The following is a 57,671-nucleotide window of genomic DNA, read 5'->3' as shown; positions in this document are numbered from 1 at the left end:
GGGCGGCAATTTTAAAATAGAGCAAGGAGAGATAACCATGATCAGTGATACGATCACAGCGATATCAACGGCTGTCGGAGAGGCGGGTATTGCCGTGATTCGGGTCAGCGGCCCGGATGCAGTGTCGGAGACAGAAAAGATTTTCCGCAGCAAAACCCCTTTAACTCAGGCGGCATCTCATACAGTTCATTATGGTCATATCATAGATCCCGTTAACGGGGAGAAGATTGAGGAAGTACTGGTTACGGTAATGCGCGCACCACGTTCATTCACAACAGAGGATGTTGTAGAGATCAGTGCGCATGGCGGTGTGGTATCGGTCAAAAGAGTCATGGACCTGCTGTTGCAGCTCGATATTCGTCTGGCTGAACCCGGTGAGTTCACGAAGCGTGCTTTCCTCAATGGGCGGATTGACCTGTCCCAGGCTGAAGGCGTTATGGATCTTATTCGTTCCAAATCGGACCGTGCTTTCTCGGTTGCATTGAAACAAGTTGAAGGCAAGCTGTCCTCCAAACTGCGTGATCTACGATATACATTGGTGGAAACCCTGGCTCACATTGAAGTAAATATTGATTACCCCGAGCATGATGTAGAGTCATTAACGTCTGATTTTATTAAGGAAAAGTCCAGTCAGGTTATGACTGAAATTGATAAATTGCTGACTACAGCAGAGCAAGGCAAGATACTGCGAGAAGGTATCACTACGGCTATTGTTGGACGACCTAACGTAGGTAAATCTTCATTGATGAATACACTTGCGCAAGACAATCGAGCCATCGTCACGGACATTCCAGGAACAACTCGCGATGTGATCGAGGAATTCATTACGATTAATAATATCCCTCTTAAGTTGCTGGATACGGCAGGTATCCGGGAAACGATGGACGTTGTAGAGAAGATCGGGGTAGAACGCTCTCGTTCTGCGGTAAGTGAAGCCGATCTGATCTTGATGGTTGTGAATGCTGCGGAGCCACTTCATCCCGACGAGATTGAATTATTGGAACAAATCCGCGGTAGACAATCGATAATCATTATGAATAAAATGGACTTAACGCCACAGGTAGAACGTGACGTACTGCTTCGTTACATTCCGGAAGAACGGCTTGTACCGATGTCGGTGAAAGATGATCTGGGTGTGGATCGACTGGAAGACGCCATCTCTACGCTATTCTTCAGTGGTAAACTGGAGTCCGCCGACCTGACCTATGTCAGTAATGTGCGTCATATTGCTTTGCTCAAAAAAGCGAAGCAGTCCCTAGTGGATGCATATGAAGCGGCAGATCAGTTTATTCCGATCGATATGATCCAGATTGATGTTCGTTTGGCGTGGGAGCATTTGGGTGAAATTGTTGGCGATACGGCACATGATGCATTAATTGATCAGATTTTCTCCCAATTCTGTCTAGGAAAGTAAAAATAATATACTGCGGATTGACTTGAATCGTAGTGTATGATGGAGAGGTACAATTTCTGCCCGTTGTCAAAGGATGGAATGATGTTGTTGCCATTACGTGTTGGTTTCATATAGATAGGAATGCAAGTTCCGATGAACGGTTAGAAGTAGTTCGTTTTCATTATTGTAGTAAATGATCCGACTGTGTGGCTTACACCAAATGCAGCGGAATAAGGAGGTAAACAGGAATGGCTTTTGATGGCGGCAGTTATGATGTGATCGTCGTTGGTGCAGGACATGCTGGTGTGGAATCCGCGCTGGCTGCAGCCCGTATGGGGTCCAAAACACTGATGATTACGATCAATCTGGATATGGTGGCCTTTATGCCTTGTAACCCATCGATTGGGGGACCGGCCAAAGGACATGTCGTTCGTGAGATTGATGCACTTGGTGGAGAAATGGGACGGAATATCGATAAAACCTTTATTCAGATGCGGATGCTCAACACGGGTAAAGGGCCTGCTGTTCACGCGCTTCGTGCTCAAGCAGATAAATTCTCCTACCAGCATAAAATGAAGGAAACGATGGAGAATGAACGTAATCTGACGATGCGTCAGGGTATGGTTGATCGACTGATCGTTGAAGACGGAAAATGCGTTGGAGTCGTGACTCAGACCGGAACTGAGTATCGGGCCAAAGCGGTCGTTCTGACCACGGGCACATACTTGCGCGGTAAAGTGATTATGGGTGAGTTGATGTATGAGAGTGGACCGAACAATCAACAACCATCTCTTAAATTGTCAGAGCACCTGCGTGAACTGGGCTTCGATCTGGTCCGTTTCAAAACAGGTACACCACCACGTGTACACAAGGATACGATTGATTTTAGCAAAACTGAAATTCAGCCTGGCGATGATGAGCCGAAGTTCTTTTCCTATGAAACAGAATCTTCCGATAATGAGCAACTGCCTTGCTGGTTGACGTATACATCTGTGGAAACACATCAGATTATTACTGATAATCTGCATCGTGCACCGATGTTTTCAGGTGTAATCGAAGGGACTGGGCCTCGTTATTGTCCATCCATTGAGGATAAAATTGTCCGGTTTAGCGACAAACCGAAACACCAGATTTTCCTGGAGCCGGAAGGCAAAAACACATCCGAGTATTATGTGCAGGGGCTGTCCACGAGTCTTCCAGAAGACGTTCAGCTTGCGGTTCTGCGCTCCATTCCGGGTATGGAAAAAGTGGAAATGATGCGTAACGGTTATGCGATTGAATACGATGCGATGGTGCCTACACAATTGTGGCCATCACTTGAAACTAAACGTCTACCAGGTCTGTTTACAGCGGGACAGATTAATGGTACTTCGGGTTATGAAGAAGCGGCTGGACAAGGCGTTATGGCTGGCATTAATGCTGCACGTAAAGTACAAGACAAAGAGCCAATTGTGCTTGATCGTTCGCAAGGTTATATTGGCGTGCTGATTGATGATCTGGTAACAAAGGGTACGAATGAACCTTATCGTCTGTTGACTTCACGTGCCGAGTATCGTCTGTTGCTTCGTCATGATAATGCAGATATGCGTTTGACGGAAATCGGACATGATATTGGACTGATCCCTGAAGAACGGTATGCCAAATTCCTGGATAAAAAGGCGAAAGTCGAGCAGGAAGTTGCGCGTCTGAAAGTGGCTAAAGCTCGCCCGGTTGAAGTGAACGCGAAGCTGGAAGAGTACGGATCTACACCTATTCAGGATGGAAGTACGTTGCTTACCTTGCTGCGTCGTCCAGAGCTCGGGTATGACCTGATTGAGCAGCTCTCACCATCTGAGGTAGAACTGACAGCAGATATGAAAGAACAAGTTGAAATCCAAATTAAATATGCGGGTTATATTGAGAAACAATTGATCCACGTGGAACGTTTGCAAAAGATGGAGAAAAAGAAAATTCCGGACACAATCGTATATGATGAGATTCATGGTCTTGCTATGGAAGCCAAGCAGAAGCTCGCTACGATTCGTCCAATCTCAATTGGTCAGGCTTCTCGTATTGCTGGAGTTACTCCTGCCGACATCTCCATTCTGCTGGTCTACCTGGAGCATTATAACCGTGTAACCGCAGCAAGGGGACAATAATGGACGATATCCAACGGCAGCTTCAGCTGCGCTTGAAAAAACATGGATTGGAACTGGGAGAACTCCAGTTGGAGCAGTTCGAACTGTATTATAAGGAACTGGTATCCTGGAATGAAAAGATGAATCTGACTGGGATTACGGATCGTGAGCAAGTGTATACAAAGCATTTCTATGATTCGGTATCGCTGGCTTTTTATACAGACATGACCAAAGTGAATAAGCTTGCTGACATTGGTTCGGGAGCAGGTTTTCCTGGGTTACCCCTGAAAATCTGTTTCCCGCACATCAAGTTAACGATCATTGATTCGCTGAATAAACGTATTGGGTTTCTGCAACATGTAGTAGATATCCTTGGTCTGACTGATGTGGAGTTGGTACACGGCCGTGCTGAAGAGATTGGACGCAAAGAAGGGTATCGTGACAGTTACGATCTCGTTACGGCGCGTGCAGTAGCCAAGCTGGCTGTGCTTAATGAATTTTGTCTTCCGTTTGTTCGCAAAGGTGGAATGTTCGCTGCGATGAAGGGCGGAGACCCGCGTGATGAAATGAAGGAAGCGGAGTTCAGCTTCAATCAGTTGAAAGGACGGGTAAAAGCCGTTCATCCTTTCCAGCTACCGGTTGAAGAATCAGAGCGTCATATCATCCTGATCCAGAAATTCGATAAGACACCCTATAAGTATCCGCGCAAACCAGGAACTCCAATGAAGACTCCACTGGTATAGGCGTCATGGTTTTGAAGTCAGTAAAAACTAAATGAAATTTCAGACACGGATAAAGAAGATGTTTCACGTGAAACATCTTCTTTTTTTTGTTTCCTAAAATGAAGAAATGGATCAACATTACAGATACTCCATATTACATATCCCTTAAATCTTGAGTAATGATAAATTTAACGCATAGTAGCTCATGAACATTTTAAGAAATTGAATGTGTACAAGTCGTCATATTCCCAATATTCACAAAGAAAAAGCAGGAAAATTAGCAGAGTTTAAAGAATAGGTAAGCATAGGATTATGATAGAAAAGATGATAGAATAGAAGTATCCGATCCTGGGTTACAGTGATCATAGAGTTTATGTATAGATAGATGGATATGCGTTCAATGTTGCATGACAGGAAGCGTTATGAAAGGCAAAACTTATTCCAAGAACGATGCATGTGAAGGGTCGCTTATTGAATAAGAAGCACCTGCAAAGACTGTGGGAGCTATTACGAAACTAGGTGGTAATCTGCGGAATGAAAGAACAATTTTCGAAGTTGTTTGGTTTGGCGGAGCGCAATAACGGAGATGAGATCAAACAGATTCCGGTTAATGAAATTGTGAGCAGCCCATATCAACCCCGTACTATTTTTGATGATGATAAAATTGATGAGTTGTTGCAGACGATCAAAACACATGGTGTAATTCAGCCTATTGTCGTTCGCGTGCGAAATGGATCATATGAGATTATTGCCGGGGAACGTCGCTGGCGTGCAGTTCGAAAACTGGGTTTGGATACGATTCCGGCTATTGTACGTGAATTCAACGATTCTCAGGCCGCATCTATTGCACTGATTGAGAACTTGCAGCGTGAAGGATTGACTTCAATTGAAGAAGCCGTTGCTTATCAGAAGCTGATCGACTTGCATCAACTGACACAGGAGAGTCTTGCACAACGACTTGGCAAAAGCCAGTCAACCATCGCCAACAAAATTCGGTTGTTACAGCTCCCGGAAGGCATTAAGGCCGCTTTGATGGAACGCAAAATTTCTGAACGGCATGCAAGAGCATTACTTTCTCTCGATACGGAAGAACTGCAGATGAAGTTGCTCGGTGAGATTATCGAAAAAGAATTGAATGTGAAACAGACTGAGGCGCGAGTTGCCTTCTACAAGGAATCTTCCAAGATCAAAAAGTCAAAACGCGTTTCCTTTACCAAGGATGTAAGACTCGCACTTAATACGATTCGCCAATCCATTGATATGGTAACTGGCTCTGGTCTGGATATCAAAACAAAAGAAGCAGACCATGAGGATCATTATGAGATCGTTATCCATATTCCAAAACGCAAATAATTGAAGCTTATGACGGCAATGAGCCGCTTTTTATGTCTATAAAGCAAGTTAGGTCTGAAATTTTAAAGAGCGGTATACGGATGGAACGGTAGTTGTTGTTTGTGTGGACGATAGCCACCTGCTTTTTGTTAACAATATATCTCACAACCTACAGAAAAGACTCCTATTTTATTTGAGGTGAAGTAATTGTCTAAGATTATGGCCGTAGCAAATCAAAAGGGCGGTGTGGGGAAAACGACGACATCTGTTAACTTGGGTGCAGGACTGGCTTCACTCGGGAAAAGAGTATTGCTTGTCGATATTGACCCTCAGGGGAATACAACCAGCGGAGTCGGAATCAATAAAGCAGATGTGGCTAATTGTATATATGATGTCATTATTAATGAGGTTCCTCCTCAAGAAGCGATTGTGGAGACTCAGATTGAAGGCCTTCATATCATACCTGCAACGATTCAGCTTGCCGGAGCCGAGATCGAATTGGTGTCCACGATATCACGGGAAGTCCGCCTGAAAAAATCACTCGCCATAGTGAAAAAAAACTATGATTACATACTGATCGATTGCCCACCATCCCTTGGTATGTTGACGATCAATTCGTTGACCGCTTCCGATTCGGTGATCATTCCGATTCAGTGTGAGTATTATGCACTTGAAGGATTAAGCCAACTGCTTAATACAGTTCGTCTGGTACAGAAGCATCTGAATACATCCCTGCAGATTGAAGGGGTATTGCTGACGATGTTTGATGCACGGACCAATCTGGGGATCCAGGTTATTGAAGAAGTGAAAAAGTATTTTCAACAAAAAGTATATCAAACGATTATTCCGCGTAACGTACGGCTTAGCGAAGCACCATCTCATGGTCAATCCATTATCACGTATGACCCTCGGTCAAGAGGGGCGGAAGTGTATTTAGAGCTCGCAAAGGAAGTGATTTCTTATGAGTAAGCGGCTTGGAAAAGGTCTTGATGCCCTCATTCCTTCGCTTTCAATTAATGACGATGATAAAGTCGTAGAAATCCCGATTAGTCAACTGCGGGCTAACCCTTATCAACCACGTAAGGTATTTGATGAAGGTGCAATACATGAACTGGCTGAGTCCATTCGGCAGCATGGTGTCATACAACCTATTATTGTTCGTCCTGTTTTAAGAGGTTACGAGATTATTGCCGGAGAACGAAGGTTCAGAGCATCGCAATATTGTGGGAATGCGACTGTACCCGCTGTAGTCCGCAACTTCAGTGACCAGCAGGTAATGGAGATTGCGTTGATCGAGAATCTGCAACGGGAGAATCTGAATGCCATGGAAGTTGCAGTTGCTTATCAGGGGTTAATGGACCAATTCGCGTTGACTCAGGAAGAGTTATCTGTAAAAGTAGGTAAATCACGTTCTCACATTGCTAACTTCTTGCGTCTGTTATCATTGCCCGAAGAAGTAAAAGACCATGTTTCACGTGGAACATTATCTATGGGACATGCTCGTGCGATCGTGGGTGTGAAAGATGAAGTCGTGGTGAAGCAACTTGCCAAACAAACCATTGATCAGCAATGGAGTGTACGTGAGTTGGAGGAAGCTGTTCAACAACTGGATCGCTCCAAAACAGGTGAGGCTAAAGCCAAATCGAAGTTGAAAAAGAAAGATCCATTCATCGATACGGTGGAAGAATCTCTGCGTGAACGTTTCAAAACAACAGTGAAAATCAAGCACAATAAAGATAAAGGTAAAATTGAGCTCAACTACTACAGTCAACAGGATCTGGAGCGGCTATTGGAATTATTGCAATAATAGTCGTGTCGATGATTCATTAACAACATGCGGGGCTTACTCATGTCATGACATATCGCTCTGTACCATGGAGAAACGATATGTCATTCTTTGTTTACAGGGTGATCTATGCAATACGTGCAGGTGAATAACTAATTTATGGGACAGAGGTGGTTGTGAGGTGGAGGGAATTATCTATCTGGATCATGCAGCAACATCTTGGCCCAAACCACCTGCTGTCGGTGAAGCTATGTTGAGTGCATTGGAGATTGCAGGGGCCAATCCCGGCAGAGGAAGTCACCGGATGGCTGTTCAGGCAAGTCGTGTACTCTTCGAGGCCAGAAGATCCATATCTGATATGTTTGGCATCAAGAATGCGAATGATGTTGCATTTGGATCAAATACGACAGAAGCTCTGAATCTGGCTATTCAAGGTTTGCTTAGCGAAGGCGATCATGTCATTGCTACCATGGCTGAACATAATTCAGTCAGACGACCACTAGAGTATATGCGCAGATCGCGAAATGTAGAGATTGATTATGTACCTGTAAACACTGCGGGAGCCATCGATTTGGTGCAAATGGGACGTATGTTTCGTTCAAATACCAGGTTGGTGGTCTGTACACACAGTTCCAATCTGCTTGGCAGTATTCTTCCTATTGGAGAAGTATCGCTCCTATGCCGTAAACATCGGGCGATCTTACTAGTAGATGCGGCTCAGAGCGCTGGGGTTATGCCTGTGAATGTGCAACAATTGGGCATCGATATGCTGGCTTTTCCAGGGCACAAGGGACTGCTTGGTCCTCAGGGAACAGGTGGCCTGTACATTGCGCCTGAGCTGGATGTGCAGCCTTTGCTTCATGGGGGAACAGGAAGCCAGTCAGAAGCTCTGGAGCAGCCCAAGGTACGTCCTGATCGGTATGAGGCGGGAACACCCAATACTGTCGGGATTGCAGGGCTGAATGCGGGTGTGAAACATGTGCTTGAGATGACACCGGCGTTCATCTACCAACACGAGTGGGAACTGACCCAACATATGATGGATGGGCTATCTTCCGTTAAAGGCATTCGGATGCTAGGTCCGGAGATGGGACAGCCCCGTACCGGGTTAGTATCTTTTACTGTGGAAGGGTATGATTCGGCACAACTTGCTTTCCGATTAGACCGGAATTATGGCATTGCAGTTCGCTCCGGTTTTCATTGCACACCGCTTGCTCACGAATCTGCTGGCACAACCGCTACCGGAGCGGTAAGGGCTAGTGTGGGATACAACTCTTCAAGAGAACATGTGGATTTACTCGTTAAGGCAGTGTTGGAATTGACAGGGGCAGACTAGACTAGATTAGAGTTAAAATGACGTATTCATTTGACGCAGCACTGCCTGATTAAGCTTTTGAATATCGGGTTGATTAATAATGAATGATAGTATTATAGACAGACGTAATCTGATCAAAAATATAGAGGGGTAGTTGCACTTACATGGCTGAATTAAACGAGCTGATTCTGGAACAGCTGTTATGGATTATTGGCGGAATGGCATTACTTACAGTGATCTTGCTGATTGTAAGTATTGCTCAAGGGGCAAAGTTACGAAAGTTTAAACGTAAATATGAAGCCATGATGGCTGGCAGTGGAGTGGAGGACCTGGAATCATTGCTGATTAATCTGAAAATTCAGATGGACAGCATCGAGGATGAACACAAACTGCAAACGAATCAGCTGCAAGTTGTCATGCAAAAGCTGACCCGAATTCAAGGTAAAGTTGGCGTGAAAAGATACAATGCTTACGGAGAGCGTGGCAGTGATCTGAGCTTCTCGATGGCCATGATTAATGATAGCCAGGATGGGATGATCCTTACGGGGATATATAACCGGGACGGTTCTTACGTATATGCAAAACCTCTTAAAGGGGGAGAGTCCACATACACTCTGTCCCCAGAGGAAAAGGAAGCTATTACTCTGGCACAGCAAGCAGAGTAGAACGTGTGTGCCATTCCCGAATGGCCGAATACAGACTGCTGGATATAATTTCAGACATGCGCATGACGAGACTAAGCCGTGTGTTCTGTAAGACAAAGTATTCCATAAAGCCGCCGACGTTAACGATACCTGTCAGATGGATATCGCCGACCGGCGGTAATTCTTTATTTACCCCTGCACCGGGTTTGAGTGGGCCATTCACGACTTGAATGCATCCTACACTGGATGACTGACCAAGACAGGCATCAATCCCAATCACATAAGGGTTATGGTGTGTTTTCTGTATATTGTGGAGCGTATCCTGAAGGTTCATTGCGTGGACTGGTTCATCCAAGGTACCATACAGATGAAATAAAGGGCTGTCCCACTTGGAAAGTGCAGATCCGACCAGAGGACCAAGACAGTCGCCTGTTGAGCGATCTGTGCCGATGCAGACGATCACTACATTTTGCAGAGAATGGGCTTTATAGAGATGGAACATTAAACGATGGGTAATGGCTGAGTGAATGCCTGGATCGGTATGGGGGATTTTCAAACTGGTCATGTCTTGTGATGAAAAGGAACGCGAAGTAGGATTCATAGGATCTATCCTTTCCCTTGGAATAGTAGTAACAGTATATGGAAAGGTAGAGCGTTTTATACTTCACGAGGACAAGCTTTTTCTCAAGGGTTGGACGTATGGTGAAAGGAGCCGGACATGGACGAATGGATTAACGATTGGATGCTGATAGCGTTTGATTCAACCCAGCAGGCACTGCGTGCTGAAATGCTGCTGGAGTTTGCCGAGATAGAGATCGATTTGTTCCCTACGCCAAAAGAAATTACAGCAGGTTGTGCTCTATGTATCCAGTTTCCAAAAGAGGACCTGGAGCGAGTGCAGAAGATCATTCGTAACGAGTTCGTAGAGATCCGAGGCCTCTATTTCAAAACAGAAGACAGCTATGATAACATACCGATGTAGAGGAGAGATGAAGGATGTTGCCATTTCAGTTAGCTCAAGGGGCTGGTGGGGGCGGTACGGCAGCGGCTGTTGATGAAGCTCTTCGTTGGACGGATAAAGTCTGGAACAAAATTGCAGATCCTGATATGTGGCTTAATATTATGTTCAGCTCAATCCGGATTATCATTATTTTTATCATCACCCGTATTGTCATTAAGGTTGTGTTTCGAATTATAGATCGTTCCATGGAACGCAAGCAGGAAGGTAAGATTCGCGTAAATCCCCGCAGATTCGTAACCGTAGGGGAACTGTTGAAAAATGCGACCTCCATAACATGTAATTTTATTATGATTCTGCTACTGTTATCAGAGATCAATATCCAAGTTGGACCGCTGCTGGCGAGTGCCGGTGTGCTCGGACTTGCCATTGGTTTTGGTGCACAGGGGCTGGTTAAAGATGTTATTACGGGTTTCTTCATTATATTAGAGGATCAATTCGCGGTGGGGGATGTTATTCAGACGGGAACCTACAAGGGAACGGTTGAGGTGATCGGACTCAGAACAACCAAACTGGTCAGCTGGCAAGGTGAGGTGCATATTATCCCGAACGGGGCGATTGCAAGTGTAACGAACTACTCCATGTCCAATTCGCTAGCTGTAGTGGATATTCCGATGAAGGCAGACTTGAGTCTGGATGAGTCTGTACACCTGGTGAAACAATCTTTGGTTGGGATCGAGGAACGTGATCTGAATATTGTGAAGGTCCCGGATGTGCTCGGTATTCAGTCGATGTCTACATCAGAGTATGTGGTACGCATTGTGGCTGAATGTATGCCTAACTCTCGTGCTTCTGTGGAACGTCAGATTCAGGGCGATGTGAAAAAAACACTGGAGTATCATGAGATGAGCAATCAGGTAGCATTGGAACAGGCAGTAGCTCTGGAGAAAGATGAGGGGGGTGGCACTGGTGGAGCGTAAAAGTTTCCAACTTGGGGATATCGTGCAGATGAAGAAGCAACATCCCTGTGGCAGTAATGAAATGGAGATCATTCGAATGGGAATGGACATTCGGATCAAGTGTGTTGGATGTAAACACAGTGTGTTGATTCCAAGAGCGAAATTTGAAAAAAACATGAAAAAGGTATTGCGCTCAGCCGAAGATTCCACAGAATCCTGATGTCACAATATTTCAGGATGTAGTGCTCGTAATAACGTTTACATGCAGACCCCGCATGGGTGTTGCGTTCTTTAAATGATCATGCTATAATCAATATTGCTGCGGAAAGGTACCCAAGAGGCCCAAGGGGGCTGACTCGAAATCAGTTAGGCGTGTCACAGCGTGCGTGGGTTCGAATCCCACCCTTTCCGCCACTTCAATTACAATTTACTCAATTCTTGTTGAGTTTAATAAAAGATCGTTAAGAAGACCTTCCATTAGGAAGGTTTTTTTTGTGTAACTTTGTATAAAAACAAAGAGCCCCGAAGGGCTCTCTGTCCGGCGGTGCATTTGTTTGTTAGGAAACAATCGGTCGTAACAATCAGAAACTTGGTATACTGCACGTAGCAATACGCGTGCTTCAGACGAAGGGCCTTACAACACACAACCACTTGCTTCTTAAATTACGTGATGAATCTCCAACAGCGAATGATCGGCTTCGTTGTCCAACGGAACCACACCTCTCTCGTGCACCGCCTGATTGTATTATGTTCTTTATTCCGGTTTATATACATGGAGCTGAAAAAAACTTTGATTAGTGGACGCGGGCTTTGGTCAGCTTCTTCCACTTGCGATTATGATTGCTTGTCTCGGGAAAAGCTTCGCCCTTTTGTAGCGTTACTCGTTTTGGATTGTTAATCTCTGTGTGAAAACTTTTTTCGCCAACCTCGGTATACTCCCCATCGTTTGGGGCTTTGTCTCCTGGTTCAAATTCAGTTCTTTCACCCATGATATAACCTCCTCCGTAAAGTGTATTTCGTCGTTGCTTCTGTAGTGTGCTCTATAGCTGTCGTGATCATGTGCCAATATGTACAGGGAACGTTTGCTTGCAACTTGGCTCAGTATTTGTTATATTAATATAGTTCGAGTTTGTGCTCGTTCCTTGCTCTCAACATAGATTGAGGGCCAGAGTCCATAAGGAGGTGAAAATTATGCGCAAATATGAAGTGATGTACATTATTCGTCCTGACATTGAGCAAGAAGTTGTTCAAGCTACAGTCGATAAATTCCAAGGCATCATCTCCAACGGCGGTGGTGAAGTTACAGCTCACGACGTTATGGGTAAACGCCGTCTTGCGTATGAGATCAAGAAATTCCGTGATGGTTTTTATGTTCTGGTACACTTCACTGCTGAACCAGCAGTTGTAACTGAACTTGAGCGTCTCATGAAGATTTCTGACGAAGTAATTCGTTATCTCATTACTAACGACGTTAAGTCTGCTTAAGACAACTCGTGATTAACGCACCAATACGCTCTGAAGGAGGGGATTACATTGTTGAACCGTGTCATTCTGATCGGCCGGTTAACCCGGGATCCTGAGTTGCGTTACACTCCAGCAGGAGTAGCAGTTACGCAATTTACTTTGGCAGTGGACAGACCGTTTACAAGCCAAGGGGGAGAAAAGGAAGCCGATTTCATTCCGGTCGTAACCTGGAGACAGCTTGCCGAGACCTGTGCGAACTACTTGCGCAAAGGACGCCTGGCTGCAGTCGAAGGACGCATTCAAGTACGGAACTACGAGAATAACGAAGGAAAACGTGTATACGTGACCGAAGTCATTGCCGATAATGTCCGTTTCTTGGAGTCAGCTAACCGTGATAATAGCGGTGGCGGCGGTGGGCAACCAATGCGTGAAGAGCCTTCTTATGGAGGCGGCGGACGCGCGAACAATAACAATAATTCGCGTAGCAACAATCAGGATCCTTTTTCCGATGACGGAAAACCGATTGATATATCGGATGATGATTTGCCATTTTAACATGAACTGATACTCTTAGGAGATATGGGTTACATGATAGGAAAGGACTGAAAAGCATGGGCTTCAAGCAAAGAGAAGGCGGAGACAACGATAAAAGACCGGCACGTCGTGGCGGCCGTAATAAACGTCGTAAAGTGTGCTTCTTCACAGCTAACAAAATTACTCACATCGATTATAAAGATACGGACTTGCTTCGTAAATTTATCAGCGAACGTGGAAAAATTTTGCCACGCCGTGTAACAGGTACTAGCGCTAAATATCAACGCATGCTGACGATTGCAATCAAACGCTCCCGTCAAATCGCATTATTGCCATACACAACTGAGTAGTTTTTACTCAGCTTGCATACGAAGCAGTCGGCTTATAGCCGGCTGCTTTTTTGTATGTATAAATAGAAATAACATGTCCACTCTAACCAATGAAAGAATTCAATACTGTGGTGATGGAAGCATTTAAGGCTCAAATGAATTATAATAGAGTCTAATCTACTGAAAAGATCCAGGCAGCAGGAATGGCTGTCATTCAGAATAAACACCAGGAGTGGATATGAATACTTCAAAACGTAAAAGCAAACAGAAAAAAAATAAAAGTTTGAAAACCTGGATTGTAGCTACTCTTATACTTTCCATTATATATGTATGGTTACAACAAAAAGGTGATATCGATAACATGTGGCCAGTGACACCGATCCAAGATGCTGTGCCAATTACGGGTCTTCACCCTGTAGTGGCAGAGAATGAGGAATTATTGGTACGCAAGGCAGCCAGACGTGGAATAGAGATCGTTATAACCCACGGTTACCGAAGTTCCGATGAGCAAGATGCATTGTTTAACCAAGGACGCTCAAGTGCAGGCAATATCGTTACTAATGCACGTGGCGGTGAGTCATATCATAACTATGGTTTAGCGATTGATTTTGCACTAAGAACGCCTGAAGGTGATGTGGTATGGGATATGGAACGGGATGATAACGGGAATGGCAAGGCAGACTGGATGGAAGTTGTGGAACTCGCGAAAGAGTTAGGTTTCACGTGGGGCGGTGACTGGGCTAACTTCCCAGATTATCCTCACTTACAGATGGATTTTGGTCTCAGTATCAATGAGTTAAAACGTGGTAAAAGACCTCCAGATACTCAGTAAAAAGGTATTATATATACACTTATATGAATAAATATTAGAAAAGCTCTGCATTTTGCAGGGCTTTTTCCTTTCTTTTGTAAAATAAATGATAAAAGATGACAATTTGGTCTTTACATTAGCAAATAAATGAAACTATACTATAATAACTAGATTTTTTACTTTAGCCGTACTAATTATATCAATTATAACAGTAAGGACTCCAATTGAATAGAGTTAAGCTATCGTTCGAGAATAGTTAACAGTCAAAGATGTAACATTTACCTCACATTAAATTAGAGATTCCTACTACTTAATTCAACATATACGTATACATCTAATGTAATAATTATGTAAGGTGTGTGTTGAAACGATCAATTGATCAGATATACCTCCCAGCTAAAAGTAGGGTAAGATCTCTCAAACCCCTTGCCAAATGCCTTTATAACATTACTAATTCCAAAACTGTAGGATAAAAAACATTTATACCAAAAATCTCAAAATAAGCATTGACGTTAGCTAAAATTACACGTATGATTACATTAATTATTTTCTATTATAATTCCGCTAGGAATTATCAACATTAATTGACCATTGGTCTAAATAGACGTCTCTTAAACGTGATTCTCCTAAAGATTTGGTATTTTGTATAAGCTATTGTACGTTATCTTCAAAAACTTGGTAATATACAGAAGATGCATTCTTCTACACACGAACACAATCTACGGAAATTATGGGGTTAGGGTGATTGATTTGAATACAGAGTTATTGGAAGTCAGAAATCTAACAACATCATTCAGAATTGAAGATGACTATTACGCAGCAGTGGATCACGTTAACCTAACGGTGAAGAAAAATGAAGTGTTGGCGATTGTAGGCGAATCCGGGTCAGGTAAAAGCGCTTTTGCATTCTCTCTTATGGGTTTGCATAACAAAGCAAAAATTGAAGGCCAGATTCTCTATAAAGGACAGGACATTGCCAACATCTCCCCAAACAAGTTGAATAAGCTACGCGGTAAAGAAATGGCCATGATTTTTCAGGACCCATTGTCCGCACTAAATCCTCTAATGATTATTGGTGAACAGATTGAAGAGATTCTCACACTTCATCAGTCCAAGCTTTCTTCCAGAGAGAAGAGAGAAAAGGTTATTCACTTATTGAATCAGGTAGGGATTCCACGTCCCGAACAAATATACAAGCAGTATCCCCACGAATTATCTGGTGGTATGAGACAGAGAATTGTCATCGCCATCGCGATTGCCAACAAACCGGAACTACTTATAGCCGATGAACCCACGACGGCGCTTGACGTTACGATTCAACTACAGATTCTGGAACTGATCCGTGATCTGAAGAATGAGATTAACGCAGGCATTATTCTGATTACACATGATCTGGGTGTTGTGGCTGAGATGGCAGATCGCGTGGCAGTTATGTATGCAGGTGAAATTGTTGAAATCGCAGATATCTTCACGTTGATGAATGATGCGAAGCATCCGTATACACGTTCACTGTTGAACTCTATCCCTACCCTATCTGAAGAAAGATCCAAATTGCATGTTATCCAAGGCATCGTGCCTTCACTCAAAAATCTCCCTCGCAAAGGGTGCCGATTCAAGGCCCGAATTCCATGGATTAGTGATTCGGCTCATGAAGAGAACCCACAGATGCATGAAATTGCACCAGGTCACTATGTGCGGTGTACCTGTTACCAGCACTTTCATTTCCCTGACCAAGCTGAGGAGGAATAACATAATGGCATTACTCGAAGTAGAAGGACTCAAGATACACTTTCCGATTCGCGGTGGATTGCTCAAACGGGAAATTGGCAGTGTAAAGGCTGTTGATGATGTTAGCTTTTCCATTGAACAAGGACAGACCTATGGTTTGGTTGGCGAATCCGGTTCGGGCAAGACGACAACAGGCAGAGCCATTATTGGGCTAAATCATGTCACTGACGGAAAGATCCTGTTTAACGGTCAGAATCTGGCTACAGAGCGACGGAAGAACAGGCAGCTTCAGCGGGATGTACAAATGATTTTTCAAGATCCATATTCATCACTGAATCCCAAGAAGCGGGTTATTGACATCATCGCTGAGCCACTTCGAAATTACGAGCATCTGACGGCTACCGAGGAGAAAAGACAAGTAAGAGAATTGCTTGAAAAGGTTGGTCTGAGTCCAGAATCAATCTACAAATATCCGCATGAATTCTCAGGGGGACAGCGTCAGCGGATCGGCATCGCACGTGCTATTGCATTGAAACCGAAGCTGATTATCGCTGATGAACCTGTATCTGCACTGGATGTATCGGTACAGGCTCAGGTCCTTAACTTCATGCAGGAAATTCAAAAAGAACTGAATCTGACATATCTGTTCATCAGTCATGATCTGGGCATCATCCGTCATATGTGTGATCAGATTGGAATTATGTATAAAGGTCGATATGTGGAACAGGGCACAACGAATGATATTTTTAAAAATCCGCAACACATCTATACCAAACGTCTCATTGCAGCCATACCGGATATGGACCCAACCAAGCGTGAGGAAATGATAGCTTTCCGTCAGCAGATTAAGTCCGAGTATGAACATTCATACCGTAATTTCTTTGATGAGGAAGGACTTGCTTACTCGCTCCAATCCATTTCCGATACTCACCGAGTAGCTCTACCTCAGAAAGGTTGAAGGCCATATGTGGAAAACGATAGTACGCAGAATTATCATAATGATTCCTCAGGTATTTTTGCTCAGTCTCTTGGTCTTTCTAATGGCCAAGGCTATGCCGGGGGATGCACTTACCGGACTGCTTGATCCTAGTATCGATCCAAAAGCACTGGATGAACAACGTGAGCGACTCGGACTAAACAATCCATGGTATGTGCAATATTGGGACTGGATTAGGAATGCAGCTGTCGGAGATTTTGGACAATCCTTCCGCTTCAAAATGCCGGTTACGGATTTGATTGGCCAGCGGATTGCCAATACATTCTGGCTCGCTTTGGCCACACTCGTCTTAACGTATCTCATTGCTATCCCACTCGGGATTATCAGTGGTCGTTACAACGACACTTGGTCTGACCGACTGATTACAGGATACACGTACTTGGGATTTGCAGCACCGCTGTTCATTTTCGCACTGGTGATGGTATGGATCTTCGGATTCCATTTTGGATGGTTCCCAACAGGAGGAAGCGTGGCACCGGGTCTTACTCCTGGAACATTCGATTATGTCGTAAGCAAGATACACCATTTGCTACTGCCAGCACTATCAATGGCGTTGATTTCCACCGTTTCGACGGTCCAGTACCTGCGTAGCGAGATTATCGACATCAAGCATAAAGAATTCGTTCTTACCGCGAGAGCCAAAGGTGCTTCGGAGTCCCGTATATACAACAGACATATCCTTAGGAACTCCTTGTTGCCAATCGCTGCATTTTTCGGATATGAGATTACCGGATTGATCGGCGGTACTATATTTATTGAGAGTATATTCAGCTATCCGGGTATGGGACAGTTGTTCCTGAATTCCATCTCTTTAAGGGATTTCAGTGTGGTCACCGCACTTGTACTCTTATACGGGATAGCTACCATTCTGGGATCATTGTTGTCTGATATTATTCTAGGATTAGTCGATCCGCGTATTCGCATTAAGTAAGAACTTGAAGATTTCGGGGTGAAAACAAGATGAGCAAGACCAATGATGTTGTTGTAACTTCACAGAAGGTTGATAAAAGCCCCTCTAGCTTGAATATATTGTGGAGAGAGCTGGTTAGAGATAAGGTTGCCTTGGTTTCCCTCATATTCTTGGGGCTTGTTATCCTCCTTGTATATGGGACTTCCATAATCTTGGATCAGGACGAAATCGTTAAGGTAGACTTGTTTGCCTTATATGAACCACCTTCTGCACAATACTGGCTAGGCACGGATTACGGTGGCCGGGATGTATTTGGCCAACTTGTCATTGGGACACGTAACTCGTTAAGCATTGGTATCCTAGTAACTGTTATGACGGGAATTATCGGTATCCTTGTTGGTGTTCTGTCTGGTTATTTCGGTGGAATGATTGATAACCTGTTTATGAGGATCGTAGACTTTTTCATGATTCTTCCGTTCCTGATGATGGTTATCGCATTTGTCACAGCCGTACCTAAGTATAACATTGTTTCATTTTCACTGATCATGACAGCCTTCTTATGGATGGGGATAGCCAGATTGATTCGCTCAAAGGCACTGCAAGAGAGCGAACTCGAGTATGTCAAAGCGTCCAAAACACTCGGTTCTTCCCACTTTAAAATTGTTGTCTCGCAGGTTCTTCCGAACTTGAGTTCAATCATTATCGTAACGATGACATTGAACCTCGCTTCCAATATAGGCCTTGAATCCGGGTTGTCTTTTCTGGGATTTGGTTTTCCTGAAAGTACACCCAGTCTTGGAACACTAGTAAGTTATGCACGTAATCCGCAAACCCTGGAATCCAGATGGTGGATATGGCTACCCGCATCGGTACTGATTCTGGTATTGATGTTGAGTATAAATAATGTCGGTCAAGCCCTAAAGCGTGCGACTGATGCAAGGCAAAGAAGAGGTTAAAAAAGGGAGGAAAGGTTCATGAAAAAGGGATTATTTTCACGGGGACTATTTTTCACGATGATGCTGGTCTTTGTATTGGTGCTCGCAGCTTGCTCTGAGAAAGAAGCAGCTACTCCAGCTCCATCTTCAAACACAGAAGAGGGAAAAACGGAGGAAAAACCTGCGAATGAAGAGGGCGTTTACTCCATCGATGACTTCAACAATGTCAAAACGAATGAAGGTACTGCGATCGAAGGTGGTTCGATTACATTCGGACTTGTATCGGATACGGCTTTTGAAGGGACACTGAACTACAATTTTTATTCCGGTAACCCGGATGTACAGGTTCTTCAATGGTTTGATGAAAGCTTGCTGACTTGGGATAAAGACTATGTATATACCAACGATGGTGCAGCAACGTATGAGACATCTGAAGATGGCAAAACGTTCACACTGACCATTCGTGACAATGTAAATTGGCATGATGGTAAACCGGTAACGGCTGAAGATCTGCAATTCGCTTATGAAGTAATCGGCAACAAAGCGTATGATGGACCACGTTATGACTCCAACTTCACTAGTATAGTAGGTATGGACGAATATCACGCTGGAACAGCAAAAACAATCTCTGGTATTAAAGTGCTGAGCGACAAGCAAATCAGCATTACGTATAAAGAATCCACACCGTCCCTGCTGACAGGTGGAGTATGGACATATCCACTGGCTAAACATATCTTCGGAGATATGGATGTAGCCAAAATGTCTTCTTCCAAAGAAGTACGTGAAAAACCAATTGGTTTTGGTCCATTTAAAGTGGATGTCATCACTCCGGGTGAGTCTGTAACTTATGTTAAGAACGAAGACTACTGGCGTGGAGCTCCAAAACTGGACAAAGTGACTCTGAAAGTTATCAACCCGACAACGGTTGTTCAAGAACTGAAATCTGGCGGAGTAGACCTCGTGGATGAATTCCCGACAGATCAATATAAAGCCAATGCAAACCTGTCCAACGTAGAATTCCTGGGTGCAATCGATCGTGCTTATACGTACATCGGATTCAAACTGGGTACGTGGGATGAAGAGAACGGAAAAGTTAAAAGCAATGCTGAAGCAAAAATGGGCGATAAAAACTTGCGTAAAGCAATGTGGATGGCTGTAGATAACGATCAAGTAGGTAAACGTTTCTACAACGGTCTGCGCTGGAATGCAACAACCCTGATTCCACCATCTCACCCTGAATTCCATGATTCCAGTAATCCGGGTGTAACGTATGATCCAGAAGCAGCGAAAGCTTTGCTTGATGAAGCTGGTTACAAATTGGATGGTGAATTCCGTACGAATCCGGATGGAACACCACTCGAAATCAACTTTGTGTCTATGACTGGTGGCGATACAGCTGAACCACTGGCACGTTATTATGTTCAATCTTGGGCTGCTATTGGTCTGAAAGTAAACCTGGAAATGGTTGAGTTCAACAACTTTTATGACCGTGTAGGTAACACAGGTAAAGATGATCCGAACATTGATGTGTATCAAGCAGCATGGGGCGTTGGTATTGACGTAGATCCATCCGGTCTGTATGGCCGCGATGCACTCTACAACTTCTCCAGGTTCTCCAGCGAAGAGAATGACAAATTGCTGGCACAAGGTATCTCTGCTGAGGCATTTGATGTAGACAAGCGTAAAGAAATCTACAATCAATGGCAGCAGTACATGGTAGATGAAGTTCCTGTATTCCCTACACTGTATCGTGCAGTTGTAGCACCGGTTAACAAACGTGTAATGAACTATGCGATTGGTGATGGAACAGGCGTTTACCTGAGCGACTTGCAAGTTAATGCAGACAAAGCAGTTGTAGCTGAGTAATCCTTCTAAGTTGGCATCTATCTCTAAGTGTCCAAATTGGAAGAAAAGGTTACCTGAACAGCTTAACACCGATTAAGGATTGGGGTCCTTTAAGATGTCGGTTGCTAGATTATAGTAAAAAATTCTCTTGGGAGAATGAACAAAAGTGTCTTTAAAAACATGAATTCTGTACACTCTGGCATGGGTGTATGGGGTTCATGTTTTTTTTGTAACCAAAAAATAAAAAAAATTTAACTTTTTTTCTAAAAAGTGCAGACAAAATGCCTCTTCACTTCGTCTATATAGGTAAGAGGTGATCATCTTATGAAAAAATGGTGGAAACGTGCAGGTATGCTGCTGGCTCTGCTGCTCATTATATATTTGGGTGTGAAACCGGACATGCTGGTAGGCAAACCGGGAATTAAAGCTGAATCCGCTGTCTTAATGGATATGAACTCCGAACAGGTCTTAATGGATTTTAACGGCTCCCAAGAGATTGCTCCGGCAGGCGTCAGTAAGTTGATGACAGAACTACTTGTGATGGAAGCCGTGATTAATGGAGATATAAGGTGGGACGATCTTGTTAATGTGAGCCTATATGCCAGTTCCGTGGGTGGCAGTCAATTGACCTTGAAACAAGGTGAGCAATTCACCGTTCAGGAGTTGTTCCAGGTCGTAGCTGTCTATTCAGCAAACGATGCAGCGGTTGCTCTTGCCGAACATATTAGTGGTACAGAGCAGAACTTTGTTCAGCAGATGAATCAAAAAGCAACTCAGATCGGACTGTCTGAAGATACACAATTCACGAATTCAACGGGCCTCAGTGAAAAGTTGCTTGGTCCTAACCGTCCGATGGAAATACAAGGGCAGACCTTAATGACGGCTATCGATGTATGCAAGCTTGCACGATATCTGCTGAGTAACCATCCCGAGATTCTAAAAGTTTCTAGCCAAATGCAAGTATCAATGCATCAAAAAGGAATGTACATGAGTAACACGAACTGGATGTTGTCCTCCATTGGTGGGCCGTATGCTTACGATGGGAATGACGGATTGAAGACCGGGTATGATGAAGATTCCGGATATCATTTTGTTGGGACAGCTGAACGTGATGGCAAAAGACTGATTTCAGTTGTATTTGGAACAGACACTCGTGAGGGACGTTTTATCGAGACTCGTAAGCTGCTCAATTATGGGTTTTCCGGTTCAAAATAACAGGGTGAACATGGACATCATCAAGGAGATTCTTCTCGCTGTTAACTTGTGGTTAATCATGGTAAAATGACTTACGTATAATTCCATATAATTCTGTAATTCACTTTAAAGGGGGAAATTCTTTGAACGCCATTAGCAAAAAGGTATACGCTCTCACGCTCACCATGGCTATGTCTATGGCTCTGATTCAACCAGCCGTACAGGCGGCAGAAGACGTAAAACCTACAGCTGCTGTATCGGAAGCCATTGCTTCCAAGGCGACACAGACACTACAGCAACTAGGATACATAGATGAAATCACAGAGTTAACGACTCCGATCACTCGTGCGGAGGCAGCGATCATTCTGCAACGTGTACTTCAATTGGATACGCCTACGTCACTTACAGGTTTTGCAGATGTCTTGCCCGAGAACGAAGCTGCGCCTGCGATCTACGCCCTGAAGCAAGGTGGACTCATTCAAGGGAAAGCCAAGGGCTATGCTCCGGATGCTCCACTTACACGTGCACAGATGGCATCGTTGTTCACACGTGCATTCGAACTGAAGGATAATGGAATCCAGGTAGTATACAGTGATGCCGATCAGATTCCAGCTGTGCATGCAAATGACGCTGCACGGGTTAAACAGCATTTTATTATCGAAGGTAGCGCATTTAATGCCAAACAATCGGTGACTCATGGTGAATTCGCAGATGCGCTGTATCTCGCACTCGGGCTGGATGTGAAGTCAGAGGGCCTTACACCGCTGGAGGACTTTTTCAAACAGCCTGCTCAGGCAGGGTTCCAGATGTCACCGGACGGTAAACACCTCGCACACCTGGAGCCGTGGAATAACCGCATGAATATCGTAGTTACCGCAAACGGTCAGGATAAACCTGTACGCATTACGAACGAAACAGAACGCAATATCGCAGGATTTGCGTGGGCAACCAATGACAAGTTGCTCTATGTACAAGATAAGGCGGGGGATGAAAATTACCATATATATGTCACGGATATCGATGGTAAGAACAGCAAGGATCTGACGCTGTATCCTAACACAAGAGCCATCCTGGTAGATCCACTTGAGAATATTCCGGATGAAATTCTGGTAGGCATGAATAAGCGTGATCCGCGAATCTTTGATGTGTACCGTATTAACATTAAGACGGGAGAAGCTGTACTTGCGGCAGAGAACCCAGGCAATATTACGGGCTGGCTAACTGACCATGAGGGAAAAATTCGTGTGGCTGTGTCCAGTGATGGTAATGTGTCTTCGTTACTGTATCGGGAGTCAGAGGATCAGAAGTTCGAGCCACTACTGACGACGAAACTCGGGGAAACCTTTGCTCCAGTGATGTTCACGTATGACAACAAAAATATCTATGCGGTCTCCAACTTGGAGCGGGACAAAACGGCGATTGTAGAGTACAGTCCAAGCAGCAAGAAGGTAACCAAAACAATCTATGAAAATAAAGATGTGGATGTAAGCAGCTTTATCCCTTCCAAAGATAAGGGGACCATTCTCGCTGCAGTATATGAGACAGATAAAGTGAATTATGAATTCTTCGATCAAGAGTTCAGAACGTTAATGCAGGATATCAAAGCGAAAGTGCCAGGTAAGGAAGTTAGTATCAGTAGCATAAGCGAGGAAGGCCAGGTACTGTTTGTAGCCTATAACGACAAAACGATGGGCACGTATTATTTCTATGATTCCAAAGCAGGCAAACTCGATAAACTGGCTGATGCCGCACCTTGGATTGATGAGAGCAAAATGTCGGATATGAAGCCTATTACGTATAAGTCACGTGATGGTCTGACTCTTCATGGTTATCTGACACTGCCTCAAGGAGCGGAAGCTTCCAACTTGCCACTGGTTGTTGTTCCACATGGCGGTCCCTGGGCTCGTGATTCATGGGGCTTCAATCCTGAGATTCAATTCCTTGCAAGCCGTGGCTATGCCGTACTACAGGTGAATTTCCGCGGTTCCACGGGATACGGCAAAGAATTCCTGGATGCAGGTAATAAAGAGTGGGGCAAAGCCATGCAGAATGACCTCACAGACGGCGTGAACTGGCTGGTTGAAGAGGGAACGGTTGATCCGAAGCGCGTAGCGATCTATGGTGGATCCTACGGCGGATATGCTGCTCTAGCGGGACTGGCATTCACACCGGATGTCTACGCTGCAGGAATTAGCTATGTGGGTCCTTCCAATATCTTCACCCTTTTGGACTCACTGCCACCTTACTGGGAGTCGGAGCGCAGCCTGTTCTATGAACGTGTAGGGGATCCCGAGAAAGATAAAGAATTGTTAACGGCGATTTCACCACTATTCCACATCGATCAGATGAAGGCCCCATTATTCGTGGTTCAGGGCGCTAATGATCCACGTGTCAAACAAGCCGAGTCCGATCAGATCGTCGAAGCATTTCGCAAACGCGGAGTCGATGTACCGTATATGTTAAAGACCAGTGAAGGTCATGGCTTCGCGAACGTCGAGAATCAGCTTGATCTGTACCGTGCGATTGAGAAATTCCTGAATCGTCATCTGATGCAGCCATAGTACGTTAGACATAAGGACTGTCCCGCAGGTTTTCCCGAACCTGCGGGCAGCTTTATTTTATCGGATCAGAGGGAAATTGAACCAGACAACCATATTATTAAATTGACATATGGATTTCTTTTGTTTTAAAATGACCAATGAGTCATTAATGTTCGATTCGGCTTAATATATATGTACCAAACCTACTGTACGATACTGAATTTAAGATCTAATCGGGAGGTAACATGTGATGCAAAAACAAATGAAATGGCCGTTGATCCTGTTTGCCATAGGGGTATTCATGGCAGCGCTGGATAACGGGATCATCACCTCTTCACTGACCACCTTAAATGCATCGTTTGGTGTGTCGCCAACATGGGGGGCGTGGACAATTACGCTCTACACGCTTGGGCTTGCGGTGAGTGTTCCTATTGCAGGCAAGCTATCAGACCGTTATGGTCGCAAGAAACTGTTTTTGATCGAAGTGGCGTTGTTCGGGATCGGGTCGCTGCTGGTCGCGCTAAGCACATCGTTTACCTTCTTCCTGATTGCTCGTGTCATTCAAGCTTTGGGCGGCGGGGGGATATTTATCATAGCCAGCTCATACGTACTAAGCAAGTTCCCGGCGGAGCGTCAAGGTACAGCCTTGGGTCTGCTCGGAGGCATGAATGGTGTTGCCGCCATTTTGGGGCCCAATGTCGGTGCTTTTATACTGGACATTACGGGCAACTGGCATTGGTTATTCCTGATCAACGTACCTATCGCCATTCTGCTATTCATTGCAGGCATTCGATTTATTCATGAAGAGCAGGAATTGAATCGTGCAGCAGTGGACTGGAGCGGTATCGCTGTCTTGACGTTAGGTGTACTCAGTTTAATGTTTAGCTTCAGCAATCTGGACGGTGTGAACATGCTTCAAAGCCTGGGATCACCGATGTTCTATGGCTTCTTCTTGGCAGGTGTGATCATTCTGGTGCTCTTTTACTTTATGGAAAAAAGACTGGAAGGATCTGAACGTGAACCTGTTGTATCGACGCAACTTCTGGGCATCGCGTCCTTTCGCTGGACGCTTCTAATTGCCTTTTTCTCCGGAGCTATTCTTGCTTCGGTGATCTTTATTCCAGGTTTTGTTGAGCAATATCTCGGCGTATCCAATACAGCTTCCGGGTACTGGTTTACTCCGCTCGCGCTGGCATCCGGTATCGGGGCTGGTGGTGGCGGCTACCTCGTTGACCGCAAAGGACCGATCTGGACATTATCCGTTGCAGGCCTGTTATCTGCGATTGGATTCCTGCTGTTCCCACTATGGGTGGAGCATATCTGGCAATTTGTTATTGCAAGTACGCTCGTAGGTATCGGCTTCGGCATGATGCTCGGTGCGCCAGTAAACGTACTTGTCACGGAACAGGCGGGAGAGAACAACAAAGGCATCGCGGTAGCGACCAGTTCGTTATTCCGCCAGATGGCTATGGCTATTGCGCCTACCATTTTTGCCGGATTCCTGGCACGTTCTTTTACTAATCTGGGATCCAACATTCAGACAGGGTTCGCTGATAAAGGGATTCAGGTGCCGCCCGAGATGCTGGAGCAATATGCGTCGGGCGGATCATCCGGAAGTGATGTATCCAGTCTGACAGAGGGCCTGTCCCAAATTCCTGATGAAGGTATCCGTGATGTGTTGCTCCAGGCAGTGCATCAAACGACAGGTCAGGGTTACAATGGACTTTTCTGGTCTGCGGTCGTATTCAGTGTGCTTACGCTGGTGGCTGCGCTTATAACGGGACGTCTGCGTCAAAAAGAGAAGATCCTTGATGTGGAAAGTGTATCCACGAAATGATTTGATGCGTGTGGAAATCAAGAGAACAGTGTACCTTTTGTAACTAAAAAAGGAGTCACTGTTCTTTTCACTTTAACCGGATTGTAACTTTTCATCTTCCCGCAATGATTACAATAGAACGAGCGTAAGCGGTGTCTTAATTCCAGAGAGAGAAAACTTCAGAGAACACCGAGTCACAAGTCATCCCAGGCGTTTAATTGGTATTATGGATTATCATTTTGATAGTGAAGAAGGAATTAATGGATGAAAAGCAGAACTAAAGATAAGAAGAAGAAAAGAAGAAAAGGCCTATATATAACGCTCGTTTCACTGGTTGTTTTGTTGATTGGGGGTTATTTGTTCCGTCAACAGCTGGCTGTAGCGGCATTTGATCTGTTTCTCGCCGGTTCGGTAGAAGATCAGTTATCCCGCTCTTATGTACCGCAGGAAGGCAACAATACGCCTGATCCAACGGTATATCGCAAGGAACCTTTCTCTGTATTACTGCTGGGTTCGGACAAACGCGCCTATGAGAAGACGCGTGGACGTTCGGATACAGTGATCTATGCTGTAGTTCGTCCCAAGGAATCCCGTGTGCTTCTGGTATCCATTCCACGTGATACGTATGTGCAAATTGTGGGACGAGATGCGAACAAAGACGGTGAAGATGATTATGATAAGCTGGCGCATGCCTATGCTTTCGGTGGGGAGAATATGTCCATCAATACGGTGGAGAAGTTTCTTGATGCCGATGTAGGATACTATGCAACGATCAACTTCGACGGGATCAAAAAAGTGGTTGATGCGCTTGGTGGTGTGAAACTGCCGATTGATGAGGACATTGTAAACAAAGATCCGAATCATGTGCAATTCACGATTGAAGGTGGCAAGCCGATCTATGACGGGCAGGAAGCACTGTATTATGTAAGATACCGTGAAGATAGCGATTTTAATCGTACCAAACGGCAGCAGATTTTCCTGAACGCAATGGCGAATGAAATGTTGAATTTGAACCAAATTGCCAAAATCCCGGAACTGATTCAGATCATGGGAGACAGCTTCCAGACGGATATGCGAGCTTCTTTCATTATTGATCTGGCCAAACAGGTGCTTACTCAGGAGAAACCGCAGATTTCAAGCTTCACCATTCTGGGTGAGGGGATGAAAAAAGACGGTATCTATTATGGTCAGGCTGACGAGAAAGATGTCCAATATGCCAAAGAGCTGATTAACAACTGGATGGATCAATCGACCCCAGCCGGTGAAGTAATGATCCCTGACCGGCAAATGATTGAATAACCAATTCCATACCAATGGTTTGTTGTAGACCATAATCAGCAGTACGTTTATTTGCGGGCTGCTGTTTTTTTCTTTGTAGAGGTTGTTTTGGAACATCATCCGTTCTGATCCGTATAATATAAGTTGAGCGAGATAAGTTGAACGAAGAAATTCACAAGGAGGATACGTAAGGGTATGAACATTGCATTTTTTTTGCTGCCCAAACAAGAGGTTACGTGCGTGACGTCGGATTCTACGCTGCGGCAAACGTTGGAACGGATGGAATATCATCGGTTTACGGCGGTGCCCATTTTGAATAAGGAAGGCAAATATATTGGTACGGTTACCGAAGGCGACTTACTGTGGTATATGAAGAATGCCGAGGGAAAGATTTCATTTGAAAACGCTTCAAAATTCTTGCTCAAAGACGTTCCGCTTCGCCTGGATATTAAGCCCGTATCCATTGACGCCAATATGGAAGACCTGATTAACTTGGCCAAAGTTCAGAACTTTGTTCCTGTGGTCGATGATATGGAGCGTTTCATTGGTATTGTCAGACGGAGTCAGATTATTGAGTACTGCGAGGGTATTGTGGCCAAAGAATCGATTAAAGCCAAGTAAGCCCTAACGAATTTAAACATTATTGTGACAGCAGGGATAATCACAGCCGCCCGGTATCATGTTAAACTTAAGAAGTCCTTTACCAAGGGTGTATTCGAAGTTTTATACAAATATATATGTGGATTGGATGTACGGAGGACTCCGCATAAGTACCTGAGATCAGTTTTGGAGAACTTCTCCGCTTTTTGGGGTAATTTTGCGGGCCCTCTTTTTATGCTATAATCGAGAATAAAGCTTTTTCGGGGGAGAGTGACTTTCGCCAATATGCCTAAAGAACTGGATGTAGCCAAACGCGCTAAAGTGATTGAATGGCTTAAAACCGAAGTACTTGATCAGGTATCCCGATTATTCAAGGCGTTATGGGAAGGCAGTACAACTCGAATCGGGGATAGTCTTGCCAGTTTAATCATGAGTAGTTACATATTGGGCCGCAGGCTCGGTATTCCTTTCAAGGATCTGGATGCACTGCTTGTGGAGAAGTTGAAAAAGCATAAACAGGAAGGTCACCAGCTTGAAGACTGGTACCAGGATATTTCCGCGCTAGAAGATCATATGCGTAAGAGGTGAATTTGTTGAAATTTAGCTTTAAATCAGCTGTTTGGAGCGCAGTCTATCTGCTCCTGCTACTTTCGCTGTTAACTCCTTTATCGGTACTTGCCATATTTTTTATGATGATTCCGGGAGTTATTTTGTATGCTTCATTATCTTTAAAGTCATTTATATGGCATCTCGTGCCCGTGGCCGTTATTTTGGTCATATTCCATCCTATTTATCTGTTACTATTGCTCATCTTTACCCTGCCTGCGATCGTTATGGGTCACGCGTATAAAAAACGGAAGTCAGCCCTGTTCACGCTTATGGCGGGGAGTGGCGCGATGCTGGCAGAATACTTGTTGTTGCTCTTGGTCGGCAGTGTCATTTTCCAATTCGACCTGTCCAGCTATATTGAAGATGTGGTCAGACTGACCATCGAACCGTTAACGAATACATCCAACCAGATGATCAACGGGTTCGCATGGACGCCTGAGATGACAGCGGATGTGGCCAAACAAACGCAGCTTATGATTCCTTTTGCACTGGTTGTGACATCGATGGTAATGGCCTTTATCACACACGTCATTGCTCGTCCGATCCTGAATGTTATGGGTGTAGCTGTATCGAAGCTTCCACCAGCGAGAGAGTGGCGTATGCCGCGTGCACTGATCTGGTATTATTTCCTCGCACTGTTGATTGAGGTCATCTCCAGACAGAGTGATGGAACATACTGGACCATGATTGCCATGAATCTATCGCCTTTAATTAATCTGGGCTTCATGATTCAAGCGATCGGTTTCTTCTTCTTTCTCTCACATACAAAGAAATGGAATCCGGTTATACCGTATTTCCTGGCGGTTGCGGTCTTCTTCATTGGTCCGCTTCGGATTATCGGAATTATCGATCTGGCGTTCCCGCTTCGTGAGGCAATATCGAAATCAAAACGATAGGGTGATGAGTCATGCCTAAATTTCTGAAGAAACGCTGGCACGGCTACTATACCGTATGGGCGTTCATACTGCTGCTGTTGCTCGTTATGTTCGTTACCATCTATAACTGGACGCTTGGTTTGATTAGTCTGATACTGGCCTCGGCGCTGGGAATCGTCATGATTAAGGCGGAACTCGCGTTCCGCCGTGAGCTTAACGACTACATTAATGGCCTGTCCATTCGGATCAAACGGATGGAGGGGGAAGCGGTCAGCATGCTTCCATTCGGAATTGTGCTGTACAGCGAAGATCGTACGGTAGAGTGGCATAACCGCTTTGTCGCGGAGATGTTCCAGGAGAAGACATTGGTAGGCAATCCGCTACCTAATTTGTTTCCCAAACTTCCTCAACCTAAAGAGAAGAAGGATGGGACCAAGGAACATTCATCCAAGGAGTTTCATGACGAATTCCAGTTGGATGATCGGCATTATGGAGTTATTCATAACCCGCAGGAGCGGTATGTATATGTATACGAGATTACGGAGCTAGCCATTCTTCGTGATAAATATGAAAATGAACGCCTTGCATTGGGTATTCTCGTTCTGGATAATCTGGACGAGGCTGCCCAGGGCATGGACGACCAGCAGCGTACAGCGCTGATTGCCCGTGTGACTAGCGAGATTACGTCATGGGCCAAGCAATATGAAGTGTACCTGCGCCGTCTGTCTTCTGACCGTTATCTGTTGATGCTGAATCATAAGTCTTTGCAGGAACTGGAGCAGAGTCGATTTGTCATTTTGGATGAAGTTCGGGAGATGACCGCTGACCTCAAAGTGCCAATGACACTCAGTGTAGGACTGGCGTTTGGTTCGGATAGCATCAGCGAGATGGGAGAACTGGCACAGTCCAGTCTGGACATGGCACTTGGACGCGGTGGCGACCAGGCCGCTGTGAAATCGGGGCAACGGCTGTCTTTCTATGGCGGCAAGTCCAACGCAGTGGAGAAACGGACACGGGTAAGAGCGCGCGTTATTGCGCACGCGCTGCGTGATCTGATGCAGGAGAGCGATCGGGTGCTCATTATGGGGCACAAAATCCCGGATATGGACGCAATCGGTGCATCCATCGGGGTATGGAAAGCGGCGAGTCTGTACAATGTGGAAGCACGAATTGTGCTGGATGGAATTAATCCATCGATTGAACGCATGATGGAGCAAGTGAACAAGGACGAGAAGTTGTCCAAGGCATTTGTATCACCGGAACAAGCAACTCAGATGATGACAGAGCACACGTTGCTGGTTGTGGTGGATACACATAAGGCCTCTATGACAATGGAGCCGAAACTGGTGCAGTCTGCAACCCGTGTTGTAGTTGTGGATCATCATCGTCGGGGTGAGGAGTTCATCAATGATGCTGTGTTGATCTATCTGGAACCTTACGCGTCCTCAGCTGCGGAACTGGTAACAGAGCTCTTGCAATACATTCATGACAAGGTCCAATTCACTCCGCTCGAAGCTACGGCTCTACTTGCAGGGATTACGATGGATACGAAGCACTTTGCACTGCATACTGGTTCCAGAACGTTCGAAGCGGCAGGCTTCCTGCGTCGTAGCGGTGCGGATACCATTATGGTCCAGCGGTTGATGAAAGAGGACCTGTCAGAATATATTGCTAAGGCAGAAATCATAAAGCATGCTAAAATGGTATATGGAAACATTGCGCTGGCGGTCACGGACCCTGGCAGCAAGATTTCACAGATGATGATCGCCCAGGTGGCGGACACATTGCTGAACATGACTGACGTGGTCGCTTCATTTGTTATAAGTGAGCGTCCGGATGGACTGATTGGCATCAGTGCGAGATCGCTGGGGCGCATGAATGTTCAGGTTGTCATGGAACGACTGGGCGGTGGCGGACATTTGACGAATGCTGCCGTGCAGCTTGAAGGAACGCTTGGAGAGGCAGAAAAACGGCTGACGAACGTACTGGCTGAAATCGAAAAGGAAGAGGGGCTGTTCGAATGAAAGTCATTTTTATAAAAGATATGAAGGGTCAAGGCAAGAAGGGGCAAGTGAAAGAAGTATCTGAGGGCTATGCTCAGAACTTCCTACTGCCACGGGGAATCGCACGTCCAGCAACGGATGGCAACATGAAGACACTGGATAACCAGAAGGCTGCTGAAGAAAGAATCAAACAGGAAGAGAAAGCAGAAGCGGAAGCACTCGCGAAGAAGCTGGAAGCAGAAGTGACTGAACTGAAAGCCAAGTCCGGCGAAGGTGGTCGTCTGTTCGGTGCAATTACCAGCAAACAAATCGCAGAAGCGTTGTCTAAAAAGGGTCTGAAGGTAGACAAACGCAAAATCGAGCTGGACGAGCCTATTCGTACACTCGGCGTAACACAAGTAACTATCAAGGTTCACCCTGAAGTGAAGGCAACCTTGAAGGTACAGGTAACGGAAGAGTAAGATGGGCGGCGAAATGTTATTCGACCGGATTCCCCCGCAGAACCTGGAAGCCGAACAGGCCGTGCTGGGTGCAATCCTGTTGCAGGGTGAAGCCCTGATTACAGCAATGGAACGGGTGCAAACCGAGGATTTCTATGATAAGCCCCATCAATTAATTTTCGAAGCGATGATTCAGCTTGGTGAGGGAAATCAACCGATTGACCTCGTGACACTGACTTCGCTTCTGAAGGATAAAGGCGAGCTGGAGGATATCGGCGGCGTTAGTTATCTGGCTAAGCTGGCCCATGGTGTACCTACAGCCGCGAACGTAGACTATTACGCTCAGATTATCGAAGAGAAATCGATGCTGCGTCGCCTGATTCGAACCGCAACACAGATCGTGAGTGAAGGATATACAGGCGGCGAAGATGTTGCAGCTATGCTCGGAGAAGCTGAACGTCGCATTCTGGAGATTTCCAACCGTCGCTCCAGTAGTGGTTTTATAGCCATTCAGGACGTATTGATGGAAGTATTCGATCGAGTGGAAACCCTACATCAGAATAAGGGAACAACGACAGGAATCCCGTCCGGATTTATCGATCTGGACAAAATGACTGCCGGATTCCAGCGCAGTGACTTGATTATTGTAGCAGCCCGTCCTTCCGTAGGTAAGACGGCCTTCGCCCTGAATATCGCTCAGAACGTGGCCATTCGGGCACAGGAGACGGTAGCCATCTTCAGTCTGGAGATGTCAGCTGCCCAGCTGGTGCAACGTATGATCTGTGCGGAAGCCAACCTGGATGCGAGTGTTATGCGTATGGGTGACTTCAAAGGTGATGAAGACTGGCAGAAGCTGACGATGGGTATTGCAGCTTTGTCGGAAGCCAACATCTTTATTGATGATACGCCAGGCATTACCGTAGCAGATATTCGTGCCAAATGCCGACGCCTTAAGAAAGAGAAGGGCCTTGGCATGATCCTGATCGACTATCTTCAATTGATTAGTGGACGTGGTAAGGCAGGGGAGAACCGTCAACAAGAGGTATCCGAGATTTCCCGTACACTGAAACAAATTGGCCGGGAACTTGAAGTTCCGGTTATTGCCTTGTCCCAGCTGAGTCGGGGTGTAGAGCAACGTCAGGATAAACGTCCGATGATGAGTGACTTGCGGGAATCGGGTTCGATCGAGCAAGATGCCGACATCGTAGCGTTCCTGTACCGGGATGACTACTACAACCAGGAGACCGAGAAGAAAAATATTATCGAGATTATTATCGCCAAACAGCGTAATGGTCCGGTAGGTACGGTGGAACTGGTCTTCCTGAAAAACTTTAATAAATTCGTCAATTACGAGAGGGCGCACAATGACGCCTTCGCGATGTAACGGACAGGCGCTGACTGCTTCCAACAGGAAGCAAATCCGTCTGTCCCGAACATCAACCATTAGCGTAACTGGACTCAAACATGTGTTATAAATACCAGATATAGATTCGCATTGAAATGGTATCCTTGAACCGGTGATAGCAGTCAAGCAAGCTTGGACTGAAGTCTCCGGTTTTTTTGTCGAAATATTAGGTCAATTCCGAACATTACGGTTGTACTATATCTAATTGTTCGCCATTTGATTTGACTTTGAAAAAGGGTACTGGTACACTAATACTGCTGCGTTAAAGCAGCGCAAACCTTCCCTTGAATGTAACGGAAGGAGATTTTTACTGTCCGTTAGCACGCTTCTCAGTCGGTTTATTGCGTAACATGCCTGCCGGGATAGAGGACGGACAGACCAATACAAAGGTGCGCAAGGCACCCACGGAGGAATGTTAACTATGTCAACGGTAGTTGTAGTGGGAACGCAATGGGGAGACGAAGGTAAAGGTAAAATCACGGATTATTTGGCTGAGAGCGCTGATGTGGTGGCTCGTTATCAAGGTGGTAACAATGCGGGTCATACGATTCTGATTGATAACAAAAAATATAAACTGACGATGATTCCATCAGGGATTTTCTACACGGATAAAGCGTGTGTCATTGGTAACGGAATGGTTATCAACCCGAAGGCACTCATCGAAGAAATTAACTATATTCATGACAATGATTTCACAACGAAGAACCTGTCCATCAGTGAGCGCGCACATATCATCTTGCCATATCACATGGTACTGGATGCACTCGAAGAAGAGAGCAAAGGCCCGAACAAAATCGGTACGACTGGCAAGGGTATTGGCCCATGTTATATGGACAAATCAGCTCGTATTGGTATTCGGATGGTTGACCTGCTGGATGCTGAAGAGTTCGAACTGAAATTGCGTCATCTGGTCAAAGAAAAGAACCGCATGATCGAGCAAGTTTACGGTGGCCAGCCCGTTGATGTCGAAGAGATTCTGACAGATTATCTGGGATATGCAGAAATTCTGCGCCCTTACGTACGTGATACATCCGTTGTTCTGAACGAATATATTGATGAGGACAAAAAAGTATTATTTGAAGGCGCACAAGGCGTAATGTTGGACCTTGATCAAGGAACTTATCCATTTGTAACATCATCCAATCCGTCCGCAGGTGGCGTATGTATCGGTTCTGGCGTAGGCCCAGCTCGGATCCAGCAAGTGATTGGTGTAGCGAAAGCCTACACAACCCGTGTAGGAGATGGCCCATTCCCTACGGAATTGCATGATGCCATCGGCGACCAAATCCGCGAGACTGGACATGAGTACGGTACTGTAACTGGACGTCCACGTCGTGTGGGTTGGTTCGATAGTGTTGTCGTTCGTCACGCGCGTCGTGTCAGCGGAATTACAGGTCTGTCCCTGAACTCTCTGGACGTAATGACAGGTCTGGAAACCGTAAAAATCTGCACAGGATACAAATTCCGCGGCGAGATCATCACACACTATCCGGCAAGCCTCAAAATGCTGGCTGAATGTGAAGCAGTATACGAAGAGCTGCCAGGCTGGAGCGAAGATATCACTGGAGCGAAGAAACTTGAAGACCTGCCAGTGAACACACAGAATTATGTAAAACGCGTATCCGAACTGACAGGCATTCCAATTGCCATCTTCTCTGTTGGTCGTAACCGTGAGCAAACGAATCAAGTTCTTCCAATCTACGAATAATTCAACACATAGAGAGATCATATTTCTTGGATTATAAAATAGGATAGACTGCCCACTCAGGCAGGTAGAGCCTCCAGTTGTTGCTTTTATAGCAATGACTGGAGGCTTTTTGTATGTTTTTCGGATATAATCTCGAGATTTCCGTCAATACTGGTTAACAGTAGAGTCACAGACCCCGACAAGCGCATGCTAGACGGGTGGGATAATCGGAGGGAGAGAACGGAATGAAGTTGCTTGTGTGGTTTGTCAAAATCGTGCTAACGGTGTTGCTGGTCAGTTCACTGACACTGCTCACGACCGGATTAATTGTACAGTCATATGCGAAATCGCTACTCGCGAGTTTCAATATTCAGTGGGAAGGTCAACCCATGGGATTAACGACTATGTTTCAGGGTGCCTTGGGTGGTAAAACCAGTGAGGGTAATAAGCCGGGAAATGGAACGATAGATCAGCCTGCAGGAACAGAAGAAGAACGTGTTCCGGAAGATGCCGTTTCGGTCATGGGCAACGGTCCGGAGAGCGGTGAATCTGGCGTAGATTCAGGCAACGGTTCGTCCCAGGGGAGCGGATCAGGTGAGGGCGCAGGAGAAGGCTCAGGTACAGATTCGGATGGAGGATCGAACTCAGGCGCGAGTGCAGGCAGTGGGACGGATACAGGCACGGGGAATGATTCAGGAACAGCAGAGGGTAATGGCTCAGCTTCAGGAAACGGAACCGGTGCGGCCAGCGGTGATGCTTCTTCGGGCAATGATGCCATTGTAGTATCACCAGATGACATCACAGGAGCGAAGGATAAGCTGCCCGTAGAGGAGAAAGAAAAGATCTTCAGCCTGCTCATGAACAAACTGCCGCAGAAAGAAATGCAACAGATCTCAGGTGCCATGGAAGGTGGCCTAACGGAACAGGAACTGCGTGAGATTGAACAGGTAATCTCGAAGTATCTGACCAGTGAAGAGTACGATAACCTGATGGAAGTATTGCAAACAGAGTAAGATAGGAAGGTAAAGCAGGCGTGCTCATAGATGTATATCGCCTGTTTCATATTGTAATGGACTTGTTGATGACGATTGAATATAATCTATTTAAATAAATACTGGAAATTGTATAAACAAAGGTATTAAATGCTGAAGTAGTGGAGTTTTTGGAGCAGGAATGCGTACGTTTATTTCATTAGCCTAATCAGGAGGGAACATCTTATGAAGTATAAAGGTAAAGAACACGACATATAAAAACGGTTATGCGACATTGCAGAAACCTTTAGTCCAATTCGTGGACCTCCGTTCATAGGGTGCACTCAAGAGATACGATGTACCTGTGTTTATGAATACACTAATTGGAGGTATTATCGAACATGAACTTATATCATTCGAAGTCAGAATCGTCAGTAAAAAAGATTACCAAGGCAGCAAAAGAGAGATTTGAGCAAGGTCTGCAAGAGGCAGATCAGCCCTTTAGTGGCTGGGATTTTAGCTATGTAACAGGGAGTGGCCGACTCCAGAGCGGAATGTTGCCGTGGTCCTATGGAACGATGGTGCGCCGATTGTTGAATCAGACAGATCGAATGCTCGACATGGGGACTGGTGGAGGAGAAATGCTGTCCAGACTACTTCCGCTTCCTCCGTACACATGTGCGACTGAAGGATATCTCCCGAATATACCGATTGCAGAGGAACGTTTGCAGCCGCTCGGTGTGAAGGTATTTCCTGTGACGGATGATTCGCAACTGCCTTTCGAAGACGGGGAGTTCGATCTAATTCTTAATCGGCACGAATCGTATGATGAAAAGGAAGTTAGGCGGATTCTGTCCACAGGAGGATTGTTTCTAACTCAACAGGTAGGCTGGTCAGATTGCCGGGAGATCAATGATCGACTTAGCATTCCTATGCCAGTGGACTACGCTGGCTGGGAGCTGGAACGTGCTGTTCTTCAGCTGGAACAGTGTGGATTCCGTATTATAGAGCAACGCGAAGCAGCCCCCACGCAGCGGTTCTATGATATAGGCGCACTGGTCTATTATTTGAAGACCATCCCGTGGCAAGTCCCTGATTTTAAGGTAGAACAGTTTCTAGAACCATTAATGGATATTCATATGGAGATGGAGCAAAATGGATTCTGGGAAGTGCAGCAAAAACGATTTTTAATTCTTGCAGTCAAAGAATAGAGACTTGAGAGTTAATTTCTATTAAAGCATGAAATGAAATGGAGTCTAAGATAAACCACGAATAGATAGTTTACGTAATCCCCTATCAGAGCTGATCTGGTAGGGGATTTTATTTGTATTTTTATGAAAAATATAGCATATTTCACTGGGTCTTAGAACCTAGTCTTAAATTGCGAGTAAAGTACATAGTACAGCCGATGTTGAGGCATAATGGGTGATGGGCCAGCCGCCCCATCGTATGGATAATTCAGGGAAACCACGCGGGGCGTGGCTTTGCGGTGTGACGTGTAGAGTTGAAAAGAGTGTAAAACCTGTGTTAAAGTATACGGGTGTGATAAAAGGTTAAAATTTTGACACTTTTACGAGCGCAGCTAAAGTCCTGATTTTGCGGACACCCAATACAAGTATCAACGAGCATGGGGCAGACACGATGGGTGATGTCTTGACAGAAATGCGAACTGAGAAGTGCTGAAAAGGAGAGAATCATGAAAGGTTTCAGAGGCATACGCCAACCGGGCAAAGACCGGGTACACGAACAATCCGGGGAACACCGGACGGCCGAAGACAAAAACAACATGAGCATGTCCACCTTCAGTGTGAATAAGAAGCGCGTTCTGGCCTCGCGCAAATGGATCATTACAGCAGCATGCGGTGTGTTCATCGCAGCATCGATCGGATTCGCAGGCAAACAATATGTTACTGCAAACACCGTCCCGTACTATAAAGTAATGGTTAAAGGTAGCGAGATTGGTACCATTGCAGATGAAGCACAACTACAACAACTGTTTACAGACAAAACCGAGGAATATCAACATAAATATCCGGATGCAGAGATGGTACTGAACACGGATGGCATCACGACCGAAACGGTAAAAGCATACAAACCTGAAGTAAACAGTGATGAAACGCTGGATAAACTGGGCGACATGCTGACAGCTTACGCCAAGGGTGTGGAGCTTAAGGTAGACGGTGAAGTCATTGGCATTGTGAAAGATCAGGCAACAGCGGATGCAATCCTGGAACAAGTGCAAAGCAAATACATATCGGCATCGGCTGTGCGAAGTTCGCTGAAGACGAAGTCGGTATCGGCTAATTCCTCGAAGAAAGACGAGGGACCGAGCACAACCCTGAAGTCGGTAGGCATCAAGGAAGATGTAGCGACGGATGTGGTGAAGGCTGATCCAAACAAAATATGGGATGTGTCCGAGGCGGTTAAAGCATTAACCGTTGGTAAAGACGCGCCTGTAACTTATGTGGTTCATGAAGGAGATACGATCTCTTCGATCGCTGCCAAATATGAAATTACACAAAGTGAGATTCGCAAAAATAATCCGGGCATCAAGGAAACGTCACTCCAAATTGGAGACGAACTGACCCTGACCGTGCCTAAGCCAGCTGTTACCGTTAAATCGGTTGAACAAGTGGTAGAACAGATTGAGATTAAACCGCAAGTAGAGGTTCGAAAAAGTGCCGAACTGAAAGCAGGAATAACGAAAGTCGTGCGTCCTGGACAAAGCGGATTGAAAAGCATGCAATACCGTATAACAAAAGAAAATGGTGAAGTTGTTCAGGAGGAATGGCTTGGCCAGGAAGTGATCAAAACCGCTGTAACTGAAGTCGTTCTAAGTGGAACAAAAGTCGTTGGTGAGGGCACGGGTGAATTTGCTTGGCCTGTATCGAATGCAACGATGAGCAGCAGCTTCGGACAACGTTGGGGTCGCCAGCACAAAGGTGTGGATCTGGTAGGTAGCCGGGATGTGAAGTCAGCCGATGAAGGCGTGGTTACTTTTGCAGGGCAGAAGAGTGGTTATGGCAATGTCATCATTATTAACCATCGTAATGGATACGAAACATTGTATGGTCATCTGGATAGTATCGGTGTGAAGGTTGGACAAGTGGTTGAAAAAGGGGAGAGCATCGGCGTTATGGGTAACACGGGACGCTCGACCGGGACACATCTGCACTTCGAGATCCTGAAGAACGGCACAGCGGAGAATCCGATGACGTATTTGAACTAATATAGGCTAAAGGAGAGCAAGGTTGGCTATGATGCCGGCCTTGTTTTTTGCTGCTGTAAAATATTTTCAGATGAAAGGCCTTCCAAGCACCGGATCGGGATGTGACGGTGGTTCAGGTATGTTAAACTATAGAGTATAAACAACAAACTAGAGAAACCAATCAAGCAGGCTTGGTACAAGCTAAACATAGAAGAGAGAGATAGACGCTAACGCGGATTAAGCAGGATATAGGGGTGAACTTAGCCGATGCAAGGGAAGATTTTGGTGGTGGACGATGAACAGCCCATCGCGGACATTCTGAAGTTTAATTTGGAAAAAGAGGGGTACGAGGTCATCTGTGCATTTGATGGCATTCGTGCAGTTGAATTGGCGTTATCCGAGAAACCGGATCTGATGCTGCTGGATCTGATGCTCCCGGGAAAGGACGGTATGGATGTCTGTCGTGAGGTGCGCGCTCATCTGGAGATGCCGATCATCATGCTTACCGCCAAAGATGGCGAGATCGACAAGGTGCTCGGGCTGGAACTGGGTGCGGATGATTACGTAACGAAACCCTTCAGTACGCGTGAGCTGCTTGCACGGGTGAAGGCACAGATGCGCAGACGGCAAAAACTTGCAATTACGGCAGAAGCGCCGGAAGACGAGGAGAAGCAGGTCATGCGACTGTTTGATCTGGCTTTTGATATGGACATGTACACGGCTTACAAAGGCGGAGAACCTCTCGATCTGACCCACCGTGAATATGAACTTCTCTATTATATGGCGAAGCATTCCGGCAAGGTTATGACACGGGAACATCTACTGCAAGCGGTATGGGGATATGAATATTTCGGCGATGTACGTACCGTGGATGTCACGATCCGTCGTCTGCGTGAGAAGATAGAGGAGAATCCGAGCAAACCGGAAACGATTCTGACACGCCGCGGGCTCGGTTATCTCGTGCGCAGTGCCAAAAGCGTGGGGATATAATGGGCCGATTCGCGCGATTCTCGTTCTTCCGAACGATTCAGGCGAAATTGATTATTATCTATGTACTGCTGATTCTGATTGCGATGCAATTGATCGGCGTTTATTTTGTGAGTGCGATGAAGAACTCGCTGACGAGCAACTTTACGGAAGACTTGCAAGCGCGTGCGGAAATGCTGTCGGTTCTCGTGGGGGAGACGATGGCGGGCGGAGAAGCAGAGGCTGGCGAGGACAAAACGGAAAATCTGCGTGTGCTGGTGAACAACCTGTTCAACATTAACGGCGCGGAGATTCAGGTGCTGGATGCCAGCGGCAAGGTACTCACGACCTCGCTAAGTTCACATTCCGACTATGTGGGGCGCAAAAATACCCAGACCGTAGTCAGCCGTGCGCTGCAAGGCATTCGGGACAATGAGGAATATATCGTGGACGAGGATAATGTTCGCAAAAAGGTCGTCGCCAAGCCGGTGCTGTCCGGCGGCAAAATCATTGGCGCGGTCTACATCGCGGCATCCATGAACGAGTTGTATTCCACGATGGAGGGAATCAACAAAATTTTTATCTCCGGCATTCTGATTGCCTTGGTGTTAACGGCAGTGCTTGGCGTGATTCTGTCGCATACGATCACACAGCCGATTAAGGAAGTGACGCGGAGAGCGACAGCGGTCGCAGAAGGTAACTTCGATCAGCAGACACCTGTATTCGGCACGGATGAGATTGGTCAGCTCAGTCGGGCTTTTAACTATATGACCAGCAGGCTTCGTGATGCGCTCTCGCAGAATGAAGAGGAGAAGGAGAAACTGACCTCCATTCTGACCAATATGAGTGATGGTGTGGTAGCCACGGATGAGTACGGTAAAGTTATTCTGGTGAACCGCCGTGCCAGCAGCATTCTGGGCATGCGTCCTGCGGATATCGAAGGAAGACATTTTGCCATATTGCTCGGCATTGATCCGGAGGATGCGGAAGCTCTCGCGAGTGGTTTCACAGGTTCCACGCTACTCCAGATTGCACCCGCGGGACAAGAAGAGCCTGTGGTCATTCGAATGACGTTCACACCGGTTCATCGGCGTGAGTTGGGTATCACGGGAACCATTGCCGTACTTCAGGATGTCACCGAGCAGGAAGAGCTTGAAGCATCCCGGCGTGAATTCGTGGCCAATGTATCCCATGAGTTGCGGACACCCCTTACTACGATCAAGAGCTACGCTGAAGCACTGGACGACGGTGCGCTGGAAGATCCGCAGCTTGCTGGTCGTTTCGTTGGTGTTATTCAGAACGAGACGGAGCGAATGATCAGGCTGGTTACGGATCTGCTGCATCTCTCGCGGCTTGATTCCAAGGAAGCTTTGCTGCGCAAGCAGCCAACCGATATTCTGGAGATGCTGGAGGAAGTGACGGATCGTTTCTCGTTCCAGATGCATCAGAAGGATATTCAACCTGTGCTGTCTGTAGAGAACGATATTCCAGCTGTTCCGCTGGATCGTGACCAGATCGATCAGGTGCTGGATAATGTCGTGTCCAATGCGCTGAAATATACATTGGAAGGTGGCACCATTACCATTGCGGCCAGACGCAGTGAGGAGCATACACTTGCCATCTCGGTATCGGATACCGGAATGGGTATTCCACAGCGTGATCTGGATCGCATTTTTGAGCGGTTTTATCGGGTGGACAAGGCTCGATCCCGCAGTATGGGAGGCACAGGGCTGGGACTGTCCATTGCCCGGGAAATTGTGAAGGCGCATGATGGTAGCATCTCTCTGGAGTCCGAGGTAGACGTGGGCACGACAGTTACGTTCACGCTGCCGATGCGCGAGGAAGGGGGTGAGCACCGTGAAGGAACGGATTAAATCCCTGGTGCTTGCTACCCTTGTCGCCGCCAGTCTGGTACAGAGTTATTTCCTGATCTATCGTTTGCCCGGAGGCGGGGATTCCATCGTGACATCAGAGACGAACTATGTGAAGACGGAAAATATGGGTCAGGAACGTAATATTGAAGAATTGATCTTCCCCGATCAGATGATTATTCATCTGGGCGAGGACAAACATACGGTGTTTTACCCTGGGAATACGTTCTATCAGTTGATCTATTCAAGGTTACAGGGGCGAGCGTTCGATGATTTTCAGCGCCGCAGTGTGCAATCGGTGAATTGGGATCAGATTCGCAAGGAGAATCCTGGGTTTGAGCTTTCGTTCAAGGAAGGTATCCCCGTAGCATTGTTACAGCGGGTGATGAGACTGGGGACAGATTCCTTGTTCCAAGGGGAGACCATTAACCGAATCTCGATCTATACAGCTAAAAATGAAACGAAGGCCCATGCGCTGTTCTTCAGCGCCAAGGGAGATGTGGTATACGAAGCAACTCAGGCAGACTTGACGGTACAGGACGTTCAGCAGCATGTCGACTTCGGTACGAACTGGACGCCATATACACGGATGGACGGCGGGTATTATATCCCGATGGAAGCTCTGGAGACGATTGAAGCAGATGTGCCGACAGGTCAGTTCACGGTTGAGCAGATGCAACGCAGTCTGTTCTTCGATCCAAGCATGACCCGGAACATACGGGAAAAGGATGGGTCGGAGATCTACACGGACAGTAAACGTAGTCTGCAGGTAAAACAGGAACAACGCTGGATCAGCTACACCGACCCAGCCGCACCGCCTGCGGGACAGATTGATCCCGCGAAGGATGCGCTGTCTGCGGTTGATTTTGTGAATCAGCATGGAGGCTGGAAAGGCAGGTCGCGCATGATGCTAGAGACCGCTGACAGCAAGACACAGCTTGAATTCCAGCAGTACTACGGCAGCTATCCGATTATGGATTCCATGCAGTTCCGCTTCGGCACGATCAGCATGGAGATGCGGCAGGAAACGGTGTCCAGCTACGAACGATCGCTGGAATACCTGAACGAAGGCACAGAGACGAAGAAATCCGTGAAATTACCTGGTGGGGAGAAGCTCCGGGCTCTGATTAAAAAGGTAGCGGGTGAGAATCGCCAGGTAGTGGACGTGTACCCGGCATATCGTCCTTCTACAATTGAGGACGGGCTGAAGCTGATCCCGGTATGGGTAATCCGCTTTGGAAACGGGGAGGAAACCACCGTATCTTGATAGGTTATAGTCATTGAACTAAAGAGTAGCTGTACTTTATCACTACGCGTGCAGAATAACCTTCCGATCGCTGTTACCCCCAGATTTCTTGAACTCCCTTTAATAAGGGGGAAATCTGTTGGTAAAGGCGGGGCAAGTGCTTACGATGTAGCTTTCTTTCAGAAAGCTTTTAGCTCCGCTTCTTCAGGTTATTTCTGCCCTCTCCGTTGTCGTATAGCTTTAAGTTCAAAGGCTAGTAAACGGCTAGTTCCGGTGGAAGGGTAGGCAATTTGAGAAAGTATTTCAGCCAGTTAACTGAAGGAGGTGAATGTTTTGGATTGGGGACGGGCGAAAAATGTGTTGATCTATGCCTTTCTGCTGCTCAATCTGGTGCTGGGATACCAGATCTGGATGGATGCGCGGGAGACGGCTGGAGCCAATCTGGACTTCACCTCACTGGCAGATAATACACAGCAGGCGATGGAAGAGAAGGGCATTCAGGTACTGGCTCCGATTCCAAACGAGACGCCGAAGTTACCAAAGTTGTCCTATGAGTTCATTGAAGAGGACAAGGCCGGCATTGATATGGAATTGGAACAGCCTGTAGATAGCAAGCTGATCTTTTCACAGAGCGAGCTAGAAGACGCGTTACAGGGTGAGATTCCACAGATCGGGACATACCGGCTGGATCAGCTGATGGCCGAGGATGGAGCTTTTGTGCTTCACCCCCTGGTGGACGGCAAATGGCCGCTCTTCAATGTGAGTCTGGAGCTATTCTACAGCGACCAGAAAATAACGGGTTACCGTCAGACTCCGGTGCGGATTACGACCGCAGAGGAGAGCGATCAGCAGGTGCTTCCGGCGTCGAAGGCGCTGGGGACGCTGATCGAGAACTTTTTGCCAAATGATGCAATTGTCAAAGATATTCAGCTAGGCTATTACGGCCAGTTGTTCAATTCAGATATACAGGTAGCGATGCCGGCATGGCGGTTCGTGCTGGAAAGTGGCGAAGTATTGTACGTGCAGGGCATCAGTGGGGATGTATTCAGTCCCAAGACAGACAAACCAGGGGAGTAATGCGTTATGGGGATATATTTTACCGTGTTATCCAGCGGTTCGACAGGCAATGCCACGGTCATACAACATGGGGGCACATCACTTATGATTGACGCGGGTCTTAGTGCGAAGCGATTGGATGCACTGTTTCAGGAAAGGGAGATTTCTGGGGCAGAACTGGACGGGATTCTGGTTACACATGAACATTCTGATCACATTAAAGGACTAGGCGCGATGTCTCGGAAATATAATTTACCAATCTATGCGAATCTGAATACGTGGGCGGCACTGGAGAAGTCGGTTGGGGCGATTCCAGAGGAAAACCGGAGGGTATTTGAGACAGGTGAAAAGCATGATTTTGGGTCATTGCGTGTGGAATCCTTTGGGATCTCGCATGATGCGGCTGAGCCGGTAGGTTATACGTTCGATGACGGCAGTGAGAAGCTGTCTGTTGCAACGGATCTTGGGTACATGAGTGACAAGGTCCGCGATGCAATTGCAGATTCTGACGTACTGGTGCTGGAGGCGAATCATGATGTCGAATTGCTGCGTATGGGGCGTTATCCATGGAACACCAAGCGCCGGATTTTGAGCGACATCGGGCATTTGTCGAACGAAGCAGCAGGCGCAGCGCTTAGTGAACTGATGAACGGACGCATCAAGCGCACGTATCTGGCACATCTTAGCCGAGATCATAATATGATGGACTTGGCGAAAATGTCGGTACGTGACGCGATGGAGAGCCGAGGTTGTTTCTATCGGGATCATGAGTTCAAACTCTGTGATACGTATTACGACCGTCCTACGCCATGGGATAGGGTGGGTGAGCCATAAAGCTGTCGAGTTCGGCGGCTTTGCGCTCGACTTCCTCGCGGGTTAGGATGCCTTTATCGATAAGCAGTTCAATGATGGTACTGAGGGCAAGGGTATTACGATAGTGTTCTTCCTTGAGATCGGCCAGCTTGGCCGCCATATGAACTTCATCCATGGCTGTGAGTGTACGCGTGCGATCCATGTATATATCCTCCTCTATGAAGCTTCGAATTGTCTTTTACTATTATTGTAGTCAGGCTGGGTGGAAAACATTCCTCTTTTTGCCGCTATAATTCACGTGATAAGGCGTGTATGCTGAACCTGTGACCATGCAGGGGTGAAAAAGTTCTTCAAAATGGCCAAAACGGCGCTTAGCGGACCTGATTTTGTGGTGATAGATACTATGGACCTTTATTGTTAAGCGCGTTATAGCTGAAATTTGCGTTAATTTTCATAATTATGCAACTTTTTGAGATTTGTCGTGTTTAGTATATGAGGAGCATTGTGATTTTGGCTGTTTTGCGTGTGAAATGGCATGTCATAGAATGCGAGAGCATGATTGATAGAGTCACTGACAGAATGGAGTGTCCGTTCTGTTGTACATAGACGCTGTATCTCGATTTGATGCCGGGATGCGGCGATATGCAAGACCATTTTGTGAAAATGCAAAAAAGTATGAGATAACCGTTGGGGTCTTCACGTAACGAAGACGACAGAAGAAACCTGAAGAAACAGAGTGTTCGCCTTTAGGAACAAATTTTTACCTTGGAAGAGGGGATCAAAAAAATTTGTGAGTAACAGCGATCGGAAGGTTCGTCTGTTGGCGGAGTGGTGTATGTGAGAACTCCATCGTTAATCCATGCGACAACTTAGGCGGCAGTCAGGGTCTTGATGCGTGACAACGAAGGGGAGAGGATCACGATGGGATTGTTTGGAGACGATTTTTATTCAACCAAAGTATCAAGACGCGCCGAACCTGAACAGAAAGGCAAACTTCAGATTATCCGCCCTGGAGGCCGGGCACGTGGACGTGACCGCTGGAGCAATCCGCGCAGATCGCGTACAGGAATCAGTTCCACAGTGAAAGTAGCGGTGATCAGCTCGGTAATCAGCTCCATCGTGACCGTCACGCTGTTTAGCTTCATCACACAGCCCACATCGTTACCGCTGGCGAATGCTACAGGCAACGGAGGTGGCGGTGCACAGGTAGCACAGGCAGCTGATCCGTACGATCGGATTATTCAGGCGGCAGCCCATGTTCGTCCTTCCGTGGTGAGCATTGTGAACCATAAAACGGGTAGCAGTCTATCGATGGAAGATTCGGCGCTGGGTTCAGGGGTCATTTTCAAGAAGGAAGATGGCAAGGCCTATATTATGACCAACCACCACGTCGTGGAGGGCGCGAGTGATCTGGAGATTGTGACCGTAGATGGGAAGACACACAAAGCGAAGCTGGTTGGTAAAGACCGGGTAAGTGACATTGCGGTACTATCCGCAGAAGATAAAGGGCTGGGTGCAGTCGCAGAGATCGGTGATTCCAGTAAACTTCAACGTGGTCAAACGGTGCTGGCGATCGGGAACCCGCTCGGTCTGGGCGGTACGCTGACCTCCGGTATTGTCAGTTACACGGATCGTATTCTACCTGTATCGATCAATCAGGACGGAGTATACGACTGGGAGCAAAACGTAATCCAGACGGATGCGGCGATTAATGAAGGCAATAGTGGCGGTGCGTTAGTTGATTTGAACGGCAAAGTGGTCGGCATCAACACGATGAAGATCTCGGATACGGGCGTTGAAGGTCTCGGCTTCGCGATTCCGATGAACGAAGTGATGAGAACGGTCGATTCTCTGCTCTTGAACGGCAAAGTATCTCGTCCATATCTGGGCGTGTACACGGTGGATCTGAGCAATCCTTATGCACCACTGGATGACGAGCAGCGTAAGGATCTGAAGCTGCCATCTCACGTGGACAGCGGCGTGGTTGTGCTGGAAGCATCCGGTCCGGCGTCGGAAGCGGGCATGAAGCTGAATGATGTCATTACGGAATTTGACGGGCAAGAAATTACCTCCACGCTTGATCTGCGGAAGTATCTGTACGATGAGAAGAAGATAGGGGACACCATTGAAGTAACCTTTTACCGGGACGGTAAAGCTGAGAAAGTATCGGTGAAGCTGACGGATAAGCCGGAATAAGGGAATTTCAAACGGAGCCTATGCTGTTGTTTGGAGTGTAATAGGGCAATGCTAGAGGAGTGATCAGATATCTGACCACTCTTTTTTAGTTGTTGGTTTAGCATGATGCACAATGTTTGTTTGTATAAGGTAGGGCAGGTCGTAATTACATAAGTCAGGACATCGAATTAACACTGGCTGTACTAGGGATTGGACGTGCTCGTTCGACAGTAAATGAGCAGATCAACCATTTTATGTTCTCATGATCAGTTAGACCCGGAGCCAAAGGAGCAGATACATAAGACTAGGGCTGTGGTAAACTGTTGTCAATATGTTGGAGACGGTCGCTAATACAAATAACATCTGTTTGTCGATCACATTTTTTTTATTTTAGAATGGAAGGGGTATTTCTAATGAAACGATTGAGGAAAAAAATGCTTGGGGGAACGAGCTTGGCGCTGTCCCTGTTTATGCTGTCTGCCTGTGGATCTGAGGTAGCTACAACAGCTACAACAGGAGCATCAGTGGATACAAGTGCTTTGCAGGAGAAGATTGCTGGGCTGGAGAAGAAACTGGTGGAACAGGGAGCCAAGAGCAGTGAGCAGGAACAAAAAATCGCAGCACTTGAGGCCAAGTTGAATGAGCTGAGTACAAATGTGATTGCGGTAGGTCAGGCTGGTGGTCAAACGCCTGCAGCCTCAGGAAACAACGGATCAGCCGGGAAAGGCGACGGGGTGCTAATTACATTTGCTCAGTATGAGAAGCTTGAGGTTGGCATGTCGGTGGAAGATGTTATCGAGATCCTTGGCGGCGAAGGTGAAGCGCTGAGTGAAGCGGAGAATATGGTGGTGTACAACTATAAAGGTACAGCTGGCAATGGTGCCAATGCTGTGATTGCTTTTCAAGGTGGCAAGCTGTTGACGAAAGCTCAGTCGGGATTGAATTAAAGAGCGTGGATTAAGGAGCATTCTTTTCGTGATACCGTGGAGGCATCCGGAAGGATGCTTTTTGTTGTTTATTTTTGCGCTATGGAGAGGTTTGGTGGAGGTTGGGCACGATAAATTAGGGCTGGGGGTTTCTTTTCGGTGGCAGGTGTGATAGAACTGAGAAGTGGCTATCCTGTAATGGGATACGCGGTTGTGAATCGGGAACATAGCTGGTTACAGAAAGGATGCTTAACGGATGTACGTTGTATGCAAAGAACACGTGGACATTGCCATCGACATGTTTGTCGATGAGTATGAGGACGCTCCAGATATCGTTGATCTGAAGGAGACGGAATTTGCCGACTGGGACCCGCCTGCGAAATGCGCCGAGTGCGAGCAGCACGCGGAATTCCTCGTCGTTTAGCGTACTGTAGGATTTAGATGGCTGGAGGCGTGACTATAGGTGGCGCTTCTGGCTGACTTTCCATCCGGTATGAACATCACAGCAAGAAGCCAAGGAGAGCGTGATGAGCGCTCTTTTTGTGTTTATGGAAGAATTGGTATGGATAGTAGGCAGCGAGGAGCTGGGCGAGGGAAAAGTGACGAAGAGTGACAGAGATCTGCGTAAGGATGTGGCGTTGTTGGGCCGGGTGGCTCTAACGAACCTGAGACTCCTTATTCGGGGCAAATCCTGCATAGTTGAAATCTAACGAATCGTAGACACGTTATGATAGGGAAATGACCTAGAATCGGTGGGGAAATACCGTTTTGTGCGGGATAGCGTGTTTCAGATTCCTTAGATTTTAAAGAAGCCGAAAAGTGTAGTATAGGTATAATACAGTTGGTACGAGCGATGCTATGAAGCATCTTACTTATAGAATATCTCGCAAGACAATTTAGGAGGAATGGATTGTTATGTTTATTCAGATTATTGGCGTAGGCAAATTGAAGGAAAAATATTTAACGCTGGGCATTCAGGAATATGCCAAGCGGCTCGCCCCGTACATCAAGTTTCAGATGATCGAGGTCGCAGACGAAAAGGCGCCCGATACCCTGAGCGAAGCTGAGGTTCGGGCGGTAAAGGAGCGCGAGGGCGAACGCATCCTCGCGCATGTGAAGAGCGAGGCGCACGTCGTCGCGCTCGCCTTGGATGGCCAGCTCTGGAGTTCCGAGGAGCTGGCACTAGAGATCGACAAGCTCGGCACGTATGGGACGAGCCATGTCGTGTTTGTCATCGGAGGAAGCCATGGGCTCTCCGATGAGGTGTTGCGCCGCGCGAAGCAGCGCTTGAGCTTCGGGCGCATGACCCTGCCGCATCAGCTTATGCGGCTGGTGCTGGTGGAGCAGATTTATCGTGCTGTGAAGATCAATCGGGGAGAACCGTACCACAAGTAGGGCGAAATTCTTTGTGTACGTGTGTAAGTGAAGCAAATTTTTTGTTCAATTTACTGGAATATAGTAGTATTATTACATTAGTTTTGAAAGGCACAATTCAAATTTTTAATGTTTTAAATAAGGGCTGAGGTCAGTTTTTCGAAGTTCTGCAGGGGTTTTCCGAATTAGGAATATTAAAACCATAGCTTTATAAGAGAAAATCAGGGGGAGTCTATCAGTGAGTTTTTTTAAAAATGTAGTCACCTTTGGAGCACACGGGCGTGTTGAACGTAAGATTACTGAGTTTGAGGATTTAAAGATCCAATATGAACAGCTTTATACTGAAATGGAGTCTAAACGAAGAGATGTGGATATAACATTAGAGAACGTTATTCAAGTCAAGGTTAAAGCTGTTAAGAGTTTAAAGAAAATTAGTAAGGTTTCTAAGAATTTAAAGGGAAAAGACCGAGATGTTGTATCTAGAAGTTATGGAAATCAATATGAGATGATTGACTTCAAAAGAATTGAAACAACTATAACCGCTGGGCAAATCGCAATGTCAGCTACTAAAGGTGTGTCAGCAGGTGTTGGGACTGCCTTGGGGACTTGGGCACTCGTCACAACATTTGGAGCAGCTTCAACCGGTACAGCGATTGCTAGTCTATCAGGAGCAGCAGCCACGAACGCTACTCTAGCTTGGTTTGGTGGTGGGGCAATTGCTGCTGGTGGCGGTGGCATGGCTGCTGGAACCGCTGTTATTGGAGGGATCGTTGCAATTCCTGCTCTTGCATTACTTGGCGTGTTTAGTCACCTTAATGCTAACAAGAAAATTAATGAGATTGAAAGAGAAATGTATAGAGTAATTGGTTATATTGATCAAATGGAAGGTAACATACTTCAAATGAAACTTATAGAAAAACGATCTAATGAACTCATTATTGCAATTGATAAGGCGCAATCTGTTTTCGAAAGTGAATTAAGAGAAACTCTTCGTCACTTAAATAGATTCTTTATCATTTCTAAACTTGTTCGTTGGTTCCGTAGGAATTTGTTTCGGGGAAGCTATTATTCAGAAAATGATCTAAAGCATATTTCTTATATAGGTGGTATTGCATCCGATTTTGCAGCTATGATTGATACACCTGTTTTTGACGAAGAACTAGGAGGAATCTAATTGTTTAAGAAGGTAATGAAGGATAAGCAAATTCAACAGGCTGTTGTTAAATTAGGAGAAACCGCAAAGATTATCCCTACTCCTGATGTATTGCACTTATTTAACTTATTGGGCGAGGCGTACAAAGAGAAACAATTTACAAGTTTAGAACTAGCTAAACTAGAGGCACAAAAAGAAGTTGCTCTCTTTGAAATCAAAAGTAAATATGAACTTTATCACCAAGTATTCGACTCGATTTTTGAAGAGCGTAAAGTTGCTATTAATAAATCATTTGAAATAATAGATCGTGGTCTTGAATTAGGAGATAAGGAGATGGTAAACATAGGTATGCAGGGACTTAGTAAAATTGTTTCCAGCAGTCCATTTGCTAATCTTCAACAACTTTCTAACGCATTGGAAGGCAGAAATGTAATTGAAATATAGACTCTTACTAGGCTACTCGAAGAGGAGTAGTCAAGAAACTAACCACCGGAGAACTAATGTCGTTTTTTGTTTGAATGATGTACATATGAGATCCTCCAGACCAGAGTTAGCTCAAATCGGTAGTAAGAGTCTAATGTCGTATATTAATTTTCTAGCACTCAGCAAAACAGAGTGCTAACAAGAAAAAGAGAGATTGTAGGAGCCCAGTGTCGTCTTTTGGAGAAATTTGGACGAAAAAAGGCTGAAATCGCCTAATAGCGACTTTAGCCTTTTTGACTTTAAGTATAGCAAATTATAAAATGATAATGGGACAGAAGTATTTCAATGTCCGTTCGGTAAGTCTCTCAATGTCCCCACATTGAGAGTTCATACTTAATACAATTACCCGTTTCCATTCACGATGAGTTTATACTAACAGATTTCAGTCATTCTAGGCAAGGATATCATGAAATGTTCATTTTATGTTCGCCTTTCGTTCGGAAGTAAGAAACGAGTTTTGTAAGATCGGCAAAAAGCTAGGGGGTACATAATCGATTTCTTCCTGTCCCAAAATATAGAAATCAGGAAGGAAGATTGCAGTATATGCCAATCTATGAAGCGAATTATAAAACCAAAGAAACCGAAGAAATGGTCACAGTTTTTAATATTGAGCAACACGAAAATTACAATGATGTCAAAAATAATTTGTACTGCACTTATCTAGGTTGCGAAGCCAGATTGTCATACGTTCCCAAAGGCAAGGTAAGAGCTCACTTCAAAACTTGGCAAAAAGAGGATCATATACAGGATTGTATTGATTACTTTGAAAGAGAAGCAACAGCCAATAAACAAAAATCCATGGCAACATCAACTATGGAATTAAGTGATAAGCATGTGAAAAGTGTACTCGATAATTTGAGGAAAAAGAGAAAAGAGGAAGCAGCAGGATCTGAGAAACCTGCATCTGGAAACAAGAAGAAGAAACCCAGGCGGACAGTTGATCCAGACTCAGGTTCGAACACCTCTGTTAATATTGTCCCACTACTGGTCCAAATGCTGATCTAGCAAGTGGAGAGGATAATGTTAAGGAGCCTTCTGTCAGAACTAGATCACTTATCAATTTAACCGTTGATGATTTGAATTGGACTAGAAGTATAGAAGGTTACATTCAAAATGTTGAAGTGGGCGAGAAAAGAGCAGTTCTTCAACTGCAAGACGGTAATCATTTCTTTACAGTGTATTTTGAAGAATATTTCTTTGATAATGCCCCAGTTAACTTTGCTCGTTATTTCGAGGATTTGAAAGAGTTGGTCAGTGAACATAAAGGTTATTTGTTCTCTGGAGTTGGTCTAATTGAGCAACGAAATGAACAATTTTGTATGTTAGTCAATCGTGGGAATGACTTCCGCATCAATGATCATTACATTGCTTCCTTCCTTACTAATCCTTCAGCCTAATCAGTAAAGTGGTAAAACGGAGCCGTCCAGTACTTGGCTGGCTTTTGACTTGCCGTTATAGCTAGCGCGGAGAATCATACCACAAGTAGGGCGAGATTTAGGAGGTTATACGTTCGGGGGATATGAGAAGTGTCCTTCTAAAAATTGATAAATCTCGACTTGAATGAAACTAAGGTCTTCATCGTGCGTATAAATAAACAAAGACATTCTGTATTTAGGTTAGGGTCGGCGCTAATTGGTTCAAATCCAATCGGGTTCGTAAGCTACATTGTCCCTCTGGTCGTTCTTTCGTTGGTGAGATATTGGTTGGATGGCACTTCACTTTGCAAAGAGGATACCAAAGAGGAGGGGACGCCCATGAAGCGTAGTTTAAAGGATACAGGTAGAGGTCTAATCAAGGCTGTTGGAGAGACCGGATGGGCGTTAGCTACGAATTTAGTTGCATCGGGTGCTACGCTGACCTAAGTACAGAATCAATCAAATGATGATCCTTAATGTTTGTTTGATATGGGGGGCTTTTCCGGACAAAGGAAAAGCCCCTTCTGCTATTGGTTCAGCAGAAGGGGCTACGCTTAAAAAATGCTTCTCGGTTTGCTCGTTGAATGCAAGCTCAACGCTGCTGACTCGCTTCTTGTCGTCCAGCGTAATCTTCTTCACAATCAGGTGCATCAGGGTTTTGCGCTGTTGAAATGGGGAGTGACGTAGCAGGGCATCGAACTTCGTTATTAGGGAACGTACAAGCTCGTAGGATGCAGGATCAGCCTGATCATCTCGAAGCTCTAATTCCAGCTTTGACTTACGGGTTAGCTCGGTATCCAGCTCCTTGTTTAATATGCTCAGGCGTTCAGAAAACATATCGCGGTCAATATCGTCTATTTCATACAATTCAAGGTACTTGCGTTTCTTATCCTCCAGACTGGTGATACGTGCCTGTACTGCTGCTAACTCATCACGCAGCGGTTTGATCCGTCCAGATCGTCTTTCATTGACGCTACGGACAACTCTTTGTAGAATCTCTGGATTGACTACGGCTTGTCTGATGCGGTCAGTTACCGCTTGTTCGGCTTCTACCTTGCGGACGCTGTTGGCGTGGCATACGGCGCTGCCCTGGCTTCGAAATCGACCACAGGAATAGTACATCCTAGTGATCTTCTCCCCATCCTTCGACCGATTGACCGTGCGACTCGCGGTCATTGCAGCACCGCACTCAGGGCAACGAATCAGTCCAGTTAGCAGATACTCTCCTTCGAACCGCTTCTTGGGCAACGTGGCCTTCTTTTCCCGGAGTAGCTGAACCTTAACCCATAATTCTTGGCTAATAATCGGGGGATGATGGCCTTCTACGAGAATCGGCTCCTTATTCTTACCCTTACGTCTTCGTTCAGCCCAATTCTCGTAACGATTATAGCGGATTTTACCTACAAACATCGGATTATCTAAAAGGTCTCGGATTGCTGTAGTGGAGAAAGGCTTACCAGTTTGCGTTCTATGCCCTCTGTGATTCAATTCATTGGCAATGGTCTTTAATCCATGTCCAGAAGCATACTGCTCAAAGATATAGCGGACAATAACGGCTTCTTCCTCAGCTATAACGACTACCGATTTACTTACCCGTGAACTACCGGTGCCTGCAATTACTTTATACCCTAATGGAACTTTACCGTTATGGTGTCCCATCTTGGCTCGTTGCTTATGCCCCATCTTCACATTGTCTACTATGGTATTTCGCTCCAGTTCACCTACTGCCCCCATCATTTGGAGGGCGAATCGTCCCATGGGTGTACTCGTTTCAAAGTTTTCAGTGAAAGATCGGAATGAAATATTGTTTTTCTCCAGCAAATCTACAATATGGAGTAGATCGATGCTCTTCCGAGCCATCCGATTGAATTTCCATACGATGACTTCATTGAACTTACTTTCTTCTGCATCTTTCAAAAGCCGTTGAATTTCATAGCGTCCTTTGATGCTTTTTCCACTGACCCCGCGATCTACGTACTCATCTACAATCTCTCCGCCATACAGCTCACAGTATTTTCTCAGGGTATCGAGCTGGGCATCAATGGAATAGCCGTGTTCGGCTTGTTCTTCTGTGCTGACACGCGCGTAAATAGCAACTTTCTTCGGTAGTCCTTGGTTCATTTCTAACGCTCCCCTTCATGTTGTAGTGTTGGAATTTCCAGATTAAGTAGTGCAGCAGAACCTTGAATCACTGCATGTTTGATATTACGATCAGCAGGGAGGGTGATTCTGGAGATCATACTTCGTAAAAGTGACTTCTGTTGCTCTGACGTTGCCCTTTGCAATACAGGCTGAAAGTCTTTAAGCACACGGCGGATACTCCCAAGGAGAATAGGTTGCTCTGGATCATCAGCGATTCTTTTCTCCAGTTCCTTCTTTTCCTGCTCAAACATAGCTGTTTGGCTTTGAAGTTTACCGAGTTTTAGCTTCAGTTCCCGACTGTCGATATGTCCATCTTCAAAAAGCTCGTAACAACGGAGAGTCCGTTTCTTCAATGATGCCTTTTGTGTGTCAATCTCTTTAAGTCTTTTTCTGAAAGGCTCCAATTTTTTGTCTCGTCTTTGATTAAGCTTTACCGCCAACTGTTCTGCTATGGTAGGCTCCGAAAGGAACTGTTGCACATGTTGGTTTACCCATTCCTCAGCTTGTTCAGCAGGAACGTGATGAGGTTGACAAGCTGCGTATCCCCCAGAGTTATATCTACCACATACATAATAATGATCTACGTATGAGGATTTTCTTTTCCGTTTGCGGGATACATGGGCGGTAACCATGCTGTTTCCACAGGTTGGACATTTAAGCAATCCAGTTAGCATAAAAACACGGGAAGTGCGCTTGTTAGGCTGATGGGAGCGGTGAGCTAATTGTTGCTGTACCTGCTCCCACAGTTCTATTGAAATAATCGGTTCATGCTCTCCGTCTACTATTTTTCTGTGTTCCGAGGCAGACTTGTCTGTATAGGCTATCTTGCCGATATAGTTAACATTCGTTAAGATACCTCGCACCGACGCACTATGAAATATTTTTCGTTTTTTAGTTCGATAACCGTTTTTGTTTAAGCGATTCACGATTGCTTTTAGACCTAGACCACTGGCATACCATGTGAAAATAGTTTGAACCAGCTCTGCTTCATCAGGAATAATCTCTACATAGGAGAGATGTCGGTTCACAGGATGAGAAACCCAGCGATATCCCATTACTAAATTCCCACTATTCCATTTACCGAGTTTGTTACGACGGTTCATTCCAAGACGGACGTTTTGCGTAATTTGGCTACGCTCATGCTCAGCGACGGAGCCGAGCATCTGGAGCGCAAACTTCCCCATGGGAGTATCGGTTTGAAGATTTTCCGTAAGGCTATGAAGTGTAATACCATGTTTGTCAAAGAGTTCAGTGATGAATAATAAATCCTTTAAACTTCTTGATAGTCGACTTAAACGGAGGCAGAGAACCTGCTGAAAATGCTCTGCACGAGCATCTTCAAGCATTTCATTCAGTGATGGTCTACCAGAAATAGACTTGCCCGAACGTCCTGCATCAATATAGAGTTTGTAAATATCTAGCTTTCTTTCCCGGCAGTAATCATAGAGTGCGGATTTTTGTGCTTCTAAACTAAAACCTTGGACTTGTTCCTCCGTTGATACGCGAATATAAAGCGCGACAACCTGTTTTTCCATCATGTGTTTCACCTCTATGCAGCATTTGATTGTGATGCAGGGACAAGCTTATCTGTTTCAGTGGAATCTTCTTCAGCGTGAAGGTAGCAGCAGATCATATCTGCAAGAATATCGATGAATAAATCGAGATCGTTGTTTTCCGTGGAATGGTTCATGGTATAGGTGCCTCCTGTAGTGAATGTTAGTTAGTTGTTGTAGCTGTGATTACATCAATGCCTTCTCCTTCATGCTAATGAAGCTTTCATTCCCCAAAATAATGTGATCCAACAGTTCAATACCAAGCAAGCAGCCGCTATCTCGCAACCGCTTTGTCAGTTCAATGTCCTGTGGACTTGGATTGGGATCTCCCGAAGGGTGATTGTGACAGGCAACGATGGCGGCAGAGTTAGCGAGGATGGCCAACTTGAACGTCTCCCTGGGGTGAACCAGGGAAGCGTTTAGTGTTCCGGTAGAGACAGTATGGATCGCAGTTGGCTCATTTTTGGCGTTTAGACAAAGAATGGAGAAAATCTCTCTATCACAATCACCAATGAACTGACGGAACAAGTCAGCGGCGTCCTGAGGCTTGCGGATTGTTCTACCAGGGTAAAGGATGGATGATGACTCCCTGACCATCCGTAAACCGACAACCTGAATGCGTTTGGCTGGGGTATTTCCCTTCTTGGGCCTTTGATTATTAGGTGCTTGGTTACCCGCCATATATGAACCTCCACGATAAAATGTAGTTGATTATTCGTTATCATGGTTATATTAAATGCTTTAAAAATGAACAGAATCGGTTTTCCCCGAGGGGTTGGTTACGCCCCGGACCTCAGTGGTTGAAACCCCATCTGGCACATGGTCTTCTATGTCTTGCCCCCGACGCCCCCTGGATTTTAGGGAGAAAGAAACATTTTTTTTGTCAGGGGGGATTCTATTTTTTTCTATTTTTTTATTTTTTTTCGGGGGCAATGGGGGCAGTTGACCGAAATCGCTTACCCTGCATGAGCTTTCATTGGCCCCAAGTTTTTGAATCTCAGGGGGCATAGCCCCCGCTTCTGGGGCAAAGTTTTAAAATCCCTCCATAGGATCAAATTCTTCAGCATCATGGGTAGTTACCAGAGTCTCCTCA

General features: G+C 45.8%; 56 protein-coding genes and 1 tRNA gene (1 of these 57 running past the window's edge). 49 read left to right on the top strand and 8 right to left on the bottom strand.

Translation table 11 applies throughout. From position 1 onward, the window contains the following. The first annotated feature begins 37 nt into the window (after positions 1–37). The 8 genes from mnmE (at position 38) to M1D71_RS29525 (ending at position 9,330) form a co-directional block, all read left to right on the top strand. Positions 38–1,414, top strand: coding sequence for a tRNA uridine-5-carboxymethylaminomethyl(34) synthesis GTPase MnmE (mnmE, locus tag M1D71_RS29560; protein ID WP_458124781.1), 1,377 nt, complete (start codon positions 38–40; stop codon positions 1,412–1,414). Positions 1,415–1,641: 227 nt separating this feature from the next. Further along, complete coding sequence (gene mnmG, locus M1D71_RS29555; protein WP_458124780.1) at positions 1,642–3,531, top strand: tRNA uridine-5-carboxymethylaminomethyl(34) synthesis enzyme MnmG; 1,890 nt, start codon at positions 1,642–1,644, stop codon at positions 3,529–3,531. Then, positions 3,531–4,253, top strand: coding sequence for a 16S rRNA (guanine(527)-N(7))-methyltransferase RsmG (gene rsmG, locus M1D71_RS29550; protein ID WP_458124779.1), 723 nt, complete (start codon positions 3,531–3,533; stop codon positions 4,251–4,253). The genes mnmG and rsmG overlap by 1 nt, the downstream gene beginning before the upstream one ends. 513 nt (positions 4,254–4,766) lie before the next feature. Continuing rightward, positions 4,767–5,585, top strand: coding sequence for a nucleoid occlusion protein (noc, locus tag M1D71_RS29545; protein ID WP_062836524.1), 819 nt, complete (start codon positions 4,767–4,769; stop codon positions 5,583–5,585). Between the two features lie 186 nt (positions 5,586–5,771). Further along, positions 5,772–6,533, top strand: coding sequence for a ParA family protein (locus M1D71_RS29540; protein WP_458124778.1), 762 nt, complete (start codon positions 5,772–5,774; stop codon positions 6,531–6,533). Next, positions 6,526–7,371, top strand: coding sequence for a ParB/RepB/Spo0J family partition protein (locus M1D71_RS29535; protein WP_145324981.1), 846 nt, complete (start codon positions 6,526–6,528; stop codon positions 7,369–7,371). Before M1D71_RS29540 ends, M1D71_RS29535 begins: the two co-directional genes overlap by 8 nt. A 160-nt stretch (positions 7,372–7,531) precedes the next feature. Continuing rightward, entirely contained in the window at positions 7,532–8,686 is a 1,155-nt protein-coding gene (locus tag M1D71_RS29530; protein WP_458124777.1) for an aminotransferase class V-fold PLP-dependent enzyme, read from the top strand. 143 nt (positions 8,687–8,829) lie between these two features. Next, complete coding sequence (locus M1D71_RS29525; protein WP_307540945.1) at positions 8,830–9,330, top strand: DUF4446 family protein; 501 nt, start codon at positions 8,830–8,832, stop codon at positions 9,328–9,330. Here the strand turns inward: M1D71_RS29525 and yyaC are convergent. After that, positions 9,305–9,910, bottom strand: coding sequence for a spore protease YyaC (yyaC, locus tag M1D71_RS29520; RefSeq protein ID WP_036611957.1), 606 nt, complete (start codon positions 9,908–9,910; stop codon positions 9,305–9,307). The genes M1D71_RS29525 and yyaC overlap by 26 nt on opposite strands. A 117-nt stretch (positions 9,911–10,027) precedes the next feature. Between yyaC and M1D71_RS29515 the strand changes: the two genes are divergently transcribed. The 4 genes from M1D71_RS29515 (at position 10,028) to M1D71_RS29500 (ending at position 11,640) form a co-directional block, all read left to right on the top strand. Then, the gene (locus M1D71_RS29515; RefSeq protein WP_017691427.1) at positions 10,028–10,291 is read left to right on the top strand and encodes a DUF3343 domain-containing protein; all 264 of its coding nucleotides are present in this window, start codon (positions 10,028–10,030) and stop codon (positions 10,289–10,291) included. A gap of 14 nt (positions 10,292–10,305) precedes the next feature. Further along, positions 10,306–11,247, top strand: a complete 942-nt coding sequence (locus M1D71_RS29510) for a mechanosensitive ion channel family protein (RefSeq protein ID WP_458124776.1) — start codon at positions 10,306–10,308, stop codon at positions 11,245–11,247. Further along, complete coding sequence (locus tag M1D71_RS29505) at positions 11,237–11,446, top strand: DUF951 domain-containing protein (RefSeq protein WP_036611950.1); 210 nt, start codon at positions 11,237–11,239, stop codon at positions 11,444–11,446. Before M1D71_RS29510 ends, M1D71_RS29505 begins: the two co-directional genes overlap by 11 nt. A gap of 103 nt (positions 11,447–11,549) precedes the next feature. Then, a tRNA-Ser gene (locus M1D71_RS29500) sits at positions 11,550–11,640 on the top strand. 380 nt (positions 11,641–12,020) lie between these two features. Here M1D71_RS29500 and M1D71_RS29495 read toward each other — a convergent pair. Next, on the bottom strand, positions 12,021–12,215 hold the full coding sequence (locus M1D71_RS29495) for a YjzC family protein (RefSeq protein WP_376038182.1): 195 nt from the start codon (positions 12,213–12,215) through the stop codon (positions 12,021–12,023). 202 nt (positions 12,216–12,417) lie between these two features. Between M1D71_RS29495 and rpsF the strand changes: the two genes are divergently transcribed. The 28 genes from rpsF (at position 12,418) to M1D71_RS29355 (ending at position 45,378) form a co-directional block, all read left to right on the top strand. Further along, positions 12,418–12,711 (top strand): 30S ribosomal protein S6, encoded by a 294-nt coding sequence (gene rpsF, locus M1D71_RS29490; protein WP_036611944.1) that lies wholly within the window; start codon positions 12,418–12,420, stop codon positions 12,709–12,711. 48 nt (positions 12,712–12,759) lie between these two features. Further along, complete coding sequence (ssb, locus tag M1D71_RS29485) at positions 12,760–13,245, top strand: single-stranded DNA-binding protein (RefSeq protein ID WP_017691432.1); 486 nt, start codon at positions 12,760–12,762, stop codon at positions 13,243–13,245. Positions 13,246–13,301: 56 nt separating this feature from the next. Continuing rightward, complete coding sequence (gene rpsR / locus M1D71_RS29480; protein ID WP_017691433.1) at positions 13,302–13,574, top strand: 30S ribosomal protein S18; 273 nt, start codon at positions 13,302–13,304, stop codon at positions 13,572–13,574. A gap of 217 nt (positions 13,575–13,791) precedes the next feature. Continuing rightward, complete coding sequence (locus tag M1D71_RS29475) at positions 13,792–14,385, top strand: M15 family metallopeptidase (RefSeq protein ID WP_458124775.1); 594 nt, start codon at positions 13,792–13,794, stop codon at positions 14,383–14,385. Positions 14,386–15,114: 729 nt separating this feature from the next. Beyond that, positions 15,115–16,113 (top strand): ABC transporter ATP-binding protein, encoded by a 999-nt coding sequence (locus M1D71_RS29470; RefSeq protein WP_458124774.1) that lies wholly within the window; start codon positions 15,115–15,117, stop codon positions 16,111–16,113. Positions 16,114–16,117: 4 nt separating this feature from the next. After that, on the top strand, positions 16,118–17,050 hold the full coding sequence (locus M1D71_RS29465; protein ID WP_458124773.1) for an ABC transporter ATP-binding protein: 933 nt from the start codon (positions 16,118–16,120) through the stop codon (positions 17,048–17,050). A 7-nt stretch (positions 17,051–17,057) separates the two neighbouring features. Continuing rightward, complete coding sequence (opp4B, locus tag M1D71_RS29460) at positions 17,058–18,020, top strand: oligopeptide ABC transporter permease (protein WP_458124772.1); 963 nt, start codon at positions 17,058–17,060, stop codon at positions 18,018–18,020. A gap of 29 nt (positions 18,021–18,049) precedes the next feature. Beyond that, on the top strand, positions 18,050–18,955 hold the full coding sequence (locus tag M1D71_RS29455) for an ABC transporter permease (RefSeq protein WP_091035253.1): 906 nt from the start codon (positions 18,050–18,052) through the stop codon (positions 18,953–18,955). 18 nt (positions 18,956–18,973) lie between these two features. Further along, complete coding sequence (locus M1D71_RS29450; protein ID WP_458124771.1) at positions 18,974–20,800, top strand: oligopeptide ABC transporter substrate-binding protein; 1,827 nt, start codon at positions 18,974–18,976, stop codon at positions 20,798–20,800. A gap of 303 nt (positions 20,801–21,103) precedes the next feature. After that, entirely contained in the window at positions 21,104–21,994 is an 891-nt protein-coding gene (locus tag M1D71_RS29445) for a D-alanyl-D-alanine carboxypeptidase family protein (RefSeq protein ID WP_458124770.1), read from the top strand. 122 nt (positions 21,995–22,116) lie between these two features. Next, positions 22,117–24,534, top strand: coding sequence for an alpha/beta fold hydrolase (locus tag M1D71_RS29440; RefSeq protein WP_458124769.1), 2,418 nt, complete (start codon positions 22,117–22,119; stop codon positions 24,532–24,534). A 229-nt stretch (positions 24,535–24,763) separates the two neighbouring features. After that, a complete protein-coding gene (locus tag M1D71_RS29435; RefSeq protein ID WP_458124768.1) occupies positions 24,764–26,350 on the top strand; it encodes an MFS transporter in 1,587 nt (528 codons plus the stop codon). A 243-nt stretch (positions 26,351–26,593) separates the two neighbouring features. Further along, entirely contained in the window at positions 26,594–27,628 is a 1,035-nt protein-coding gene (locus M1D71_RS29430; protein ID WP_458124767.1) for an LCP family protein, read from the top strand. Positions 27,629–27,802: 174 nt separating this feature from the next. After that, positions 27,803–28,228: a CBS domain-containing protein gene (locus tag M1D71_RS29425; protein ID WP_062836539.1), complete on the top strand. Its 426-nt coding sequence runs from the start codon at positions 27,803–27,805 to the stop codon at positions 28,226–28,228. Between the two features lie 264 nt (positions 28,229–28,492). Continuing rightward, positions 28,493–28,795: a MazG-like family protein gene (locus tag M1D71_RS29420; RefSeq protein WP_017691445.1), complete on the top strand. Its 303-nt coding sequence runs from the start codon at positions 28,493–28,495 to the stop codon at positions 28,793–28,795. Between the two features lie 5 nt (positions 28,796–28,800). Continuing rightward, positions 28,801–29,712, top strand: a complete 912-nt coding sequence (locus M1D71_RS29415) for a DUF2232 domain-containing protein (protein ID WP_458124766.1) — start codon at positions 28,801–28,803, stop codon at positions 29,710–29,712. 11 nt (positions 29,713–29,723) lie between these two features. Then, positions 29,724–31,715: a DHH family phosphoesterase gene (locus tag M1D71_RS29410; protein ID WP_169482662.1), complete on the top strand. Its 1,992-nt coding sequence runs from the start codon at positions 29,724–29,726 to the stop codon at positions 31,713–31,715. Beyond that, a complete protein-coding gene (gene rplI / locus M1D71_RS29405; protein ID WP_458124765.1) occupies positions 31,712–32,155 on the top strand; it encodes a 50S ribosomal protein L9 in 444 nt (147 codons plus the stop codon). The genes M1D71_RS29410 and rplI overlap by 4 nt, the downstream gene beginning before the upstream one ends. Position 32,156: 1 nt before the next feature. Beyond that, positions 32,157–33,518: a replicative DNA helicase gene (gene dnaB / locus M1D71_RS29400; RefSeq protein WP_036611922.1), complete on the top strand. Its 1,362-nt coding sequence runs from the start codon at positions 32,157–32,159 to the stop codon at positions 33,516–33,518. A gap of 442 nt (positions 33,519–33,960) precedes the next feature. After that, positions 33,961–35,247, top strand: coding sequence for an adenylosuccinate synthase (locus M1D71_RS29395; protein ID WP_458124764.1), 1,287 nt, complete (start codon positions 33,961–33,963; stop codon positions 35,245–35,247). A 224-nt stretch (positions 35,248–35,471) separates the two neighbouring features. Continuing rightward, complete coding sequence (locus M1D71_RS29390) at positions 35,472–36,239, top strand: hypothetical protein (protein WP_458124763.1); 768 nt, start codon at positions 35,472–35,474, stop codon at positions 36,237–36,239. A 359-nt stretch (positions 36,240–36,598) separates the two neighbouring features. Then, positions 36,599–37,408 carry a class I SAM-dependent methyltransferase gene (locus M1D71_RS29385; protein ID WP_458124762.1) on the top strand — a complete coding sequence of 270 codons (810 nt, stop codon included), beginning with the start codon at positions 36,599–36,601 and terminating at the stop codon, positions 37,406–37,408. Positions 37,409–37,893: 485 nt separating this feature from the next. Further along, positions 37,894–39,426 (top strand): peptidoglycan DD-metalloendopeptidase family protein, encoded by a 1,533-nt coding sequence (locus M1D71_RS29380; RefSeq protein WP_458124761.1) that lies wholly within the window; start codon positions 37,894–37,896, stop codon positions 39,424–39,426. 246 nt (positions 39,427–39,672) lie between these two features. Further along, entirely contained in the window at positions 39,673–40,395 is a 723-nt protein-coding gene (yycF, locus tag M1D71_RS29375; protein ID WP_074092884.1) for a response regulator YycF, read from the top strand. Next, a complete protein-coding gene (gene walK / locus M1D71_RS29370; RefSeq protein ID WP_458124760.1) occupies positions 40,395–42,245 on the top strand; it encodes a cell wall metabolism sensor histidine kinase WalK in 1,851 nt (616 codons plus the stop codon). The genes yycF and walK overlap by 1 nt, the downstream gene beginning before the upstream one ends. Continuing rightward, the gene (locus tag M1D71_RS29365) at positions 42,229–43,509 is read left to right on the top strand and encodes a YycH family regulatory protein (protein ID WP_458124759.1); all 1,281 of its coding nucleotides are present in this window, start codon (positions 42,229–42,231) and stop codon (positions 43,507–43,509) included. The genes walK and M1D71_RS29365 overlap by 17 nt, the downstream gene beginning before the upstream one ends. 312 nt (positions 43,510–43,821) lie before the next feature. Then, entirely contained in the window at positions 43,822–44,565 is a 744-nt protein-coding gene (gene yycI, locus M1D71_RS29360) for a two-component system regulatory protein YycI (RefSeq protein ID WP_458124758.1), read from the top strand. A 6-nt stretch (positions 44,566–44,571) separates the two neighbouring features. After that, positions 44,572–45,378: an MBL fold metallo-hydrolase gene (locus M1D71_RS29355; RefSeq protein WP_145324957.1), complete on the top strand. Its 807-nt coding sequence runs from the start codon at positions 44,572–44,574 to the stop codon at positions 45,376–45,378. Here M1D71_RS29355 and M1D71_RS29350 read toward each other — a convergent pair. Then, positions 45,347–45,559, bottom strand: coding sequence for a hypothetical protein (locus M1D71_RS29350; RefSeq protein ID WP_036611899.1), 213 nt, complete (start codon positions 45,557–45,559; stop codon positions 45,347–45,349). The genes M1D71_RS29355 and M1D71_RS29350 overlap by 32 nt on opposite strands. Positions 45,560–46,278: 719 nt before the next feature. Between M1D71_RS29350 and M1D71_RS29345 the strand changes: the two genes are divergently transcribed. The 9 genes from M1D71_RS29345 (at position 46,279) to M1D71_RS29305 (ending at position 52,865) form a co-directional block, all read left to right on the top strand. Further along, on the top strand, positions 46,279–47,553 hold the full coding sequence (locus tag M1D71_RS29345) for a S1C family serine protease (protein WP_458124757.1): 1,275 nt from the start codon (positions 46,279–46,281) through the stop codon (positions 47,551–47,553). A gap of 392 nt (positions 47,554–47,945) precedes the next feature. Further along, positions 47,946–48,479, top strand: a complete 534-nt coding sequence (locus M1D71_RS29340; RefSeq protein ID WP_458124756.1) for a hypothetical protein — start codon at positions 47,946–47,948, stop codon at positions 48,477–48,479. Positions 48,480–48,714: 235 nt separating this feature from the next. Further along, a complete protein-coding gene (locus M1D71_RS29335) occupies positions 48,715–48,882 on the top strand; it encodes a CxxH/CxxC protein (RefSeq protein WP_017691462.1) in 168 nt (55 codons plus the stop codon). 103 nt (positions 48,883–48,985) lie between these two features. After that, the gene (locus tag M1D71_RS29330; protein ID WP_458124755.1) at positions 48,986–49,168 is read left to right on the top strand and encodes a hypothetical protein; all 183 of its coding nucleotides are present in this window, start codon (positions 48,986–48,988) and stop codon (positions 49,166–49,168) included. 205 nt (positions 49,169–49,373) lie between these two features. Continuing rightward, complete coding sequence (gene rlmH / locus M1D71_RS29325; RefSeq protein ID WP_017691463.1) at positions 49,374–49,853, top strand: 23S rRNA (pseudouridine(1915)-N(3))-methyltransferase RlmH; 480 nt, start codon at positions 49,374–49,376, stop codon at positions 49,851–49,853. 217 nt (positions 49,854–50,070) lie between these two features. Further along, positions 50,071–51,006, top strand: coding sequence for a hypothetical protein (locus tag M1D71_RS29320; protein WP_441929788.1), 936 nt, complete (start codon positions 50,071–50,073; stop codon positions 51,004–51,006). Beyond that, a complete protein-coding gene (locus tag M1D71_RS29315) occupies positions 51,007–51,429 on the top strand; it encodes a hypothetical protein (protein ID WP_441929789.1) in 423 nt (140 codons plus the stop codon). A gap of 582 nt (positions 51,430–52,011) precedes the next feature. Continuing rightward, positions 52,012–52,473 (top strand): hypothetical protein, encoded by a 462-nt coding sequence (locus M1D71_RS29310; RefSeq protein WP_458124754.1) that lies wholly within the window; start codon positions 52,012–52,014, stop codon positions 52,471–52,473. Between the two features lie 71 nt (positions 52,474–52,544). Continuing rightward, on the top strand, positions 52,545–52,865 hold the full coding sequence (locus M1D71_RS29305; protein ID WP_458124753.1) for a hypothetical protein: 321 nt from the start codon (positions 52,545–52,547) through the stop codon (positions 52,863–52,865). Between the two features lie 477 nt (positions 52,866–53,342). Here M1D71_RS29305 and M1D71_RS29300 read toward each other — a convergent pair whose 3' ends face one another. The 5 genes from M1D71_RS29300 to M1D71_RS29280 form a co-directional block, all read right to left on the bottom strand. Continuing rightward, positions 53,343–55,004, bottom strand: coding sequence for a recombinase family protein (locus M1D71_RS29300; RefSeq protein ID WP_458124752.1), 1,662 nt, complete (start codon positions 55,002–55,004; stop codon positions 53,343–53,345). A gap of 2 nt (positions 55,005–55,006) precedes the next feature. Then, positions 55,007–56,563 carry a recombinase family protein gene (locus M1D71_RS29295; RefSeq protein WP_458124751.1) on the bottom strand — a complete coding sequence of 519 codons (1,557 nt, stop codon included), beginning with the start codon at positions 56,561–56,563 and terminating at the stop codon, positions 55,007–55,009. Between the two features lie 11 nt (positions 56,564–56,574). Continuing rightward, positions 56,575–56,715 (bottom strand): hypothetical protein, encoded by a 141-nt coding sequence (locus tag M1D71_RS29290; protein ID WP_458124750.1) that lies wholly within the window; start codon positions 56,713–56,715, stop codon positions 56,575–56,577. A gap of 49 nt (positions 56,716–56,764) precedes the next feature. Further along, entirely contained in the window at positions 56,765–57,259 is a 495-nt protein-coding gene (locus M1D71_RS29285) for a JAB domain-containing protein (RefSeq protein ID WP_458124749.1), read from the bottom strand. Positions 57,260–57,610: 351 nt separating this feature from the next. Next, a protein-coding gene (locus M1D71_RS29280) for a hypothetical protein (RefSeq protein ID WP_458124748.1) crosses the window boundary here: on the bottom strand, positions 57,611–57,671 show its end. 935 nt of this gene lie beyond the right edge of the window; the window shows 61 of its 996 coding nt (coding positions 936–996); its start codon lies off the right edge, out of view; it ends in the stop codon at positions 57,611–57,613.

The organism is Paenibacillus sp. Z3-2 (genome assembly GCF_054161325.1).
Note: the sequence above shows the minus strand (reverse complement) of the source record. Positions and strands in the feature narration are given on the sequence as shown.

Excerpts from the sequence above, each read along its gene's own strand:
- yycF (WP_074092884.1), top strand. The coding sequence starts at position 39,673 with ATGCAAGGGAAGATTTTGGTGGTGGACGATGAACAGCCCATCGCGGAC.
- M1D71_RS29380 (WP_458124761.1), top strand. The coding sequence starts at position 37,894 with ATGAAAGGTTTCAGAGGCATACGCCAACCGGGCAAAGACCGGGTACAC.
- M1D71_RS29330 (WP_458124755.1), top strand. The coding sequence starts at position 48,986 with ATGAGCGCTCTTTTTGTGTTTATGGAAGAATTGGTATGGATAGTAGGC.
- M1D71_RS29525 (WP_307540945.1), top strand. The coding sequence starts at position 8,830 with ATGGCTGAATTAAACGAGCTGATTCTGGAACAGCTGTTATGGATTATT.
- yyaC (WP_036611957.1), bottom strand. The coding sequence starts at position 9,910 with ATGAATCCTACTTCGCGTTCCTTTTCATCACAAGACATGACCAGTTTG.
- M1D71_RS29450 (WP_458124771.1), top strand. The coding sequence starts at position 18,974 with ATGAAAAAGGGATTATTTTCACGGGGACTATTTTTCACGATGATGCTG.
- walK (WP_458124760.1), top strand. The coding sequence starts at position 40,395 with ATGGGCCGATTCGCGCGATTCTCGTTCTTCCGAACGATTCAGGCGAAA.
- M1D71_RS29345 (WP_458124757.1), top strand. The coding sequence starts at position 46,279 with ATGGGATTGTTTGGAGACGATTTTTATTCAACCAAAGTATCAAGACGC.
- M1D71_RS29385 (WP_458124762.1), top strand. The coding sequence starts at position 36,599 with ATGAACTTATATCATTCGAAGTCAGAATCGTCAGTAAAAAAGATTACC.
- rpsR (WP_017691433.1), top strand. The coding sequence starts at position 13,302 with ATGGGCTTCAAGCAAAGAGAAGGCGGAGACAACGATAAAAGACCGGCA.
- M1D71_RS29340 (WP_458124756.1), top strand. The coding sequence starts at position 47,946 with ATGAAACGATTGAGGAAAAAAATGCTTGGGGGAACGAGCTTGGCGCTG.
- M1D71_RS29350 (WP_036611899.1), bottom strand. The coding sequence starts at position 45,559 with ATGGATCGCACGCGTACACTCACAGCCATGGATGAAGTTCATATGGCG.
- M1D71_RS29390 (WP_458124763.1), top strand. The coding sequence starts at position 35,472 with ATGAAGTTGCTTGTGTGGTTTGTCAAAATCGTGCTAACGGTGTTGCTG.
- M1D71_RS29285 (WP_458124749.1), bottom strand. The coding sequence starts at position 57,259 with ATGGCGGGTAACCAAGCACCTAATAATCAAAGGCCCAAGAAGGGAAAT.
- rpsF (WP_036611944.1), top strand. The coding sequence starts at position 12,418 with ATGCGCAAATATGAAGTGATGTACATTATTCGTCCTGACATTGAGCAA.
- dnaB (WP_036611922.1), top strand. The coding sequence starts at position 32,157 with ATGGGCGGCGAAATGTTATTCGACCGGATTCCCCCGCAGAACCTGGAA.
- rsmG (WP_458124779.1), top strand. The coding sequence starts at position 3,531 with ATGGACGATATCCAACGGCAGCTTCAGCTGCGCTTGAAAAAACATGGA.
- M1D71_RS29445 (WP_458124770.1), top strand. The coding sequence starts at position 21,104 with ATGAAAAAATGGTGGAAACGTGCAGGTATGCTGCTGGCTCTGCTGCTC.
- M1D71_RS29295 (WP_458124751.1), bottom strand. The coding sequence starts at position 56,563 with ATGATGGAAAAACAGGTTGTCGCGCTTTATATTCGCGTATCAACGGAG.
- rlmH (WP_017691463.1), top strand. The coding sequence starts at position 49,374 with ATGTTTATTCAGATTATTGGCGTAGGCAAATTGAAGGAAAAATATTTA.
- M1D71_RS29290 (WP_458124750.1), bottom strand. The coding sequence starts at position 56,715 with ATGAACCATTCCACGGAAAACAACGATCTCGATTTATTCATCGATATT.
- M1D71_RS29300 (WP_458124752.1), bottom strand. The coding sequence starts at position 55,004 with ATGAACCAAGGACTACCGAAGAAAGTTGCTATTTACGCGCGTGTCAGC.
- M1D71_RS29455 (WP_091035253.1), top strand. The coding sequence starts at position 18,050 with ATGAGCAAGACCAATGATGTTGTTGTAACTTCACAGAAGGTTGATAAA.
- M1D71_RS29310 (WP_458124754.1), top strand. The coding sequence starts at position 52,012 with ATGCCAATCTATGAAGCGAATTATAAAACCAAAGAAACCGAAGAAATG.
- M1D71_RS29475 (WP_458124775.1), top strand. The coding sequence starts at position 13,792 with ATGAATACTTCAAAACGTAAAAGCAAACAGAAAAAAAATAAAAGTTTG.
- M1D71_RS29430 (WP_458124767.1), top strand. The coding sequence starts at position 26,594 with ATGAAAAGCAGAACTAAAGATAAGAAGAAGAAAAGAAGAAAAGGCCTA.
- M1D71_RS29410 (WP_169482662.1), top strand. The coding sequence starts at position 29,724 with ATGCCTAAATTTCTGAAGAAACGCTGGCACGGCTACTATACCGTATGG.
- M1D71_RS29425 (WP_062836539.1), top strand. The coding sequence starts at position 27,803 with ATGAACATTGCATTTTTTTTGCTGCCCAAACAAGAGGTTACGTGCGTG.
- noc (WP_062836524.1), top strand. The coding sequence starts at position 4,767 with ATGAAAGAACAATTTTCGAAGTTGTTTGGTTTGGCGGAGCGCAATAAC.
- M1D71_RS29515 (WP_017691427.1), top strand. The coding sequence starts at position 10,028 with ATGGACGAATGGATTAACGATTGGATGCTGATAGCGTTTGATTCAACC.
- mnmG (WP_458124780.1), top strand. The coding sequence starts at position 1,642 with ATGGCTTTTGATGGCGGCAGTTATGATGTGATCGTCGTTGGTGCAGGA.
- M1D71_RS29510 (WP_458124776.1), top strand. The coding sequence starts at position 10,306 with ATGTTGCCATTTCAGTTAGCTCAAGGGGCTGGTGGGGGCGGTACGGCA.
- opp4B (WP_458124772.1), top strand. The coding sequence starts at position 17,058 with ATGTGGAAAACGATAGTACGCAGAATTATCATAATGATTCCTCAGGTA.
- M1D71_RS29495 (WP_376038182.1), bottom strand. The coding sequence starts at position 12,215 with ATGGGTGAAAGAACTGAATTTGAACCAGGAGACAAAGCCCCAAACGAT.
- M1D71_RS29355 (WP_145324957.1), top strand. The coding sequence starts at position 44,572 with ATGGGGATATATTTTACCGTGTTATCCAGCGGTTCGACAGGCAATGCC.
- M1D71_RS29535 (WP_145324981.1), top strand. The coding sequence starts at position 6,526 with ATGAGTAAGCGGCTTGGAAAAGGTCTTGATGCCCTCATTCCTTCGCTT.
- M1D71_RS29395 (WP_458124764.1), top strand. The coding sequence starts at position 33,961 with ATGTCAACGGTAGTTGTAGTGGGAACGCAATGGGGAGACGAAGGTAAA.
- M1D71_RS29335 (WP_017691462.1), top strand. The coding sequence starts at position 48,715 with ATGTACGTTGTATGCAAAGAACACGTGGACATTGCCATCGACATGTTT.
- M1D71_RS29435 (WP_458124768.1), top strand. The coding sequence starts at position 24,764 with ATGCAAAAACAAATGAAATGGCCGTTGATCCTGTTTGCCATAGGGGTA.
- M1D71_RS29465 (WP_458124773.1), top strand. The coding sequence starts at position 16,118 with ATGGCATTACTCGAAGTAGAAGGACTCAAGATACACTTTCCGATTCGC.
- M1D71_RS29420 (WP_017691445.1), top strand. The coding sequence starts at position 28,493 with ATGCCTAAAGAACTGGATGTAGCCAAACGCGCTAAAGTGATTGAATGG.
- mnmE (WP_458124781.1), top strand. The coding sequence starts at position 38 with ATGATCAGTGATACGATCACAGCGATATCAACGGCTGTCGGAGAGGCG.
- rplI (WP_458124765.1), top strand. The coding sequence starts at position 31,712 with ATGAAAGTCATTTTTATAAAAGATATGAAGGGTCAAGGCAAGAAGGGG.